The sequence below is a fragment of the Bartonella sp. AD24XZML genome (assembly GCF_042196485.1).
Lineage (GTDB): Bacteria > Pseudomonadota > Alphaproteobacteria > Rhizobiales > Rhizobiaceae > Bartonella.
On record NZ_JBHIQH010000074.1, the window covers coordinates 1 to 57671 of the forward strand.

46 protein-coding genes, 2 tRNA genes and 1 pseudogene are annotated in these 57671 nt (G+C 37.8%); 36 read left to right on the forward strand and 13 right to left on the reverse strand.

Going from position 1 to position 57671, the window contains the following annotated elements; translation table 11 throughout:
- From ACFIMX_RS06730 to ACFIMX_RS06790, 13 genes and pseudogenes are all read left to right on the forward strand, one after another.
- Positions 1–69 (forward strand): annotated as a pseudogene (locus ACFIMX_RS06730) (elongation factor Tu); the annotation flags it as partial.
- Positions 70–116: 47 nt separating this feature from the next.
- A tRNA-Trp gene (locus tag ACFIMX_RS06735) sits at positions 117–192 on the forward strand.
- A gap of 217 nt (positions 193–409) precedes the next feature.
- Entirely contained in the window at positions 410–622 is a 213-nt protein-coding gene (gene secE / locus ACFIMX_RS06740) for a preprotein translocase subunit SecE (RefSeq protein WP_273790652.1), read from the forward strand.
- A gap of 20 nt (positions 623–642) precedes the next feature.
- Complete coding sequence (nusG, locus tag ACFIMX_RS06745; protein ID WP_375618385.1) at positions 643–1173, forward strand: transcription termination/antitermination protein NusG; 531 nt, start codon at positions 643–645, stop codon at positions 1171–1173.
- A 150-nt stretch (positions 1174–1323) separates the two neighbouring features.
- Positions 1324–1752, forward strand: a complete 429-nt coding sequence (gene rplK / locus ACFIMX_RS06750; protein WP_273723157.1) for a 50S ribosomal protein L11 — start codon at positions 1324–1326, stop codon at positions 1750–1752.
- A gap of 4 nt (positions 1753–1756) precedes the next feature.
- The gene (gene rplA / locus ACFIMX_RS06755; protein ID WP_375618384.1) at positions 1757–2461 is read left to right on the forward strand and encodes a 50S ribosomal protein L1; all 705 of its coding nucleotides are present in this window, start codon (positions 1757–1759) and stop codon (positions 2459–2461) included.
- 354 nt (positions 2462–2815) lie between these two features.
- Complete coding sequence (rplJ, locus tag ACFIMX_RS06760; protein WP_012755027.1) at positions 2816–3334, forward strand: 50S ribosomal protein L10; 519 nt, start codon at positions 2816–2818, stop codon at positions 3332–3334.
- Positions 3335–3435: 101 nt separating this feature from the next.
- Positions 3436–3807, forward strand: a complete 372-nt coding sequence (rplL, locus tag ACFIMX_RS06765; protein ID WP_273790654.1) for a 50S ribosomal protein L7/L12 — start codon at positions 3436–3438, stop codon at positions 3805–3807.
- A 290-nt stretch (positions 3808–4097) separates the two neighbouring features.
- Positions 4098–8246 (forward strand): DNA-directed RNA polymerase subunit beta, encoded by a 4149-nt coding sequence (gene rpoB, locus ACFIMX_RS06770; protein WP_375618383.1) that lies wholly within the window; start codon positions 4098–4100, stop codon positions 8244–8246.
- 172 nt (positions 8247–8418) lie between these two features.
- Positions 8419–12630, forward strand: coding sequence for a DNA-directed RNA polymerase subunit beta' (gene rpoC, locus ACFIMX_RS06775; RefSeq protein ID WP_375618382.1), 4212 nt, complete (start codon positions 8419–8421; stop codon positions 12628–12630).
- A 715-nt stretch (positions 12631–13345) separates the two neighbouring features.
- On the forward strand, positions 13346–13549 hold the full coding sequence (locus tag ACFIMX_RS06780; protein ID WP_375618381.1) for a hypothetical protein: 204 nt from the start codon (positions 13346–13348) through the stop codon (positions 13547–13549).
- 205 nt (positions 13550–13754) lie between these two features.
- Entirely contained in the window at positions 13755–14444 is a 690-nt protein-coding gene (locus tag ACFIMX_RS06785; protein WP_375618388.1) for a nitroreductase, read from the forward strand.
- Positions 14445–14781: 337 nt separating this feature from the next.
- Entirely contained in the window at positions 14782–16173 is a 1392-nt protein-coding gene (locus tag ACFIMX_RS06790; RefSeq protein WP_375618380.1) for an L-serine ammonia-lyase, read from the forward strand.
- Between the two features lie 380 nt (positions 16174–16553).
- Here the strand turns inward: ACFIMX_RS06790 and ACFIMX_RS06795 are convergent, their stop codons facing one another.
- Positions 16554–16832, reverse strand: coding sequence for a hypothetical protein (locus ACFIMX_RS06795; RefSeq protein WP_375618379.1), 279 nt, complete (start codon positions 16830–16832; stop codon positions 16554–16556).
- A 32-nt stretch (positions 16833–16864) separates the two neighbouring features.
- Positions 16865–18214, reverse strand: coding sequence for a D-alanyl-D-alanine carboxypeptidase (locus ACFIMX_RS06800; RefSeq protein ID WP_375618378.1), 1350 nt, complete (start codon positions 18212–18214; stop codon positions 16865–16867).
- A 235-nt stretch (positions 18215–18449) separates the two neighbouring features.
- On the opposite strand from ACFIMX_RS06800, the gene clpS reads away from it, so the two are divergent.
- Together clpS and clpA are read left to right on the forward strand one after the other, a co-directional pair.
- Positions 18450–18821, forward strand: coding sequence for an ATP-dependent Clp protease adapter ClpS (gene clpS / locus ACFIMX_RS06805; protein ID WP_273790742.1), 372 nt, complete (start codon positions 18450–18452; stop codon positions 18819–18821).
- 6 nt (positions 18822–18827) lie between these two features.
- On the forward strand, positions 18828–21179 hold the full coding sequence (gene clpA / locus ACFIMX_RS06810; protein WP_375639744.1) for an ATP-dependent Clp protease ATP-binding subunit ClpA: 2352 nt from the start codon (positions 18828–18830) through the stop codon (positions 21177–21179).
- A 7-nt stretch (positions 21180–21186) separates the two neighbouring features.
- Here the strand turns inward: clpA and ACFIMX_RS06815 are convergent, their stop codons facing one another.
- Positions 21187–21609, reverse strand: a complete 423-nt coding sequence (locus tag ACFIMX_RS06815) for an HIT family protein (RefSeq protein ID WP_375618376.1) — start codon at positions 21607–21609, stop codon at positions 21187–21189.
- A 134-nt stretch (positions 21610–21743) separates the two neighbouring features.
- Positions 21744–22205 carry a RidA family protein gene (locus ACFIMX_RS06820; protein ID WP_375618375.1) on the reverse strand — a complete coding sequence of 154 codons (462 nt, stop codon included), beginning with the start codon at positions 22203–22205 and terminating at the stop codon, positions 21744–21746.
- Between the two features lie 145 nt (positions 22206–22350).
- Between ACFIMX_RS06820 and ACFIMX_RS06825 the strand changes: the two genes are divergently transcribed.
- The 13 genes from ACFIMX_RS06825 (at position 22351) to lpxB (ending at position 36440) form a co-directional block, all read left to right on the forward strand.
- Positions 22351–23187 (forward strand): cell envelope integrity EipB family protein, encoded by an 837-nt coding sequence (locus ACFIMX_RS06825; RefSeq protein WP_375639746.1) that lies wholly within the window; start codon positions 22351–22353, stop codon positions 23185–23187.
- 167 nt (positions 23188–23354) lie between these two features.
- Positions 23355–24134, forward strand: a complete 780-nt coding sequence (gene rpsB / locus ACFIMX_RS06830) for a 30S ribosomal protein S2 (RefSeq protein WP_375639747.1) — start codon at positions 23355–23357, stop codon at positions 24132–24134.
- Positions 24135–24236: 102 nt separating this feature from the next.
- Positions 24237–25160, forward strand: a complete 924-nt coding sequence (gene tsf, locus ACFIMX_RS06835; RefSeq protein WP_375639748.1) for a translation elongation factor Ts — start codon at positions 24237–24239, stop codon at positions 25158–25160.
- Positions 25161–25316: 156 nt separating this feature from the next.
- Positions 25317–26036 carry a UMP kinase gene (gene pyrH, locus ACFIMX_RS06840; protein ID WP_273790666.1) on the forward strand — a complete coding sequence of 240 codons (720 nt, stop codon included), beginning with the start codon at positions 25317–25319 and terminating at the stop codon, positions 26034–26036.
- Between the two features lie 37 nt (positions 26037–26073).
- Positions 26074–26634 carry a ribosome recycling factor gene (gene frr, locus ACFIMX_RS06845; protein WP_375618371.1) on the forward strand — a complete coding sequence of 187 codons (561 nt, stop codon included), beginning with the start codon at positions 26074–26076 and terminating at the stop codon, positions 26632–26634.
- Positions 26635–27366: 732 nt separating this feature from the next.
- Positions 27367–28182: a phosphatidate cytidylyltransferase gene (locus tag ACFIMX_RS06850; protein WP_375613469.1), complete on the forward strand. Its 816-nt coding sequence runs from the start codon at positions 27367–27369 to the stop codon at positions 28180–28182.
- Positions 28183–28197: 15 nt separating this feature from the next.
- Complete coding sequence (locus tag ACFIMX_RS06855; RefSeq protein ID WP_375618369.1) at positions 28198–29346, forward strand: RIP metalloprotease; 1149 nt, start codon at positions 28198–28200, stop codon at positions 29344–29346.
- A gap of 203 nt (positions 29347–29549) precedes the next feature.
- Positions 29550–31946 carry an outer membrane protein assembly factor BamA gene (bamA, locus tag ACFIMX_RS06860; RefSeq protein WP_375639750.1) on the forward strand — a complete coding sequence of 799 codons (2397 nt, stop codon included), beginning with the start codon at positions 29550–29552 and terminating at the stop codon, positions 31944–31946.
- A 65-nt stretch (positions 31947–32011) separates the two neighbouring features.
- Entirely contained in the window at positions 32012–33058 is a 1047-nt protein-coding gene (gene lpxD / locus ACFIMX_RS06865) for a UDP-3-O-(3-hydroxymyristoyl)glucosamine N-acyltransferase (protein ID WP_375612127.1), read from the forward strand.
- Position 33059: 1 nt separating this feature from the next.
- The gene (gene fabZ, locus ACFIMX_RS06870) at positions 33060–33527 is read left to right on the forward strand and encodes a 3-hydroxyacyl-ACP dehydratase FabZ (protein ID WP_375618367.1); all 468 of its coding nucleotides are present in this window, start codon (positions 33060–33062) and stop codon (positions 33525–33527) included.
- 24 nt (positions 33528–33551) lie between these two features.
- Entirely contained in the window at positions 33552–34376 is an 825-nt protein-coding gene (gene lpxA / locus ACFIMX_RS06875) for an acyl-ACP--UDP-N-acetylglucosamine O-acyltransferase (RefSeq protein ID WP_375609506.1), read from the forward strand.
- A 2-nt stretch (positions 34377–34378) separates the two neighbouring features.
- Positions 34379–35251 (forward strand): LpxI family protein, encoded by an 873-nt coding sequence (locus ACFIMX_RS06880; RefSeq protein ID WP_375618366.1) that lies wholly within the window; start codon positions 34379–34381, stop codon positions 35249–35251.
- Positions 35244–36440 (forward strand): lipid-A-disaccharide synthase, encoded by a 1197-nt coding sequence (gene lpxB, locus ACFIMX_RS06885; protein WP_375618365.1) that lies wholly within the window; start codon positions 35244–35246, stop codon positions 36438–36440. The genes ACFIMX_RS06880 and lpxB overlap by 8 nt, the downstream gene beginning before the upstream one ends.
- Positions 36441–36460: 20 nt before the next feature.
- On the opposite strand, the gene ACFIMX_RS06890 is transcribed toward lpxB, so the two are convergent.
- The 7 genes from ACFIMX_RS06890 to gltX (ACFIMX_RS06920) form a co-directional block, all read right to left on the reverse strand.
- Entirely contained in the window at positions 36461–37234 is a 774-nt protein-coding gene (locus tag ACFIMX_RS06890; protein ID WP_375618364.1) for an amino acid ABC transporter ATP-binding protein, read from the reverse strand.
- An 81-nt stretch (positions 37235–37315) separates the two neighbouring features.
- Positions 37316–38023: an ABC transporter permease gene (locus ACFIMX_RS06895; RefSeq protein WP_375618363.1), complete on the reverse strand. Its 708-nt coding sequence runs from the start codon at positions 38021–38023 to the stop codon at positions 37316–37318.
- Positions 38020–38742 (reverse strand): ABC transporter permease, encoded by a 723-nt coding sequence (locus ACFIMX_RS06900; protein WP_375639751.1) that lies wholly within the window; start codon positions 38740–38742, stop codon positions 38020–38022. Before ACFIMX_RS06900 ends, ACFIMX_RS06895 begins: the two co-directional genes overlap by 4 nt.
- 79 nt (positions 38743–38821) lie before the next feature.
- Complete coding sequence (locus tag ACFIMX_RS06905; RefSeq protein ID WP_375639752.1) at positions 38822–39574, reverse strand: transporter substrate-binding domain-containing protein; 753 nt, start codon at positions 39572–39574, stop codon at positions 38822–38824.
- 467 nt (positions 39575–40041) lie between these two features.
- Positions 40042–40794, reverse strand: a complete 753-nt coding sequence (locus ACFIMX_RS06910; protein WP_375639754.1) for a transporter substrate-binding domain-containing protein — start codon at positions 40792–40794, stop codon at positions 40042–40044.
- A gap of 707 nt (positions 40795–41501) precedes the next feature.
- Positions 41502–42797 carry a citrate synthase gene (gene gltA / locus ACFIMX_RS06915; RefSeq protein WP_375618359.1) on the reverse strand — a complete coding sequence of 432 codons (1296 nt, stop codon included), beginning with the start codon at positions 42795–42797 and terminating at the stop codon, positions 41502–41504.
- Positions 42798–43058: 261 nt separating this feature from the next.
- Positions 43059–44489, reverse strand: coding sequence for a glutamate--tRNA ligase (gltX, locus tag ACFIMX_RS06920; RefSeq protein ID WP_375694224.1), 1431 nt, complete (start codon positions 44487–44489; stop codon positions 43059–43061).
- 112 nt (positions 44490–44601) lie between these two features.
- Between gltX (ACFIMX_RS06920) and ACFIMX_RS06925 the strand changes: the two genes are divergently transcribed.
- The 7 genes from ACFIMX_RS06925 to gltX (ACFIMX_RS06955) all read left to right on the forward strand — a co-directional run bounded on the left by ACFIMX_RS06925 (position 44602) and on the right by gltX (ACFIMX_RS06955) (position 54933).
- Positions 44602–46860, forward strand: a complete 2259-nt coding sequence (locus ACFIMX_RS06925) for a ComEC/Rec2 family competence protein (protein ID WP_375694225.1) — start codon at positions 44602–44604, stop codon at positions 46858–46860.
- Between the two features lie 482 nt (positions 46861–47342).
- Positions 47343–48074, forward strand: a complete 732-nt coding sequence (gene rpiA / locus ACFIMX_RS06930; RefSeq protein WP_375618356.1) for a ribose-5-phosphate isomerase RpiA — start codon at positions 47343–47345, stop codon at positions 48072–48074.
- 78 nt (positions 48075–48152) lie between these two features.
- Positions 48153–48722 (forward strand): DUF2059 domain-containing protein, encoded by a 570-nt coding sequence (locus tag ACFIMX_RS06935; protein ID WP_375618355.1) that lies wholly within the window; start codon positions 48153–48155, stop codon positions 48720–48722.
- Positions 48723–48926: 204 nt separating this feature from the next.
- On the forward strand, positions 48927–50318 hold the full coding sequence (gor, locus tag ACFIMX_RS06940; RefSeq protein WP_375694226.1) for a glutathione-disulfide reductase: 1392 nt from the start codon (positions 48927–48929) through the stop codon (positions 50316–50318).
- 68 nt (positions 50319–50386) lie between these two features.
- Positions 50387–51766 carry a class II 3-deoxy-7-phosphoheptulonate synthase gene (locus ACFIMX_RS06945; protein ID WP_375618353.1) on the forward strand — a complete coding sequence of 460 codons (1380 nt, stop codon included), beginning with the start codon at positions 50387–50389 and terminating at the stop codon, positions 51764–51766.
- Positions 51767–51887: 121 nt separating this feature from the next.
- The gene (locus ACFIMX_RS06950; RefSeq protein ID WP_375694227.1) at positions 51888–53549 is read left to right on the forward strand and encodes an NAD+ synthase; all 1662 of its coding nucleotides are present in this window, start codon (positions 51888–51890) and stop codon (positions 53547–53549) included.
- A 10-nt stretch (positions 53550–53559) separates the two neighbouring features.
- The gene (gene gltX, locus ACFIMX_RS06955; RefSeq protein ID WP_375694228.1) at positions 53560–54933 is read left to right on the forward strand and encodes a glutamate--tRNA ligase; all 1374 of its coding nucleotides are present in this window, start codon (positions 53560–53562) and stop codon (positions 54931–54933) included.
- Positions 54934–54993: 60 nt separating this feature from the next.
- Here the strand turns inward: gltX (ACFIMX_RS06955) and ACFIMX_RS06960 are convergent, their stop codons facing one another.
- Together ACFIMX_RS06960 and ACFIMX_RS06965 are read right to left on the reverse strand one after the other, a co-directional pair.
- On the reverse strand, positions 54994–56397 hold the full coding sequence (locus ACFIMX_RS06960) for a DEAD/DEAH box helicase (protein WP_375618350.1): 1404 nt from the start codon (positions 56395–56397) through the stop codon (positions 54994–54996).
- A gap of 145 nt (positions 56398–56542) precedes the next feature.
- Complete coding sequence (locus tag ACFIMX_RS06965) at positions 56543–57316, reverse strand: NAD kinase (protein ID WP_375694229.1); 774 nt, start codon at positions 57314–57316, stop codon at positions 56543–56545.
- A 263-nt stretch (positions 57317–57579) separates the two neighbouring features.
- Between ACFIMX_RS06965 and ACFIMX_RS06970 the strand changes: the two genes are divergently transcribed.
- A tRNA-Arg gene (locus ACFIMX_RS06970) sits at positions 57580–57656 on the forward strand.
- The last annotated feature ends 15 nt before the right edge of the window (positions 57657–57671 follow it).

Sequence of the window (57671 nt, forward strand, 5' to 3'; positions counted from 1 at the left end):
CTTCGTTTTGCTATTCGTGAAGGTGGTCGTACTGTTGGTGCCGGTATCGTCTCTAAGATCATTGAATAAATAATGCTTGTTAAAGGGGTGTTAAAAGTGTTTTAGTTTTGAGAGTTAGGGGTATAGCTCAGTTGGTAGAGCGGCGGTCTCCAAAACCGCAGGTCGCAGGTTCAAGTCCTGCTGCCCCTGCCAAAGGGAGATTTTACATATAAGGGAGTGGATTTTGCTGCCTTTTTTGCTTTTTTTGATATGGGGCTTGTTTTTTTGTGTGTGAAACGGTATTGAATAGAAAGTAAGGAAATTGCATAAGTGTGAAAATTGGCTTTTGCATTTTTTCCTGTTTATTTTGTTCTATAAAGCACAATAGGACTATAAAGCACAATAGGACTAGAGAGAGTATAGTGTGACGATGGCATCTAAAACCAATCCGATTACCTTTTTGAAGCAGGTTTATGCAGAAACAATTAAAGTGAAATGGCCTACACGTCGTGAGACGGTTATTTCTACTATTATGGTTTTGTTGGTAACTGCATTGGCTTCAGCTTTCTTTTTTATTGTGGATCAGGTTATGCATTTTGGTGTTTGGCGGGTTATTGATCTTCTGAAATATCTTTTTAGTTGAGAATGTAAGGAAGTGTGACTGTGGCAGCTCGTTGGTATATTGTTCAGGCATATTCAAATTTTGAAAAGAAAGTAGCGGAAGCTATTGATAAGGAGGCAAAGCAAAAGGGACTTGATCATCTTTTTGAAAGGATTTTTGTTCCAACAGAGCGTGTTGTAGAGGTTCGTCGTGGACGCAAAGTTGATACTGAGCGAAAATTTTTTCCTGGTTATGTTCTTGTTCGTGCTGAGTTAACAGATGAAGTTTATCATCTTATTAAGAATACGCCTAAAGTGACAGGTTTTTTAGGATCGGATGCGCGTCCTGTTCCTATTTCTGATCGAGAGGTTGAGCAAATTCTCAAACAAGTTCAGGAAAGGGTTGAGTCTCCAAAGTCCTCTGTATTGTTTGAGGTTGGAGAGCAAGTTCGCGTTGCTGATGGACCTTTTGTTTCGTTTAATGGAATTGTTCAAGAGGTTGAAGAAGAGCGCTCTCGTCTTAAGGTTGAAGTGCTTATTTTTGGGCGTCCTACGCCTGTTGATTTGGAATTTGGTCAGGTTGAAAAACTCTGATTAAACTTAGAGTAATTTTAATTACTTTAAGGAAGGAGTGGGAGGTGATTTATAGCTTTTGTCGGCTTAATGATCCGAACCACGTGACTGCAAGCGGGTAACAGGCAAGATGAATTGTCAGTATACCAGTGAAATTAAAGGCAGATTGTTATGGCAAAAAAAAGTATAGGTCAGCTTAAGTTGCAGGTTCCTGCGGGAGCTGCTACTCCATCTCCACCGATTGGTCCAGCTCTTGGGCAGCGTGGTATTAATATCATGGAATTTTGTAAGGCGTTTAATGCTGCGACACAAGAAATGGAAAAGGGGGCACCGATTCCAGTTGTTATTACGTATTACCAAGATAAATCTTTCACATTTTCTCTCAAGACGCCTCCTGTATCATTCTTTTTAAAGAAGGAAGCAAACCTGAAATCTGGCTCAAAAGAGCCTGGTAAAGTGTCTGTAGGAAGCATTTCTCGCGATAAAATTCGTTCGATTGCGGAATCAAAGATGAAAGATCTTAATGCGAATGACATTGAGGCAGCAATGCGTATGGTTGAAGGTTCTGCTCGCTCGATGGGCTTGGAAGTGGTGGGCTAATATTATGGCAAAAGTAGCAAAAAGAATAAAAAATATCCGAAAAGATATTGATTTTAATGAACTTTACGCTTTAAAAGATGCCGTTTCAATGGTTAAGGAGCGTGCTATTGCTAAGTTTGATGAAACAATCGAAATTTCAATGAACTTGGGTGTTGATCCTCGTCATGCTGATCAAATGGTTCGAGGCGTTGCTCATTTGCCTAATGGAACAGGTAGAAATATTCGTGTTGCCGTTTTTGCTCGTGGGGATAAGGCTGAGGAAGCTAAGGCGGCAGGAGCTGATATTGTGGGTGCCGAAGATTTATTTGAAAGCGTTAATAGAGGGACTATAGATTTTGATCGTTGTATTGCAACGCCAGACATGATGCCTCTTGTTGGTCGTCTTGGTAAGATTCTTGGTCCACGGAGTTTGATGCCGAATCCGAAAGTTGGTACTGTAACACTTGATGTCGCCGGTGCTGTCAAAGCTTCTAAAGGTGGTGCTGTTGAGTTTCGTGTGGAAAAAGCTGGTATTGTGCATGCTGGTATTGGTAAGGCTTCTTTTGGTGTTGAAAAAATCGTAGAAAATATAAAAGCCTTTGCAAGTGCAGTTATTAAAGCCAAACCGCAAGGTGCAAAAGGTGAGTATATTAGGCGCGTTGCTGTTTCGTCGACTATGGGAATTGGTGTTAAAGTTGATCCAGCAACGGTTCGTTCAGAGCTAGTATAAGCTGATTTATAATTTTGTTTTGGGGTATGGGAATATCAAAATTGTATTTAAAATGCTGATTTTGATCAGCTCGCTATCTAAGCTTTATAGGGCTTAGGTTGTACCGGGAGAAATTCCGGAATATCCTGTCCGAGATTGTAGGTGATGCTTTTAAGTATCTTAATCAAAAAAACCTGCATGAGACTGGGGTAAAAACTGAGAGTTAAAAGACTTAAAGGGTTTGAGCCAAGGTTGCCTTTGAACGCTGTGCGTGAAAAAGGGGACAGGATCCTCATCGGTGACATGAAGTATTTTATGTTATCAAAGGTAACCAACAGATTTGTTTTAAGCAAATCTGTTAAATGGAGAGAGACAGTGAATAGAGCGGAAAAACGCGAATTTGTTACATGGCTTAACGAGGCTTTTCGGAAGTCTGGTTCTGTTGTTGTTGCACATTATTCCGGTCTGACAGTTTCACAGATGAATGATCTGCGTTCGAAAATGGGTGAAGCTGGCGGTGCCGTTAAGGTCGCCAAAAACCGTCTTGCTAAAATCGCTCTTCAGGGCACGGAATCTGAATCGATAGTGGGTTTGTTTACTGGACAAACACTTATTGCTTATTCAGAAGATCCAATCACAGCACCGAAAGTTGCTGTTGATTTTGCGAAAAGCAATGACAAATTTGTCATACTTGGCGGTTCAATGGGTGCAACAAGTTTAACTGTAGATGCTGTGAAGTCATTGGCTTCATTGCCTTCATTAAACGAGTTGCGTGCAAAGCTTGTGGGTATGATTTCTACCCCTGCGACCCGTATTGCACAGGTTGTTAATGCCCCTGCTGGTCAGGTTGCACGTGTCATTGGAGCATATGCTCAGGAGGATAAGGCGGCTTAAGGCTGTTTGTATTCACGTTTATGGAAGAGCTTTAATGCTTTTCTGTTTTTTTGAATAAGATTTAATAATGGTTCAAATCTTTTAATTGAAGGAATTTTAAAATGGCTGATCTAGAGAAGATCGTAGAAGACCTTTCTAATCTAACCCTTTTGGAAGCCGCTGAGCTTTCTAAGTTACTTGAAGAAAAGTGGGGAGTTTCGGCTGCTGCTCCTGTAGCTGTCGCTGCTGTTGCTGGTGCTGCTGCTCCAGCTGCTGAAGAAAAAACAGAATTTGATGTTATTCTTGTTGAAGGTGGCGCACAAAAAATTAATGTTATTAAGGAAGTTCGTGCTCTTACTGGACTTGGTCTTAAAGAAGCTAAAGATCTGGTTGAAGGTGCACCTAAGCCTATTAAAGAGGCTGCTTCTAAAGAAGAAGCAGAAAAAATTAAATCTCAACTTGAAGCTGCCGGTGCTAAGGTGGAACTTAAGTAAATTTAATTTTATCGGCGGGCATTTATGTTCGCCGATTTTCTTTCTCTTAATAAAAAGAGGGAAAATAATGAGTAAAAAACCTTTTCCCAATGGTTTCGTAACAGGAATGGGATAGGTTTGGATTACTTACCCCTTCATCATAGAGTCAAAGAGATAAATGGCTTATGTTGGTGGGGAAAGTTAATGATGCTCATTATTGAGTGTCAAGTGAACTGGTCTGCATATGCAGGTTAATGGTATAAGGCTTTCAAGGTTGGTCTACCTTGAAGAGTAAAGATCAAGGAGCGACGATGGCTCAGACTCACGCAATGATGTCTCAATTCAATGGTCGTAAGCGCGTACGGAAATTTTTTGGTAAGATTCCTGAAGTAGCAGAAATGCCGAATCTTATTGAAGTTCAAAAAGCCTCATACGATCAATTTCTCATGGTTGAGGAACCGAAAGGTGGACGACCAGATGAAGGTTTGCAAGCTGTTTTTAAATCGGTTTTTCCTATTTCAGATTTTTCCGGTACAGCTATGCTTGAGTTTGTAGGTTATGAATTTGATTTACCAAAATTTGATGTTGAAGAGTGCCGTCAACGTGATTTAACTTATGCTGCCCCATTAAAGGTCATATTGCGTTTGATTGTTTTTGATGTTGATGAGGATACTGGCTCCAAAGATATCAAAGACATTAAAGAGCAAGGCGTTTATATGGGCGATATGCCTTTAATGACGACGAATGGTACCTTTATTGTTAATGGTACGGAGCGTGTTATTGTTTCTCAGATGCATCGTTCTCCTGGTGTCTTTTTTGACCATGATAAAGGAAAGTCCCATTCATCAGGAAAGCTTCTTTTTGCTGCTCGTGTTATTCCGTATCGAGGTTCTTGGCTTGATATTGAGTTTGATGCTAAGGACATCATTTATGCGCGTATTGATCGACGGCGCAAGATTCCTGTTACTAGTCTTTTGATGGCATTAGGTATGGATGCGTCGGATATTTTATCGACGTTTTATGATAAAGTGACTTATGAGCGTGATGGAGAAGGATGGCGAGTTCCATATTCTGTGGATCGCTTTAAAGGAATGAAGCTCATTTCTGACCTTATAGATGCAGATAGTGGTGAAGTCGTTGCGGAGGCTGGTAAAAAATTAACAGTTCGTACTGCGAAGTCTTTGGTAGAAAAAGGACTTAAAGCGGTTAAAGTTAGTGAAGATGATTTATTAGGTTGTTATCTAGCCGAAGATATCGTCAATTACGAAACAGGTGAAATCTACCTTGAAGCTGGTGATGAAATTGACGAAAAAGTATTAAAAATTCTGCTCGATGTTAGTGCTGATCAAGTCAATATTCTTGATATTGATCACATGAATATTGGCGCTTACATCCGCAATACTTTGAAGGTGGATAAAAATGAAAGTCGGCAGGATGCGTTATTTGATATTTACCGGGTGATGCGTCCAGGTGAACCTCCAACAATCGATACAGCAGAAGCAATGTTTCATTCATTGTTTTTTGATCCAGAGCGTTATGATCTTTCAGCTGTCGGGCGTGTTAAGATGAATTTACGTATGGATCTTGATTGTCCAGACACAGTTCGCATTTTACGCCAAGAGGATATTCTTGCTGTTGTTAAGATGTTGGTCGAATTGCGTGATGGACGTGGTGAAATTGATGATATTGATAATCTTGGCAACCGTCGCGTTCGTTCCGTCGGGGAGTTGATGGAAAATCAATATCGCATTGGTCTTCTTCGTATGGAGCGTGCGATAAAAGAGCGTATGTCATCGGTTGAAATTGATACAGTTATGCCACAGGATTTGATCAATGCAAAGCCTGCGGCAGCAGCGGTCCGTGAATTTTTTGGGTCTTCACAATTGTCTCAGTTTATGGATCAAACCAATCCATTGTCAGAAATTACCCATAAGCGTCGTCTTTCTGCTCTTGGTCCAGGTGGTTTGACTCGTGAACGTGCGGGTTTTGAAGTCCGTGACGTACATCCTACGCATTATGGTCGTATTTGTCCGATTGAAACACCAGAAGGCCCCAATATTGGTCTGATTAACTCCTTAGCAACATTTGCGCGAGTTAACAAATATGGCTTTATTGAAAGCCCATATCGAAAAATTATTGATGGGAAAGTCACAAAAGAAGTTATTTATCTTTCAGCGATGGAAGAAGCAAAGCATTATGTCGCTCAGGCTAATTCTTCATTAGATAACGAAGGTCGTTTTATAGAAGAATTTGTTGTTTGCCGTCATGCTGGTGAAGTTTTAATGGCGCCGCGTGATCATGTTGATTTGATGGATGTTTCACCAAAACAGTTGGTTTCAGTTGCAGCAGCGCTTATTCCTTTTTTGGAAAATGATGATGCGAATCGTGCGCTTATGGGATCGAACATGCAGCGTCAAGCAGTTCCTCTTGTACGCGCTGAAGCGCCATTTGTTGGGACGGGAATGGAATCTATTGTTGCGCGCGATTCAGGAGCTGCTGTGAGTGCAAAACGTAGTGGTGTTGTTGATCAAGTCGATGCTACCCGTATTGTTATCCGTGCAACAGAAGATTTAGATCCTTCAAAATCAGGCGTTGATATTTACCGCTTACAGAAATTTCAGCGTTCTAATCAGTCCACTTGTATTAATCAGCGTCCTCTTGTACATGTCGGTGATAGGGTAGAGAAAGGTGATATCATTGCAGATGGTCCATCCACGGATCTTGGTGATTTGGCTCTTGGGCGGAATGTTCTCGTAGCCTTTATGCCTTGGAATGGATACAATTATGAAGATTCTATTTTGTTATCCGAGCGCATTGTTGCTGATGATGTGTTTACTTCAATTCATATTGAGGAATTTGAAGTTGCGGCACGCGATACAAAACTTGGACCTGAGGAAATTACGCGCGACATTCCTAATGTTGCGGAAGAAGCGTTAAGAAATCTTGATGAAGCTGGCATTATTTATATTGGTGCTGAAGTTCAACCAGGTGATATTTTAGTTGGAAAGATTACCCCGAAAGGTGAAAGTCCCATGACGCCGGAAGAAAAGCTTCTGCGTGCAATTTTTGGGGAAAAGGCATCCGATGTTCGTGATACTTCTATGCGTATGCCTCCTGGGACTTTTGGTACTGTTGTTGAGGTTCGCGTTTTTAATCGCCATGGTGTGGAAAAAGATGAACGTGCGATGGCAATTGAGCGTGAAGAAATTGAGCGTTTAGCAAAAGACCGTGATGATGAACAGTCTATTCTTGATCGCAATGTTTATGCGCGCCTCACCGATATGTTGACAGGTAAAGTTGCTGTAGAAGGTCCGAGAGGCTTCTCGGGTAGTAAAAAGCTTGATAGTACAGTAATGGGGCATTATCCACGATCCCAGTGGTGGCAATTTGCTGTTGAGGATGAAAAGCTTCAAAATGAAATTGAAGCTTTGCGCAAGCAATATGATGAATCAAAAGAAGCATTACAACGTCGCTTTATGGATAAGGTTGAAAAGGTCCAAAGAGGTGATGAAATGCCTCCTGGTGTCATGAAAATGGTGAAGGTTTTTGTGGCTGTGAAGCGCAAAATCCAACCAGGTGACAAGATGGCGGGACGTCACGGGAATAAGGGTGTTGTTTCACGTATTCTTCCCGTAGAAGATATGCCATTTCTTGAAGATGGGACCCATGCTGATATCGTCTTGAATCCGCTTGGTGTGCCTAGTCGTATGAATGTTGGACAAATTCTTGAAACGCATCTTGGTTGGGCATGTGCGGGGATGGGCAAGAAGATTGGTGCTTTGTTAGAGTTATACCAAGAGACTGGGGATATATTGCCGTTACGTCAGCGTATTGAAAATCTTATGCCTGATGATAATCATAATGAACCAGTTCGTCAGTATGATAATGAAAGCCTTTACAAATTGGCATTGCAGATGAAGAAAGGGATTTCAATTGCAACGCCTGTTTTTGATGGAGCACATGAGTCTGATATTAACATGATGCTGGAAGACGCAGGCTTAGATAGTTCAGGGCAGGTTACGCTTTATGATGGTCGTACTGGGGAGCCCTTTGATCGTCCAGTAACGGTGGGATATATTTACATGTTGAAATTGCATCACCTTGTTGATGATAAGATTCATGCACGTTCTATTGGTCCCTATTCACTTGTTACGCAGCAGCCATTAGGAGGTAAGGCACAATTTGGTGGGCAGCGTTTTGGTGAAATGGAGGTTTGGGCACTTGAAGCGTATGGTGCTGCATACACTTTGCAGGAGATGCTAACGGTAAAATCAGATGATGTGGCTGGTCGAACAAAAGTCTATGAGGCAATTGTGCGTGGTGATGATACATTTGAGGCAGGTATACCCGAAAGCTTTAATGTGTTGGTAAAAGAAATGCGCTCACTTGCTCTTAATGTGGAGCTTGATGATGCGCGTGAACTTATTGCACAGCGGGCATTGTCTGATACGGCAGAATAATAATTCAAGGAGCGCACTAGAAAAAGGCTGCGCTTTTATTGCTTTAAGAGGCTCAATAACCTTATTAAGGCTATACAGGTCGTTTTTAAAAGTAAATGTATTTTAAAGAAGATCTGTTATAAAATAAATGAGATATTACAACAGGTTCTAAGAATCTTTGAAGGAGAACAGCATGAACCACGAGGTCATGAATCTTTTCAATCCTCAAGCGCCAGCGCAGACATTTGACTCTATTCGTATTTCTATTGCGAGTCCTGAGAAAATTTTGTCCTGGTCGTATGGTGAGATTAAGAAGCCTGAGACTATTAATTATCGGACTTTTAAACCAGAACGTGATGGTCTTTTTTGTGCACGTATATTTGGCCCTATTAAGGACTATGAATGTCTATGTGGCAAATATAAACGCATGAAGTATAAGGGCATTATTTGTGAAAAATGTGGTGTAGAGGTTACTCTTTCCCGCGTACGTCGTGAGCGTATGGGGCATATTGAACTTGCGGCACCCGTTGCGCATATATGGTTTCTTAAATCATTACCAGGTCGTATTTCTACACTTTTAGATTTAACTTTAAAAGATATTGAACGGGTTCTTTATTTTGAGAATTATATTGTAACCGAACCAGGGTTAACATCTCTTAAGCTCCATCAGCTTCTTTCTGAAGAAGAATATATGCTTGCTATTGATGAATTTGGAGAAGATCAGTTTACAGCTATGATTGGCGCTGAAGCTATTTACGAGCTTTTAGCTAGTATGGAGTTAGATAAAATCGCTAATGATTTGCGTCTTGAATTAGCTGAAACAACTTCAGAGTTAAAGCAGAAAAAATTGATTAAACGACTTAAAATCGTTGAAAATTTTCTTGAATCTGGAAATAAGCCAGAGTGGATGATTATGAAAACAATTCCGGTTATTCCACCGGATTTGCGTCCATTGGTTCCGCTTGATGGTGGGCGTTTTGCGACATCAGATCTGAATGATCTTTATCGGCGTGTTATTAATCGTAATAACCGCTTGAAACGGCTGATTGAATTGCGTGCTCCTGGAATTATCGTACGCAATGAAAAGCGTATGGTACAAGAAGCTGTTGATGCATTGTTTGATAATGGACGGCGTGGGCGTGTGATTACTGGAGCCAATAAACGTCCTCTTAAGTCTTTATCAGATATGTTGAAGGGCAAGCAAGGACGTTTTCGTCAGAACTTACTTGGGAAGCGTGTTGATTACTCGGGGCGTTCTGTTATCGTGACGGGTCCTGAATTAAAATTGCATCAATGTGGTCTTCCCAAAAAAATGGCTCTTGAATTATTTAAGCCTTTTATTTATGCGCGGCTTGATGCAAAAGGCTATTCATCAACGGTAAAGCAGGCAAAGAAGATTGTTGAAAAAGAACATCCAGAAGTTTGGGATATCTTGGATGAGGTTATTCGTGAACACCCTGTTTTACTCAACCGTGCACCAACATTGCACCGTTTGGGGATTCAGGCTTTTGAACCTATCTTAATTGAAGGCAAAGCTATTCAACTTCATCCACTGGTGTGTACTGCTTTTAATGCAGATTTTGATGGTGATCAGATGGCGGTTCACGTGCCGCTTTCTCTTGAAGCACAGCTTGAAGCCCGTGTTTTGATGATGTCCACCAATAATATTCTTCATCCGGCCAATGGTGCTCCCATTATTGTTCCCTCACAGGATATGGTTCTTGGTCTTTATTATCTTTCAATTGTTTCTGAAAAAGAACCAGGTGAAGGAATGGCCTTTTCTGATATAGGTGAGCTTCATTATGCCTTGGAAAATAAGGTTATAACGCTTCATACGAAGATTAAAGGCCGTGTTAAGAATATGGGGAAGGATGGAAAAGAAGTCTCTAAACTTTATGATACGACGCCTGGTCGTTTGATTATCGGTGAGCTTTTGCCAAGAAGTGCGGATATCTCATTTGATATTGTCAATCAAGAGATGACGAAAAAGAACATTTCTAAAATGATTGATCATGTTTATCGGCACTGTGGACAAAAAGAGACGGTTATTTTTTGTGACCGTATTATGCAGCTTGGCTTTTCTTATGCTTGTCGTGCAGGAATTTCCTTCGGTAAGGACGATATGGTTATTCCTGATAGTAAGTCGCGTTTAGTCGCAGAAACAGAAGCTTTGGCTAAGGAGTACGAACAGCAATATAATGATGGTTTGATTACACAAGGTGAAAAATACAATAAGGTTGTAGATGCTTGGGGTAAATGTACAGATCGCGTCGCAGATGAAATGATGAAACGTATTCAAGCCGTCGATTTTGATCCTAAAACAGGTCGTCAACGGCCGATGAATTCTATCTATATGATGTCGCACTCTGGTGCTCGTGGTTCTGCTAACCAGATGAGACAATTGGCCGGTATGCGTGGATTAATGGCAAAACCATCGGGTGAAATTATTGAAACACCCATTATTTCCAATTTTAAAGAAGGTCTAACTGTTAATGAATACTTCAATTCCACGCATGGTGCACGTAAAGGACTTGCTGATACTGCGTTAAAGACGGCAAACTCTGGTTATTTAACACGGCGTCTTGTTGATGTTGCACAGGATGCTATTATTTCAGCAGTTGATTGTGGTACCGCAAAAGGGCTTACCATGCAGCCGATTGTTGATGCAGGACAAATTGTTGCCTCCCTTGGGCAAAGAATTCTTGGTCGTACAGCGCTTGTTGATATTCTACATCCTGTCTCTGGAGAGGTTATCCTTGAAGGTGGAGCAATGATTGAGGAAGCTGATGTCGCGAAGATTGAAGCAGCTGGGATTCAATCTGTTCAAATTCGTTCTGCATTAACATGTGAAACACGTCTTGGTGTTTGTGCAAAATGCTATGGTCGTGATTTGGCGCGTGGAACACCTGTTAATCAGGGAGAAGCCGTTGGTGTTATTGCTGCTCAATCCATTGGTGAGCCGGGAACACAGCTTACTATGCGTACTTTCCACTTAGGAGGAACTGCGCAGGTTGTTGATTCATCGTATTTAGAGGCTTCTTATGAAGGTAAGGTGGAGATTCGTAATCGTAATGTGGTTCGTAATTCTGAAGGACATTTGGTTGTGATGGGGCGTAATATGGCTATCCTTATCAAAGATGAGTTAGGAAAAGAGCGCGTTGTACATCGTGTTAGCTATGGTGCTCATATTTTTGTTGATGATGGTGATGTGGTTAAACGTGGCCAACGTATAGCAGAATGGGATCCTTATACACGTCCAATTTTAACGGAAGTTGAAGGCTATGTGGGTTTTGAAGATATGATTGATGGTTTATCTGTCACTGAAACAGCTGATGAATCTACGGGTATTACGAAGCGTTTGGTGATTGATTGGCGCGCTAATCCACGTGGTGCGGATCTTAAACCAGCTATTATTATTCACACGGATAAAGAAGGTGAATCCATTGCTAAATTGTATAAGGGAGGTGAAGCTCGTTATATGATGTCAGTGGAAACTATTCTTTCTGTTGAGCTTGGTGCTCATGTTAAGGCTGGTGATGTTATTGCTCGTTTGCCAATGGAAAGTGCCAAGACGAAAGATATTACGGGTGGTCTTCCTCGTGTGGCTGAGCTTTTTGAAGCGCGTCGTCCAAAGGATCATGCGATTATTGCTGAAGTTAGTGGTACAATTCGATTTGGCCGTGGTTATAAGAATAAACGTCGTATCATTATTGAACCAAATGATGAAACTCTTGAGGCAGTAGAATACTTGATTCCAAAAGGTAAGTTGTTCCACTTCCAAGAAGGCGATCAAATTGAAAAGGGAGATTATATCCTTGATGGTAATCCAGCACCTCATGACATCTTGGCGATTAAGGGGGTTGAAGCTTTGGCATCTTATCTTGTTAATGAGATTCAGGAGGTTTATCGTTTGCAGGGAGTTCTTATTAATGATAAGCACATTGAAGTGATTGTTCGTCAAATGTTGCAAAAAGTTGAAATTACTGAATCTGGAGATTCTGGTTATATTCCAGGTGATAATGTTGATCGTATTGAACTTGATGAAATCAATGATAATTTGATTGCAGAAGGGAAGAAACCTGCATCTGGTAATCCCATTCTTCTTGGAATTACAAAAGCTTCTCTTCAAACACCTTCTTTCATTTCGGCGGCATCGTTTCAGGAAACAACACGTGTTCTTACTGAAGCAGCAGTTTCTGGTAAAATTGATACTTTGCAAGGACTTAAAGAGAACGTTATTGTCGGTCGTCTTATTCCAGCAGGTACGGGTGGTACAATTTCTCAAATTCGTCGTATTGCTGCAGTTCGTGATGATTTGATTGTAGATGAGCAGCGTAAGTCTAGTAATAACGAAGTGGCTAAGGCTATGTTGACAAATATGACAACCGGAGCCGTTGCTGAATAATTTAAATACAACACCACATAATATAAAAACGTCTGAATAGAAAGTTCAGACGTTTTTTATTTCGAAATGCAGAAGTTGTATATTTTCTTGAAAAATATCAAAAATTATAAGGCGATAGTTATTTTAAACATCTTTAGTAGCTTATTGTTTTGTAATGATGCTTATCTTTTTTGTTACTTCATTTTAAAGTTTTCTTATTTCTGAAGGCAGTATAGAAAGTTTTTCCCAAGTATGTGAAACTCAAAAATCATATTCAAGGAAAAGAGTTGATTATCTACAAATCAAATAATGATTGATTTTAAACTTTAGGAAAATTTTTGATTGATATCTTCTATAAAGATTTAAAAGGACTTATAATGAAAGATCAATAGTCTTTCTGTAATCTAAAAATAATTGATTCTCTACTATACAATGTTTGTGAATGTATTTTCTTCTAAATTAGAATGCAGAAAAGTAGAGATTAAGGTGCTCACTAAGTTTTATAAAAAATAGACATATTTCTTATAACAATGTGATCTATGCAGACAGAATAATAAAATGTACGAATATTATTCAATTGGAAAATTAACACGTGAATTTTCAATAATAGCTCGAACTTTGCTATGAAGAAGAGGGACTTCTTATCCCTTTTCGGTGTGGAAGTACACGGCTTTATACATAAACGGATCGTCATAAGTTAAAACAAATCCTGTATGCTAACAGAGTAAAATTTTCGTTGTCTGAAATATCTGATATGTTGACAATGGTTGGAAAACCACCTGATGATGAGAAAAAGCTTAAGAAATTAATTGCAGGAATTCATAAAAAACGAACTGATTTAAAGCAGATGCAGCATGATGTTGATGATCTTCTACAGGATTTAGAACGAATTGAAGAGAGTTTTTTTGAGAGCTTAGCGGAGTTGGGGGTTAGTCATTGATTATAAATTTATTTTGTCTTCTTTTAGACAAATTTCTTTCTCTTAAAAGAGATAGATTATACTATCTCTAAGGGGAATATTTACCACTGCGTGAAATGTGTAAGTCATTTAAAGAAATAGAGTGTTTGAAAAAGCTGCAAAGGTATTTTCGCAGTATATTATCCTTGATAAGAAAAAACTATTTTTCATAAAGAAAGTAAAAACAATGACAGTTTCTCCTATGAGTGTTTTTCAATCTATTTTGTCACGAAAGTCAATTCGCGCTTTTACTGATCAGCCAGTTAGTTTGGAAACAATCAAAGAAATCTTAAAACTTGCAGCACGTGCACCATCTGGAACAAATATTCAGCCATGGCAAGTAATTGTGCTTACAGGAAGTGTATTACAGAAAGTAGGGCAAGAGCTTTCACAACTTGTGCTTTCAGGTGTAAAAGGAGAGCGTGAATATAGTTATTATCCACGTCAGTGGCGTGAGCCTTATATTTCAAGGCGTCGAAAAGTTGGTTTGGATCTTTATCAGAGTCTTGGAATTCAAAAAGATGATGAAGAAAAAGTACTTCATCAAAAGGCGCGAAATTTTTTATTTTTTGATGCACCTGTAGGACTCTTATTTACAATGGATCACGACATGGAAATGGGGAGTTGGCTTGATTTGGGTATGTTTATGCAGACCATTATGTTAGCTGCACGTGGATTTGGATTAGATACCTGTCCTCAAGCTGCTTTTGCTGATTATCATAAACAGATTCGTACGCTTTTATCTATTCCTTCTGATCGCCATATTATCTGTGGTATGGCACTTGGTTATCGCGATATGAGTGCTCCAGAAAACAATTTTGAGACAGAACGAGAATCGTTAGAAAAATTTGTACGTTTCATTGAAACATATCCATAAAATATTTTATAAAATTAAGCATACGTTTTGAAGAACTTAGTGCATTATGAAAAATATTTCCGATAAGATTTCTCATCCTTATTGAATTTTAATATTGCATATTAACACTTATTTTACTACGCTTGAAACATTAGGAGTTGTGACTCTAGGGGCATTGTCCGTTTTAAAGGTTGGCTAATGGAAAACACTATAGAAAGAAAGTGTTGGGTGGTAGCAAGACGAGCGACATTCGTGTTTATTGTTGTCATTTTTTTAGTTTATCTCGCAATTTGATTTTAAACGGAAGAAACGTTATGAAAAAGCATATATGCTCAAGCTCTATAGTTTAAGGTGATACGTGTTTCTATCTGTTTTTGAACTTTTTAAAATTGGGATTGGTCCTTCTAGCTCACATACGATGGGACCAATGACAGCTGCTAATATGTTTTTGCAAAAGATAGGAGATTTTTCTCAGTCGTCTGATGTTCAAGTTTCTCGTATACGTGTTTATCTTTATGGTTCTTTAGCTTTCACGGGTATTGGTCATGCAACAGATAGAGCTATCATATTAGGACTTTTAGGAGAAAAAGCTTCTACTGTTGATCCTGATAGCATGGGGTTTCTATTAGAAAAAGTTATACGTGAAAAAAAAGTGCAACCAGTAGATCATCCCGCTTATCAGTTTGATGTGCAACGTGATCTTATTTTTGAACGAAAGCAAATCCTCCCTGGACATACAAATGGACTAGCCTTTGAAGGACTTGATACTGATGGGAATGTTCTGTTGCGGCAGATTTATTATTCTATCGGTGGTGGCTTTGTTGTGACTGAGGATGAATTAAGCCATATGAATGATAATATACAACCAGAAGCATTTGAGGTACCATATCCATTCGATTCTGCTTGTACAATGTTATCAATGGCAGAAAAATCAGGATTTTCAATTGCTGAAATGAAGCGCTTAAATGAAGAAACAAAGATAGAGCGTTCTTCTCTTGATGTAGGGCTTGATGAAATTTTTTCAGCGATGACAAATTGCATTGATAGAGGTCTTTCACAAGAAGGTGAGTTGCCTGGTGGATTGCGTGTTCTAAGGCGCGCTAAAAAGCTGCATGAAACGCTTTTGGAAAAACAAAAGAAAAATTACAATTATCCACTTTGGGCAAATGATTGGCTTTCGGTATATGCTATAGCAGTCAATGAGGAAAATGCAGCAGGTGGTCGTGTTGTTACAGCACCAACAAATGGAGCAGCCGGTGTCGTCCCTGCCGTTTTGCGTTATTATCTTCAATTTAATGATAATTCAGATCGAGAGGGAATACATAACTTTCTATTAACGGCAGCAGCTATAGGCGGTGTTATCAAACATAATGCCTCTATTTCTGGTGCAGAAGTTGGGTGTCAAGGTGAAGTTGGAACGGCATCTTCAATGGCCGCAGCAGGGTTGACCGCAGCGTTAGGTGGAACACCAGCTCAAATTGAAAATGCGGCAGAAATTGCGCTTGAACATCATTTGGGAATGACATGTGATCCTGTTGCAGGTCTTGTACAAGTTCCTTGTATTGAGCGTAATGCAATGGGAGCTGTTAAGGCGGTAACAGCTTCTTCTCTTGCATTATATGGTAATGGAGATCATTTTGTTTCTCTTGATGCTTGTATAGAAACAATGCGCCAGACTGGTCATGATATGAGTGAACGTTATAAAGAGACAAGTAAAGGTGGTCTTGCAGTCAATGTGATATCTTGTTAAGAGCTGGAACATTTTTCAATCCATAACTGGACTTTTGGGAGAGAGATCGTATTTCCTGATAAAGCTTATGTTTTTTTCAGCGTTTATGTTGTATGGGGAGCGTTATTAAGAGGAACTTTCTTTATTGAACTTTTACAATAATCCCATCAAATGATAAGCTTTCATCTAATGAAGCTATTCATTTTTTCCAGAAAGATATCAAGGATAATTTTTTATATTAAATCCAAAAGTGGAAAAATATTGGGTATTTTTATGTCCTTAACAATGTTTTTATTGAAAGCTGTCAGAAAAATTCAACAATTTAAGAAAAAAATATGTTTATCAAAGGGTTTTCTAAGGCTGTAGATAATGGTTAATAATAAAATAATTTTTTAGAGAAATTAAATATTTGTTGCTCCTAAACGGATTTTAATAGGCACATTACCAGTTTGGCTCGCAACGCGTAAATGAATGCGTACAGGAGGCATTATGAGACGACGGTTGCGTATTGTTTGGCAAATGAGAAGGTGAACAAGAGATTGTGTATCTAATGCAGTCGAATTATATTTTAAACCAGTAAGTTTTGCGGCAGCATCGTGAAGAGAACGCAATGAAAGGAGGGATGATTGCTTCAATAAAATTTCTTTTTTATGGAATGAAGCAAAAGCATTATCTGTCATAATACTATCCTTAACGCAGAATTTAAAAATTTTTAGTAGGCTACAGTATAGCAGTTAAAATTTGCTTTCTTTAATGTAGAGCAAGCATCAAATGCAGCTTTTTTTGATTGAAACCCTGTAAAGCGCGCTCGGTAATAACGCCGCCCATTTTTTTCAAACAGTTGCATGTGTGAAGATGCGTGTTTTAAAATAGAAAAAGCTATATTTTTTGCTTTTAAAAGTAGAGTTTTTGCTTGTTCTTCACTAGGAAGAGAACCAATCTGGATAGCCCATCCGGCATTTTCGGACAAAGAGACTGTTACAATTTTATGAGTCTCAGCCGGTATAGTTTTTTGAGGATTCGGTATTGGTATAATTACCTTATTTACAGCCGTTATTGCGATATTGGAGTTTTTAGGTTGCTCTGCAAATGCTGTCAACATAGTCGAAATTTCATCGTCAAAATTACTTGAATCAGCTTTAATGGTGGGTATAGGAGTATTGGCGCCAGTGGGTAAGTGATAGCGTACAGAAGCCATTAAACGTTCATCACTTTTCATTTGGCTTGCTTTGGGCAAATATTGATTCAATAAGCTAGCCATATGCTCGTCACGCGCAGTAGATGATTTACCTCCCATAACAACAGCGACAACAGAGCGCCCCTCAAGACGCATCGAAGTTGCTAAATTAGAACCTGACATTTGTGTGTAGCCTGTTTTAATTCCATCGACACCTTTCATTATTTTAACAAGTTTATTGTGGCTGTTAATTTTATGTCCACGGAAATTAAAACTTTTTGTTTTGAACAATTTATATTGTTTGGGAAAATGTTTACGTAAAGCTAATGACAAAGTCGCTATATCTCGTGCTGTAGAATAATTGTGCACATCCGGAAGTCCTGAAGCATTTGAAAAATGTGTATGTTTCATGCCAAGTTTACGAGCTTTTACTGTCATCATTTGAGCGAATTTTTTTTCACTACCTCCAAGATATTCTGCAATGGCAGCAGCAACATCATTTGCGGATCTTGTAATGAGTGCTTTAGCTGCTGATTCAGCAGAAATTGTTTGGCCTGCTTTAAATCCAATTTTTGTCGGTGGACGCATTGCTGCATAATGTGAAACAGGAATTGGTGTATTTGGTGTCACACGACGCATCTGCATAGCTTCAAAGAGTAAGTACAATGTCATCATTTTTGTTAAAGAAGCAGGATAACGTTTCAGTGTTGCATTGGCTTGAAATAGAGTTTTTCCCGTAGTAGCATCTATAACAATAGCCGCATACTTATCAGGATAGGCCCCTTGAGGTGTGGCTGATGCCCAACAGTAAGAAAAAGCTAACATAACAAAAGAAATTGCTATTGTTTTACAGTAGCGCATAATTTTTTGATAATTAATATACACTTGCAGTATCCTATTTCTCCATTTATCCTGAAAAACTTCTATAAAGCTTCCTTTTCTGTAATTTGTTGATGCAGTTTAGACGAATGGTATTACTAATTTGTTTACAGAAGTTATTTTATGAGTGAGTGATTGAAGTCTAACCATAGAGGGAGATTTTTTTCTAATACAAACAGGTATTGCAATAGTTATGAAAGAATTTAAAATTAATAAAAAATGTGCTGCATGGAAAACGATAATGGGACAGACGCTCATAATAAACTCTATAGCTCATATTATGCATAATGAAAAGGGCAAGAATTGGGATGAAGGTAGGCATGGTGCGGTTATAATGCCTAAGGCTAGAGAAAAACTCGAAAAACCTAAATTATGTCGAGTTTTTTTGCTTAATGATGATTACACACCTATGGATTTTGTTGTTTTCGTTTTGAAGAACTTTTTTAAAAAAAGTTTCGAAGAGGCAACGCGGATAATGTTAAATGTTCATCACAATGGGATAGGAGAATGTGGGACTTATACTTATGAAGTCGCTGAAATGAAAATATTACAAGTGAGGGAATGTGCGCGTCAAAATGAACATCCGTTACAATGTGTAATGGAATGGAAGTGAGGAGTTATGCCATCTTTTACACCTAGTCTTGAAGAGGTTTTGCATCGTGCATTAACAATTGCTACTCAAGCACGGCATGAATATGCAACACTAGAGCATCTTCTACTTGCGCTGTTAGACGATGCCGATGCAAATTCCGTTATTCAGGCTTGCCAAGTAGATGTGGAGGAATTGCGAGAGCGCTTAACCAATTATCTTCGCTCAGAGTTAGATGAACAGATTAGAGCTGATGAGGATACAAAGCCTACAGCTTTTTTCCAGCGTGTTATCCAACGTGCGGTGATTCATGCACAATCAGCTGGAAAAGATGAAGTATCGGGGGCAAATGTTCTTGTTGCAATTTTTTCTGAACGTGAAAGCCATGCAGCATATTTTCTTCAAGAGATGGGAATGACACGCTATGATGCTGTACGTTTTATTTCACAGGGTGTCACGCGTGATGATGGGTTATCCATGTTACTTGAAGGACTTGAAGAGCAATTAGATCAGCAGATTTCGGATAATGGTGAAAGAGGAACAAGTGCTTTAACGAATTATTGTGTTGATCTCAATTGTAAAGCTCGTAATGGAAAAATTGATTTATTAATTGGCCGTGAAATAGAAATTTCACGCATGATTCATATTTTATGTCGAAGGTCAAAAAACAATCCGCTTTTGGTTGGTGATCCTGGAGTAGGGAAAACCGCTATAATTGAGGGATTGGCAAAGCGCATTGTTGATGGGCAAGTGCCTGAAGTTTTATCAAATGCAACAATATTTTCTCTTGACATGGGGGGACTTGTTGCAGGTACACGTTATCGCGGTGATTTTGAAGAACGCTTAAAGCAAGTTATTAAAGAGTTTGAGCTGTATCCAGATGCTATTTTATTTATTGATGAAATTCATACCTTAATTGGAGCAGGAGCAACATTAGGGGGAAATATGGATGCAGCAAATCTTTTAAAACCTGTGTTATCTTCTGGAACTATGCGATGTATTGGTTCGACGACTTACAGAGAATATCGCAAATTCTTTGAACAAGATCGTGCTTTAGAGCGTCGTTTTCAGAAGATTGATATTAATGAACCTTCTGTTACAGATGCGATTAAGATTTTGCAGGGGATGAAGCCTTACTTTGAAGATTTTCATCAGATTAAATATACAGATCAGGCGATGAAGGCATCTGTAGAATTATCTTCACGTTATATAATTGACCGTAGGTTACCTGACAAAGCAATTGATATTATTGATGAAAGTGGCGCAGCGCAAAAGCTTTTGCCACAAAAACAACGCAAGAAGAGTATAGGTGTTAAAGAAATTGAAGCGACTGTTGCTACAATTGCAAGAATTCCACCAAAAACAGTTTCCCGGAATGATCAGAAGATACTGAGTAAGCTTGAAAGAGAACTCAAACATGTTGTTTATGGTCAAGATCAGGCAATTTCCGTCTTAGTTTCATCCATAAAATTGGCGCGAGCAGGTTTACGCGAACCGGATAAACCAATAGGAAGTTATTTATTTTCAGGACCAACAGGTGTAGGAAAAACTGAAGTTGCAAAACAGCTTGCATCATCTTTAGGCATTGAATTATTGCGTTTTGATATGTCAGAATATATGGAACGGCATACGATAGCACGTTTAATCGGAGCACCTCCAGGTTATATAGGGTTTGATCAAGGAGGTCTCCTTACAGATGCCGTTGATCAGAAACCTCACGCAGTTCTATTGCTAGATGAGATTGAGAAAGCGCACCCAGAGTTATTTAATATTTTATTGCAGGTAATGGATTATGGTAGATTAACAGACCATAATGGTAAGAAAATTGATTTCCGCAATGTTATTTTGATTATGACAACCAATGCTGGTGCTTCAGATATGGCAAAATCAGCTATTGGATTTGGGAAAGTACATCGTGATGGTGAGGATATAGAAGCAATCAATCGGTTATTTACACCAGAATTTCGTAATCGGTTAGATGCAATTATTCCGTTTGCACCTTTATCTCATTTAATCATCAATCAGATAGTGCAAAAATTTATTTTTCAGCTTGAAGCACAATTAGCTGATCGGGGAATTTGTTTTGAATTAAGCCCTTCTGCAACTTTATGGCTTTCTAATAAAGGATATGATTCTCAGATGGGAGCACGCCCATTAGGGCGTGTTATACAGGAATATATTAAAAAGCCATTAGCTGATGAAATTTTATTTGGAAAGTTACGCAATGGTGGTACCGTTCGCGTATTGACACAAAAATCAAATGGTAAAAAAGAAAGCTTACAGTTAGAAATTTCATCTTCCGATATATCTGTAAGTTCAAAGAAAAGTAAAATGGAAAACTTTACAAAAAAACGTGTAGGAAAAAAAAGAACAACAACTTAAGAGTGTGTTATAAAGCTGCACGGATTTTTTTTGCATTCTCTTCAAGTATTTCTGGAGGCGTTATCATATCATTATGAGGGGTAAGCTCTATTCCCTCCATACGTGGTATAATATGAAAATGAAGGTGATAGACGGTTTGTTGACTAGCTGCTTCATTAAATTGCATGACAGTTATGCCATCTGCTTGAAAGGCTTTTTTGACAGCATTTGCAATTTTTTGAACAGCTTTAATAACAGGAAATAATGTTTCAGGATCTGCATCAAGTAAGTTTCTAGAGCCTTTTTTAGGAATGACCAGCGTATGACCTGGTGCCTGTGGCATGATATCCATAAATCCAATAACATCATCATCTTCGTAGACACGAACAGAAGGGATTTCATTGCGAATCAATTTAGCAAAAATATTGTTATTGTTATAAGCTTGTTTCATACAAATATTTCCTTTTATCGTAAGTTTAAGATTCTAATTTAAAAACGAAAAAATGCAAGGTTTATCAGAGTGTAAGACAAAGAAGTATTTTGACTTCAGTTATATTTAGGATAATGCACTGTCTTAATGAAGGTTTAGATTTCTATGATGGCTTCAACTTCTACAGGAACATCCATAGGGAGAGAGGCAACACCAATAGCAGAACGGGCGTGTTTTCCAATTTCACCAAGGATATTGACGAATAAATTAGAAGCTCCATTGGCAACAGAAGGAATATCGGTAAAATGAGAATCTACAGCCACAAAAACAGTAATTTTGACCACACGTTTTATTTTATTTAAGTCACCCAGAGTTGCCTTGAGTTGCGCGAGAATATTGAGAGCGCAAGCTTCAGATGCTTTTTGGGCTTGTTCGGTATTCACAGTTGCACCAACTTTACCGATGGCTATTGGTTTTCCATTAATAAGAGGGAGTTGTCCAGAAATAAAGAGTTGATTGCCACTTTGTGAAGTGGTGATGTAATTGGCAAGGGGGGAGATTACTTCAGGAAGAGTGATTCCGAATTTTTCTAAGTTTTTTTCAATCATATTGGTCATAATTTTAACTCCATAGCTGCTCTATAATATATTCATTGCATAATCTATTTTTTGATTTAAGAAAATGTGTGGTTAATTGAGAAATTAGCCTTTTTTGCCTTATTGTATGATGTTATGCAACGGGGATAAAGTTCGGAAGTTGGGAATGATTAGATCATTATTTATAATAATTTTATATATTGTTTTTTTATGTACCGCGAGAGCTGAAGAGTCCATTTTTATTGTGCCTCATCGAGCAATTTATGATTTTCATCTCGATAGTGTTTCTCATGAAATGATAATTTCTGCGATGTCAGGACGAATGGTTTACGAGCTTACTGGTTCGGCATGCCAAGGCTATAGCACACGTTTTCGTTTCATTAGCCGTGTTCACATTGAAGATATGCCAGTACGTTTGACGGATCAACAGACGACGAGTTATGAAACAGGAGACAGCCGTACATTTCGTTTTAATATTACAGATCAAGAGGGAGAAGAGGTTGTGCATCGTGCCGAGGGGGTTGCGGAGCGTACGCAAGATGGTATTACAGTTACCTTAAAAAAGCCAAAGGAAAAAGAGTATAAGCTTGCAATGGCTGAATTTCCAATGATGCAACTAAAAAATATTATCCGCCATGCAAAAGCAGGAGATCATTTTTACAATGTTACTGTATTTGATGGGACAAATAAAGCAGATAAAGTTATAAAAGAAAGTATCGTCATAGGGGAAAAGAAGACGCTTTTATCTGATAGCGAAACGGAAAAAGTAAGAAAATTGGATGAAGAAGAATATTGGCCTGTTACAATTTCTTATTTTGATGATGGAGAAAATAAAGATGGTTTGCCGGTTTATCGTAGCAGTTTTCTCTTACATGAGAATGGTGTCATGCGTGATCTTCATATAGATTATGGAACTTTTTCAGTGCGTGCAAAATTGAACAGTCTTGAATTCTTGGAACTTGGAAAAGATCTTAATCAATGTGAAAATGCAAATATTAAATGATTAAAGAAAATAACTTGAAAAAGAATCAAATATTAGTATGTTTGCGCTATTCCACACGCGGAATCTGGGTGTTTGCAAATGATCTGTGAGAAACTTCTAGCAAGCATCCGCCGGTAGCAGGTCTTCCTGCTTTTTCCGCGGAGGTTGAACCGGAAAGGATAAGATTTATGGCACTACCCGATTTTACTATGCACCAGCTTTTAGAAGCCGGTGTGCATTTTGGTCACCAGACTCATCGCTGGAATCCCAAAATGACTCCCTATATTTATGGTCAGCGTAATAATATCCATATTATTGACCTTGCTCAGACCGTTCCACTTTTACACCAAGCGCTTAAACTTGTTTCAGATACTGTAGCGCGTGGTGGTCGTATTCTCTTTGTTGGTACGAAACGGCAAGCATCTGACATTATCGCAGATGCGGCGAATCGTTCCGCTCAGTATTACGTTAATGCACGTTGGCTTGGCGGCATGCTCACAAACTGGAAAACGATTTCCAATTCGATCCATCGTTTGCGGAAGCTTGATAAAATTCTTGCTGCTGAAGCGCAAGGCTTTACTAAAAAGGAACGTTTAAATCTTGAACGTGATCGTGAAAAGCTTAATCGTGCGCTTGGTGGTATTAAAGATATGGGTTCTGTTCCAGATCTTATCTTTGTTATCGATATGAATAAAGAAAATATTGCACTCCAAGAAGCAAAACGTTTAGGTATTCCAGTGATTGCTATTATTGATACCAATTGTGATCCCGATGACGTAACACATCCAATACCAGGTAATGACGATGCTTCACGTGCAATTTCTCTTTATTGCGATCTTTTTGCCCGTGCTGCTCTTGATGGTATTGCACGCCAGCAAGGAGCAATGGGTATCGATTTAGGAGCTCAAGTTGATGCACCTGTGGAGCCTATTTTGGAAGAAAATACAGTTTCAGAAGTTTCTGAATAATATAAAATGCCTAATTAAGGTACTTTTATTGTCTAAAGAAGAAGTTATAGGCGTGCAGAGGGATTTTGCACGCTTTCACTGTTACAAAATAAAGAGGCAAATATGAGCATTACTGCTGCACAAGTAAAAGAACTTCGAGAACTATCTGGCGCTGGTATGATGGACTGTAAAGTCGCCTTAGCAGAGACCAATGGTGATATGGAAGCTGCTGTTGATTGGCTTCGTAAAAAAGGGATAGCTAAAGCAGATAAAAAGGCTGGTCGTACAGCAGCTGAGGGATTAATCGGAGTCGTATCAAAAGATTCACATGCAGTTTTGGTTGAGATTAATTCTGAAACAGATTTTGTTGCACGCAATGATGGATTCCAAGACATCGTGCGTAAAGTAGCAACTGCTGCCTTAGATACGCCAGGGGATGTTGAATCTGTTTCTGTTTCTCTTTATCCAGGTTCTGAGAAGACTGTAGAGCTTACGATTAAAGATGCAATTGGTACAATTGGCGAAAATATGACATTTCGTCGTTCCGCTAAATTGTCCGTTGAGAATGGTGTTGTTGCGACTTATATACACAATAGTGTGGCTGATGGGCTTGGAAAACTTGGTGTTTTGGTTGCGATTGAAACAACAGGAAATAAAGAGGCTGCTCTTGCTTTTGGTCGGCAGGTCGCGATGCATATTGCGGCAATCAATCCATTAGCACTTACAGCACAAGATGTTGATGCTTCTGCTGTTGAACGTGAAAAAGCAATTTTTTCAGATCAAGCACGTCAGTCTGGAAAACCTGAAAATATCATTGAAAAAATGGTAGAAGGGCGTATGCGTAAGTTTTTTGAAGAGGTTGTTTTGCTTTCTCAAGCTTTTGTTATGAATCCTGATATAACTGTTGAGGCTGCTTTAAAGGATGCTGAGAAATCAATTGGTGCTCCAGCAAAAATTACAGGCTTTATTCGTTTTGCATTAGGTGAAGGTGTGGAAAAAGAGGAGTCTGATTTTGCAGCAGAGGTTGCTGCTGCTGTAAAAGGCTAGTTATTGCAAACTCTTGATCAGAGATTTAAAGTCATATCATTGGTTGTAGAATCTCTGAGGGGAAAAATGTAATTGTTGAGAGGGCGTCACGTGAAAAAAGTGGTGCCCTTCGTGATGTCAAAAGCAAAAGTAAATGGGCTTTTGGGGAGATTATTAATGGCATTAGCACTTCCGTATAAACGTATTCTTTTAAAGGCTTCTGGTGAAGCTCTTATGGGAGGGCAGAATTTTGGCATTGATGTTTCTGTTGTAGACCGTATTGCCGCTGATATTGCAGAAGTGCGCACAATGGGGATAGAAGTTGCGGTTGTTATCGGTGGGGGAAATATTTTTCGTGGCGTTGCTGTTGCTTCGCATGGTGGGGACCGAGTGACAGGTGATCATATGGGAATGCTTGCAACTGCTATTAACTCTTTAGCATTGCGAACATCTTTGACAAAATTAGGGGTTGAAACTGTTGTACTCTCTGCGATTGCTATGCCACAAATTTGTGAAAGTTTCTCGCAACGTAAAGCAATAGCTTATATGAATCAGGGAAAAGTTGTTATTTTTGCAGGTGGTACAGGAAATCCATTTTTTACCACTGATTCTGCTGCTACTTTACGTGCAGCAGAAATTGGTGCGGATGTCCTTCTTAAAGGAACACAAGTTGATGGTATTTATTCAGCAGATCCCAAAATAGACCCTACGGCTAAGCGTTTTGACCAATTAACACATGTTGAAGTTTTGCAATGGGGATTATCTGTTATGGATTCAACGGCGGTCACTTTAGCACGTGAGAACAATGTACCGATTATTGTGTACTCCATTCATGAAAAAGGCGGTTTGGCTAAGGTCTTGAATGGAACAGGACGCTTTACAATAGTATCGGAATAAGGGTAAGCTTCAAAGGACAATTGAAGGAGACATAAATATGAATGTTACATCAATTATGGATGATCTGAAACGTCGCATGGATGGTGCCATTACGGCTTTTAAACATGAGTTAGGTGGTTTGCGGACTGGACGTGCATCGGCCAGTTTATTAGAACCGTTGACCGTTGAAACTTATGGTTCTGTTGTTCATATAAATCAGATTGCTAATATTTCTGTTCCTGAACCTCGGATGCTTTCTGTTTCTGTATGGGATAAAACAATGGTCGGAGCTGTAGAGCGCGCTATTCGCGATTCTGGTCTTGGTTTAAATCCCATAACTGATGGTACGAATTTACGTATTCCTTTGCCTGAGTTGAATGAAGAGCGCCGTAAAGAACTTGTAAAAATTGCGCATCACTATGCAGAGCAAGCGCGTGTTGCTACACGTCATGTTCGTCGGGATGGTCTGGACAATTTGAAAAAGTTAGAAAAAAATGGTGAAATTGGACAAGATGAAGCCCATAGTTTGTCTGAAAAAGTTCAAAAACTCACAGATGAAACTATTGCTGATATTGATAAAATTTTAGCCGTAAAAGAATCTGAAATTATGCACGTTTAAGACGATTTTGTCGCTAGAAAAAGGATGTTATACTCCCAGCCTGTAAATTGTTTCTAGGGATAATTGTAGGGAGTGGTGTGCTCTGTGGTAGCAAGGTGTGATGCAGGAAGGTATTCTATCATTTTGATATGGGAGAGACTGATTTGAAAGGGCAGATGTTTTAATTTTTTAGTCTGCGTGATAAATCATGCCCTTTGCTGGGAGACATTATTTAACAGCATGGTGCGGGTTTTTAGTTGAGCACGTCTTTGTTAAAATGCATAATGAAAGCATTATTAGAAATTATTCAAATATTCTAAGATGAAGGTTGGGGAAAGAATATAATGCAAAAAAACAAGCCTAACCTTTCTCTTATTTCTCATTATAAAACATGTGAGTATAATTGATCAAGCAGATGTTATGTGGCGTAATTCGTTTTTTAATGACGAATAGTTGATAGAAAAGTGTTTTTATACGAAACCTATATTAGTTAATTTGTATGGGGCAGAGGTAACTGCTTTTTCATTTTATATTTGAGAAAATATTAAAAAATATTTTATAATTTTGACGGAGATTTTTGAAGCTGTTTTCATTGATTATTAGTTTCATAAGCGCTATCTTAGTAGACTGAATTATTTATGATAAATTATAAGAGAAATTATACAGGTATGAGATAAAAATACTGCGTAGGGGAGTTTTTCTTGCGTTAATTTTAGAGCTTGTATTTTCTATTTTTATTGTTTGGATGTTGTTTTGTCTAATTTGGTTTATCGTATTCTGACAGCTTTTGTTTTTGGCATTATTGCGTTGTATCTAACATGGTTGGGAGGAAACTTCTTTTTTTTATTTGTATGGTGTATTGGCGGTTTTGTTCTTTATGAGTGGATGAGTATTACTAAAGAGAAATGGTGTATTTTACAAAAAATATTAGCAAGTATCTTTTATTTAATCTTTGGCTTTTTTTTAGTGTTGAGTGTATCTGCTTCATTGATTTTTTGTGTTTTAATCGTTTTAGCTACAGTATTAGCTATTATATCTATAAAAAAGAGTGGTTGGGTTTTTTGTGGTTTTTTATATGCATCTTTTCCTGTTGTTGCTTTATGCTTTCTACGGGATCATGAAATGTTGGGGTTCCAAGTTGTTATTTTCTTATTTACGATAGTGTGGGGAACAGATATTGGTGGTTATTTTATCGGACGTGCATTAGGGGGACCTAAATTAGCACCACAATTTTCTCCTAATAAAACATGGTCAGGAGCACTTGGTGGTACATTTGTGGGAGTTTTCGGTGGTATATGGGTCGCTTTTGGATTTTTTGATATAAATTTAGCCAGTTTTTTTGTGCCACTCCTTACACTTGTTTTGTCAATTGTTTCACAATTGAGTGATTTAGGGCAATCATGGCTCAAAAGACGGTTTTCTGTTAAAGATTCTAGTTCTTTATTGCCTGGACATGGTGGTTTTATGGATCGTATAGATGGATTGGTAGGGGCAGCTTTTCTTCTTTATTTAATTGGTTCATTTATGTCTGATATGGATGCACCTTTTAATCTTTTTAGTATGATCTAATTGGGAGAAGATAGTTTGGAACTTTTAAATCATATCGTCACTATGGGTGATTTTCTTTTAAGAAGTTTGAGTATTCTTTTCATCATTATGATTATCATTTTTGTGCACGAATTTGGGCACTATCTCATTGGTCGGTGGTGTGGTATTAAGGCGTTAATTTTTTCGCTTGGATTTGGACCAGAAATAGCGAGTTATACAGATAAGCATGGCACGAAGTGGCGTTTAGCACTTATCCCCTTAGGAGGTTATGTAAAATTTGTTGGGGATGAGGAAAAAATCGATACGGAATCATCCCAATCATCTCTGATTGTTGATGGTTCATTTGCTAGTGCGCATGCTTGGAAAAAAGCAGCAACTGTTTTTGCCGGTCCTTTCTTCAATGCCCTTTTTACTGTTGTTATTCTAACATTTTTTTTCTTTATCTATGGTCGTGTAGCCATTGAGCCCGTTGTTGGTTCTTTGGTAAAAGATAGCCCTGCTCTTCAATCCGGTTTGGAATTAGGTGATCGTTTTGTTGAAATGGATGGGCGACGGGTTGAAAGCTTTGAAGATTTGATGAATTATGTAGCTTTTCACGGAAGAGAACCCATAGAGTTTAAAATAGAACGCATGGGGCGATTCTTTACAACGATGATTACCCCGAAAGTCGTTGAGCGAGATGATGGATTTGGTAATCGAACACGAAGTGCTATGATAGGTGTAGGTGTTCCTGTTGATTTAAATAATCCTGCACGTTTAGATCCAACTTATATAAAACATATTCGCTATGGTTTTGTAACAGCTGTAAGAAAAGCGTCAGACCGTACTGTGTTTATCGCCACTCAAACCGTTCTTTTTATGAGTCGTTTAATAGGAGGCAAAGAGGATCGTTGTCGGCTAAGTGGACCTTCTAAAACCGTTAAAATTGCTTGGAAAGTGAGCGAGACAGGTTTTATCTCTTTATTGAATTTAGCAGCTTTTCTTTCAATAAGTGTTGGGCTTATTAACCTTTTTCCGATTCTACCGCTTGACGGTGGGCATCTTTTATTGCATGTCATTGAGGTCATTACTGGGAGGAAAATATCTGCTAAAATTCAGGGAATCGTTTTTCGTTTAGGTTTTTCCATTCTTCTCCTTTTTATGATCTTTGTCTTTTTTAATGATTATTTTTGTTGGTTTAGCTAATTAAATTATGGAAAACGCTTTATAAATTAAGTAATAATAGCAAAAACAAATTGAAGGTTGTTTACCATGTCTGCAAAATGTTGTGGCATTGTACATTATAATGAGTAATTAAGGAATGAAAAGTCTCGCTGTAAAAAGGTTGTTATGGCAGTTAGCTTTTTAAGGCATCATGTCTAAGGAACGAGAGTAAGGTAAAAAAGCCAATGACTACGAATTCAAAGTTTTTAAATGCAGCATCTGTATTGGTGTTAAAGATGGGGATGATTGCCCCAGCAACGGTTTTTATGTCAATTGCTGCGGTCGGAGAAATACAAGCGTCTGTAGTCCGCTCTATTGAGGTTCGTGGGAATAAGTTTGTAAGTTCTCAGGCGATTCGAGACAATATGGGGATTAAGGTTGGGCAAGGTGTTTCCAGTGGTGATGTTGATAGTGCTGTGAAAAACCTTTTCGAATTGGGTTTATTTTATGATGTTAAAATAAATCCGGTGGGTGATAAATTGGTTGTATTCGTAAAAGAATATGAGGTTGTCAATCAAATATTGTTTCAAGGAAATAAATCTTTTAAAGACCCAGATCTTAAGCGGTTTATTTCTTTAAAACCGAATGAGCCTTTTAATTCTGCTAAGCTTTCTGCTGATATAAATACAATTCGTGAGGCTTATAAAACTCTTGGTCGTAATAATATCACTGTTAACGTTCAAACGATTAACCTTGGAAAAGGGCGGGTTAATGTGGTATTTAATGTCGTTGAAGGGAAAAAAACAAAGATTGGTGATATCACTTTTAAGGGAAATAATGTCTTTGGAAGTCGCCGTTTGCGTGATGTGATTTCAACAAAAACTTCAGGAATTTTTTCGAAGTTGTTGGGAGGTGATGTTTACAGTGAAGAGCGCCTCGCTGTTGATGAAGAAGCTTTACGTCGCTTTTATTATAACCGTGGTTATGCAGATTTTCGTGTAGTCTCTTCTAAAGCAACTTTTGATGCAGCAAGCAATACGTATAAAATTTCTTTCGTTCTTGATGAGGGGGCGCTCTATAAAATTAGCGATATTCAGGTTGAAAGTGATGTTGATGGAATTGACGTTCAATCTGTGAAAAGGATACTTAAAACCCAGCCAGGTAATGTTTATAGTGCAGAAGATATTGAACAGTCTGTTGCAACTATTAATAACAAAGTTGCTGATTCGGGATATGCTTTTGCTAAAGTTGAACCGCGGGGAAATCGTAATTTAGCAAATCATACAATTTCAATTTTATATAATATTGAACAGGGTACACGTGCTTATATTCAACGTATTGATATACGTGGCAATGAGAAAACGCGTGATTACGTCATTCGCCGTGAGATTGATTTAAACGAAGGAGATGCTTACAATCAAACTTTATTACAGCGGGCAAAACGTCGTCTAGAAAGTTTAGGTTTCTTCAAAGCCGTTAATATTTCAATGGTTCCTACAGATCAATCTGACCAAGTTGTTTTGGTAATAGATGTTGTTGAAGCTTCAACAGGAGATCTCTCTCTTTCTGGAGGGTATACAACAGGGGGAACAAGTCCTGGTATGTCACTTGAAGTTTCTGTTACTGAACGTAATCTTGGGGGACGTGGTCAATATGTTCGTTTAGGATTAGGTGCGGGGCAAGAAAAATCTCGTAATTATAATTTATCATTTGTTGATCCTTATTTCTTAGGGTATCGTTTATCTGCTGGCGTTGATGTTTTTCGTAGTACTTATCGTGCTGATAAAGCCTATGATGTACGGCAGACAGGTGGATCGCTGCGGTTTTCGTTACCTATTAATAATCAATTATCTGCTAATGTAGCTTATTCTTATGTGCAGGAAGAATATGATTTTGGCGGAGAGTATGATTTTGACAAAGAGAGTGACATAATAGAATTATATGGGAAATATTCTGGTGCGATTGTTCAAGCTGCAAAACACAGCCCTTGGAAACGTTCATCAATTAGTTATGGTTTCACCTATAATACGATTGATGATATGAGATCCCCTCATGATGGGTGGTACGTGCATCTGCTTCAGGAATATGCAGGGCTTGGTGGGAGTGCAAAGTTCTTGAAGACCACGGGTAAGGCGATGATGTACAAGACTCTTTCTGACCAGAAGGATATCGTTGGTTTGCTTTCCTTTGGGGGTGGTTATATCCACGGAATGGGCCGAGATGGTGTTCGTATTTTCGATATGTTTAAAGTAAATTCTGATATGCTTCGAGGGTTCAAATATAATGGAATAGGTCCGCGTCAGGTTTCCAGTAAGGGTGAGGTTTATTTCTTGGGGGGAACGACATATATGAATGCGACTGCTGAAGTACAGTTCCCTATCCCTGTCGTGCCTGAAGGATTTGGGTTGCGCGGTGCTTTATTTGCGGATATTGCCACGCTTTATGGCAATAATTATAAAGCCGTTTTTAAGGGTGAACCGTCTGTTACCAATACAAAAAGTGCTTGGCGTTCATCTGCAGGTGTGAGTTTGATGTGGGATTCTCCGTTTGGTCCTTTGCGTTTTGATTATGCTTGGCCAATAACGAAGCAGGAAGGTGATCGTTTGCAACAATTGAACTTTGGTATTTCTACGAAGTTCTGATTTGAGCGATTTTAAGAAGGAAAAACTTGAAGAGAATAGCTTAAGCTGGGAGAGAAAGTGTTTTGATGGCGGATACATTTTTTTTTACGCCGTCCCGACGATTGACAGTTGCAAATGCTGCTGAGTTGACGGGTGCAAAGCTTCTTAATCCAGAGTTTTCTCATAAAGTTATCAATACTCTTTCTTCACTTGAGAGTGCTGTGGAAGGTTCGCTTGTTTTTGTAGAGCATCGGAAGTTTTCTGATGCTTTACTGGACAGTTCTGCTGTTGCTGTTTTGTGTACGAATGAGATTGTTTTTAAAGTTCCCGAGACTATGGCAATTTTGGTGACATCCACACCACAGCGTGACTTTGCTCAGATTGGTCGTATTTTGTTTCCAGATTCTGTCAAGCCAATGCCTTGGTTGGGGCAGAAGGGGATTTCATCGCATGCGCATATTCATCCAACGGCTAAGTTGGCACATGATGTGTGTATTGAAGCGGGAGCTGTTATTGGTAAAAATGTTGAGATTGGAGCAGGAACTCTTATTTCATCCACAGCTGTTATCGGTGAAAATTGCCGTATTGGATGTGACTGCTATATTGCTCCTAAGGTAACAGTTCAGTGTTCTATAATAGGTGATAAGGTTCAGCTTTATCCTGGTGTTTGCATTGGGCAAGATGGTTTTGGTTATGTTGGGGGCGTTTCTGGAATCGAGAAAATTCCACAGCTTGGTCGCGTTATTATTGAGGATGGTGTAGAAGTTGGTGCGAACACGACAATTGATCGTGGGACATTTCAAGATACTGTTATTGGTGAAGGAAGCAAGATTGATAATCTTGTACAAATTGCCCACAATGTAAAAATTGGCCGCTATTGTCTTATTGCCGCTCAATGTGGCATTGCGGGAAGTACATCTATAGGGGATATGTCTCAGCTTGGCGGAAGTGTGGGAGTAGCTGATCACATCATAATAGGTAAATCTGTTCAGATTGCTGCTCGTAGTGGTGTTATGAATGACATTCCGGATGGCGAAAAATGGGGAGGTAGTCCAGCGCGACCATTTAAACAATGGTTTCGTGAAGTAGCGGCCTTGCGCAGTATGGGAAAAGTTAAAAAGGAGAAACGCTGATATGATCAGCAGTGAAAAAACTAAAAACTTAGAGACTGTCGATATTGAAAAACTATTATCAATATTACCGCACCGTTATCCATTTTTATTAATTGATCGTATAATTGATATTGATGGTGAACAAGAAGCGATTGGTATTAAAAATATAACGATTAACGAGCCACATTTTATGGGACATTTTCCCTCAAAGCCTGTTATGCCTGGAGTTTTGATTTTAGAAGCTATGGCACAAACGGCAGGAGCAATAGCGCTTTTAAATTTAGGCAATAAGCAAACAAATTTAGTTTACCTTATGACGGTTGATAATGCGAAATTTCGTAAGCCGGTTATGCCTGGTGATCAGCTCAAGATTCATGTTCAGCTTTTGAAAAAAAGATCTGGTATGAGACGTTTTTCATGTGTTGCAAAAGTAGAAGATGTCCGCGTCGCTGAAGCAGAAATTGCTGCGATGATTGTCGAAGAAGAATAAACGATATTTGATGGGAATTTAAAAATGTCCGGTACGAAAATCCATCCAACTGCTCTTGTGGAGAAGGGAGCGCAGCTTGGTGAGAATGTACGCGTTGGACCATTTTGCCATATTAGTTCAGAGGCTGTTATTGGTGATGAATGTAGTTTGACAAGTCATGTTGTAATAATGGGAAAGACAACGTTAGGAGCCAAGAGTAAAGTATTTTCTCATGCCGTTTTGGGGGCAGATCCGCAAAATAATAAACATAAAGGAGGGGCTACAACTCTTTTTATTGGTAAGAATTGTACGATTCGTGAAGGTGTAACAATGCATAGGGGGTCCGATTCGAGTGTAGGAATGACAGTTGTTGGTGATAATTGCCAATTTTTTTGTTATGCGCATATCGCTCACGATTGTTATGTAGGCAATCATGTAACATTTGCCAATAACGCAATGATTGCTGGTCATGTTACTATTGGTGATTATGTGATTATTGGTGGTGGTGCTGCTGTTCATCAATTTGTTCGTGTTGGACATCATGCATTTATCGGCGGCGTATCTGCGCTGGTTGGTGATCTGATACCTTATGGAACAGCTGTTGGTGTGCAGGCAAAACTTGCTGGACTCAATATTATTGGCATGAAGCGTGCAGGACTTGAGCGTCAAGATATTCATGCACTCCGTCATGCGGTTGCTATGCTTTTTGATCATAGCAAACCATTTAAAGAGCGTGTCAGTGATGTTGCTTCTTTCTATTCTTCTTCTCAGTCTGTTTCTGAAGTTGTTAATTTTATTAAAGAAGAAGGAAAGCGTTTTTATTGTACACCAAAATTTGAAGGTGTTAGAATAAAAGAACATAAGGATTAAAAATGCCTATTTGGGGAGCCAGAAGTTTTCTTTCCAGCCGTACTGCTATTATAGCAGGAAATGGTGTTCTACCGATTACTGTTGCGCAGACTCTTGAGAAGAATGGAGAAAATCCTTTTCTTGTGCTTTTGCATGGTGAGGCAGATTCTGTTCTTTATCGCTATGAGCATTGCGAGCTATCAATTGTAGAGTTAGCACGACTCGTTAAAATTTTAAAAGAGGCTGGTGTATATAACGTTGTTTTGGCAGGTGGTGTGAAAAAGCGTCCACTTCTTAAACAATTGCGACTGGACTGGACAACATTTTTAGCTCTTCCTAAGTTAATCGGAGCTTTGAAGAGAGGAGACGATGCGTTATTAAAAGCTTTTATACGGGTTATTGAAGCACACGGTTTTTGTGTTATCGGTGCTCACGAAATCGTCCCAGATCTTTTAGCTCCCATAGAATTTAATTTAACAGTACGGCGCGCTACTCCAAAAGAGAAAAAAGATATTTTTTTAGCAGTAGAAGCAGCAAAGCTTTTAGGTCAATTAGATATCGGGCAAGCCGTTGTCGTTGTCCAAGGAAGGGTGGTTGCTCTAGAGGGCGCTGAGGGAACTGATAATATGTTGTGGCGTATTTGTGAAATGCGAGAAAGAGGGCAAATTCCCCTTAAAGGTGGCATTCTTGTAAAATGCGCAAAACCACAACAGGATAATCGCGTTGATTTGCCATCAATTGGGCCCGCGACAATAATGAATATTGCAAAGAGTGGTTTATCTGGTGTTGCGGTGGAGGCAAATAGAAGTCTAATATTATCGGTGAAAACAACAATAGAAAAAGCCAACAAATATTCTTTATTTATAGAGACATTTGAAAAGTTTGGTCATGAATAATTGTTTCTTAAAGATTGCAGTGGTTTCAGGTGAGGAATCTGGTGATTTACTTGGGGCCGATCTAATTTCTTGTTTATTACAACAGATAGGATGCAATATTCATTTGATTGGTGTTGGGGGGAGCCATTTAAAGGCATTAGGCTTAAAAAGCTTTTTTGATTCCCATGATATTGCTTTAATAGGTTTAAAGGAGGTGTTGAAAAAACTACCATTGTTGTTGCTACATATTCGCAATTTATCCAAATTTATTGCACAAGAACAACCTGATTGTTTAATTATTATTGATAGTCCTGATTTCACGCATCGTATTGCAAAAAAGGTACGTGCTTTAGCGCCTTCTATTCCTATCATTAAATATATTGCACCAACCGTTTGGGCATGGAGGCCAGAGCGTGCAAAAGCTATGTGTAGATTTGTTGATCATGTTTTAGCGGTTTTTCCTTTTGAAGAAAAGATTATGCAAGATTTGGGAGGTCCTGCCACGACTTATGTTGGACATCGTCTTTTGACATATCCTCCCCTTTTGAGAATTCAGTCAGAAAAAAAAAGCCAATTAGAACAAAGAAATTTGATCGATACACAAACATTATCGCCTACATTAGTTATTTTGCCAGGATCACGCAATTCAGAAATTCGTTCCTTAATGCCTATTTTTCGAGAAACAGTAGAGATTCTTGTACAACGTATTCCTCATTTACGTATTATTTTACCAACCTTACCTCATTTGGTAGATAGAATCCGGGACTTTGTGCAAGGCTGGAAAAGCAAGATAGAAATTGTAGTTGGTGAAGATGAAAAATGGCGTGCTTTTGCACAAGCAGATGTTGCTCTTGCTGCACATGGAACTGTTTCACTTGAATTAGCCTTAGCAAAAGTTCCTATGGTTCTTTGCTATAAACTTGATTTCTTTTCTAAATTATTTATTTTTCCTAAAATGATGTTATGGAGTGCTGCTCTTCCAAATATTATTGCTGATAAGCCTATTGTTTCGGAATATTTGAATGAATTAATCCGTCCTGGCATGTTAGCAAGACAGGTAGAACAACTTTTGGCTAATCCTTTATTGCGACAGGCACAACTTGATTCCTTTGAGATGGTAGAACAGAAAATGAAAACTGAAGTAGCATCGGGGGTTGTTGGCGCACAAACAATTATCACTCTTTTAAAAAGCAGGAATAAAATTGTATAAATAAAGCAATATTTTAATGATTAATATTTAATTTTAGCAAGAAAATTACAAGCACGTTGGCTTTTAGGATTGGTAAAAAATTCTTCAGAGGCTGCATCTTCAACAATTTTTCCATTTTCTAGAAAGAGTATTCTTTCTGAGACTTTACGTGCGAAGCCCATTTCATGGGTAACACAAAGCATTGTGATCCCTGTATCGGCCAATCGAGCCATCACTTCCAAAACTTCTCCCACACTTTCTGGATCAAGAGCAGAGGTTGGTTCATCAAAAAGCATGACTTCAGGTTCCATACAAAGTGCACGGGCAATCGCAACACGTTGTTGTTGCCCACCAGAAAGTTGTAAAGGATATTTTTCACAGTGTTTTTCAATACCAACATGCGTTAAGTAACGAATTGCCCGTTCTTTTGCTTGTTGTTTGGAAAGTCCCTGAACTGTCATAGGTGCTAAAATACAATTTTGTATAACGCTCATGTGGGGAAATAAATTAAAGTTCTGAAAGACCATTCCTATCTTACGAAGAACATTTTTTTGCTGTTGTATAGGTGCAGTATGGATATCAACGTTATGGATACAGATTGAACCTTTTTGTGCTTGTTCTAATTGATTAATACAACGAATTAACGTTGATTTTCCTGATCCGGATGGTCCACAAATAACGATATGTTCACCAGCTTGAACATTAAAGTTGATATCATGTAGGACCTGAAAGTTTCCATACCATTTATTTAGATTTTGGATAGAGATCACAGGGTTTTTACTGAGAGAGATCGATTTATTATTTTTCAAATTCATCTTATTTTATTCTTTCATTGATGAAGAACTTGATTAATTCAACATCTTGATTTGGTACTGTTTTTTTTATGATCATTTTATTTACCGTAAATATCGAGTGAGGCGCTGCTCGATAAAAACAATAAAACGATGAATGAGTTCAACGATAAAGAGATAGATAAGAGCAGCCCAAACGTAAACTTGAAAATCAAAAGTCCGTGAATAAGCGAGTTTAGCAACCCCCATTAAATCATAAACAGTGATAAGTGAGGCAACAGCACTGGATTTAATCATTAAAATCAACTCATTTCCTAGGGGGCGTAATGCTACAATCATTGCTTGTGGAAGAATAACTCTAAAAAATGTGACAGAGTTGCTTAAACCTAAAGCTTTTGATGCTTCGCGTTGTCCAGTTGTTACGGATAGAAAACTTCCTTTAAATATCTCAGATTGATAGGCAGCAGAATTGAGTGTAAAAATAAAAAGACAACAATACCATGCGTTTTGAAAAAACCACCATAGCCCCACCTGTTGCCAAAAACTGTTCATTGAACCAAGCCCATAATAAAAAAGAAAGAGTTGAGCTAATAAAGGAGAGCCACGGAAAAAATAGACATAAGCATTTGCAAAATATTGTAAAAATGTATTCTTTGATAGACGTGCAAAAGCAATAATCATACCAAGAAAAAGGCCTAGAGAACAAGAAATAGAAACAAGTTCAACAGTAACAATAAAGCCATTAATAAATTTTGGTCCATAATGACTTAAAAGATCAGGATTAAAAAGAAAATAAAGCCACTCAGGAATCATTGACCTAGCACCTTTTTATAGCCTATTTGAGTGTATGTTTCCAAATGGCGTAAGATTGCAGTAAAAACCGCTGAAAATAACAAATAGAGTAAGCATGCTACAAAATAAAATAGCATGGGTTTATTGGTAGCAGCGACAGCTAGATTCGTTTGTCGCATGAGGTCAACAAGCGCGATGGTAGAAACAAGGGATGTATCTTTCAGTAAAGTAAGCCAATTATTAGAAAGTCCTGGCAAGGCATTTCGGATGAGCTGAGGGAAGACAATACGAAAAAATGTGGTTGACCGTGAAAGTCCTAAAGCTTTAGCTGCTTCATATTGACCTTTATCAAAAATATTAAATGCTCCAAGCCAAACTTCACAAGAAAAAGCTGCAAGAACCATACTAAGGGCAAGAACACCAGCAACAAAAGCATTGATACTGAACATGATTTCAAAACTAAAATAGTCAAATAAATTTTGAATAAGGCTTTGTAATCCGTAGTAAACTAAAAACAAAGTTAAAAGCTCTGGTAGCCCACGAAATATCGTTGAAAAGAGGCGTGCCATAGCTTTGGCCATCTTAATATTGGATCGAATCATCACTGCATTGAGAAGTCCTAGAGGAAATCCTAGAAGTCCACAACATAATGCCAATGACAAAGTCATTCCTGCACTGGAAAGTATAACTGCTCCCCATCCACCATTGCTAAATGATAGCAATGCTAAATTTTCAATCATTCTTGTATTCCTCATGAAAGAGTTAGATAATATTTTTTAGCAATAACCAACGGGTTTTATTTAAATATCATATTGATATTTAATAAACATCACTTGTAAAATATTTTCTCATAATTTTTTCATAAGTTCCATCCAAACGAATTTCTTTTATTGCTTCATTGAACTTATTTTTAAGATCATTATTATTTTGACGGACTGCAATTGCAACAGGAAATCTTGTTTCTTCTAGAGTTCCCAAGAGGAGACAACAATCTTTTCCTTCATTTTTAAGCCAATTTAATGCTTGTAATTTATCAACAATAATCACATCAAGTCGATGATTTAAAAGATCACGATTCACTTCTATTGTGGAAGGATAGAGTTTTATTTTCACCTCTTCAGAGGCAAAATGATCTTCTGCATAGAAAGCTTGTGTTGTATTTGATTGCACACCAAGATTTTTATCTCTAAAGGCTTTTGTCGAGATTTCTTTAATTCCCGAAGCTTTGGTAACAATAACAGCCAGTGCTGTATCGTAGTAAGGATCTGTAAAGTCAATTTTTTGTAAACGCTCTTGTGTGAGAGAGAGGGAAGCAATGATAGCATCATATTTTTTTGCAATAAGTCCAGGGATCATTCCCTCGAAGTCTTGTGTAACAATAGTACACTCAACATTTATTTTTTTACAAAGTGCATAGGATATATCAATATCAAGACCCTGCAATTTATTATTTGAGTCAATATAACTGAAGGGAGGATAGGTGCCTTCACTCGCAATTTTTAATGTTTTCGCATCAGCCAATTGGGTGAATAGTGCGGCGCTTATTATAAGAGCTCCTGCTAATAGTTTCATGATGTTCTCCTATTGGATAAGCGGGCAATATGAAATCATTATGTTTTTATAATCTGTAAGCTTTTTGGGAGCAATTCAAAAATTTATTGATGTTTATTTTAGATCATTATGTTGGGCATTATTGATAAAAAAAGAATAAATATCTTATTGCTTGTATGATAGCTTAATTTTCACGAAATTTTTGATTTGAATTATTTCATGAGTAAAAACTGAGGATTTTTCTTGAAAATAAGGCTATTAAATTTGAACATAAAGAAAAAACTAGATTTTAATACGATAAAAATACAACCTTATTGTTGTCATTAGATTCTACAAAATGTTTAGCTCTCAAGGAGCAATTAAAGTTATTTTGATAAATGTAAATTTTCTTATAAAAATGCCGAATTTCTAATTATACCTGCATGTCCAATAAAGATTTAAAAAATACTCCTTAAATATACAGATTGAGTTTTAATTCATAGTGATATCTAATTGATATCGAAAGTAAAATATTTTCTCATAATTTTCTCATAGGTTCCATCGGCGCGGATTTCTTCTATTGCTTTATTAAAACTGTTTTTAAGATCATTATTATTTTGACGGACTGCAATTGCAATAGGAAAATTTGTTTCTTTTAGAGTTCCCAAGAGGAGACAGCAGTCTTTTCCTTCATTTTCAAGCCAATTTAATGCTTTTAATTTATCAAAGATGATGATATCAAGCCGATGGCTTAAAAGATCACGATTAACTTCTGTTGCTGTAGGATAAAGTTTGATATTAACTCCTTCAGAGGCATAATGATCTTCCGCATATGCAGCTTGTGTTGTATTTGATTGTACACCAAGGTTTTTACCTCTAAAGGCTTGCGTTGAGATTTCTTTAATTTCCGAATTTTTGGTAACGATAACAGCGAGTGCTGTGTTGTAGTAAGGATCTGTAAAATCAATTTTTTGTAAGCGCTCTTTTGTAGGAGAAAGGGAAGAAACGATAGCATCATATTTTTTGGCAAGAAGACCGGGAATCATCCCTTCAAAGTCTTGTGTGACAATAGTACATTCAACATTCATTTTTTTACAAAGCGCATAAGATATATCAATATCAAACCCTTGCAGTTTGTTATTTGAGTCAATATAACTAAATGGCGGATAAGAAGCATCGCTTGCAATTTTCAGCGTTTGAGAATTGGCCGATAGGGTAAACAGTGTCGCGCTTATTATAAGAGCTCCTGCTAATAATTTCATTATGTTCTCCTATTAGATAAGCTGGCAAATATGAAACCATCATGAATTTTTATAATCTGTAAGCTCTTTTGGAGCAATGTAAAAAATTTATCTGTGTTCATTTTGCTATCATTATGCTGAATATCATTATCAAAAAAATAATTTCTTTTTATCAAGTATCGGAATAAAAAATACAGGAAAGAAGGTCACCTCTTATTGATTATAGGGTGATTTTTAATAATTTTATTTAAAAATCAATAATTTATCTTTAAAAGAAAAACTATTAACTTAAATACAAAGAAAATTTCAGCTTTTAACAGAACAAAATGTAAAGTGTTTTTATTTCTAATTAGAGAAGCACTTAATGTAAGCTTTTTGCAATTTTATCTGAAGAAGATAGAAAGAAAAATTCTGACATTGCTCGATTTTAATATGTAATAAGGCTTTTAAACATGGGGGAATAATAGGGAATACATTTCCATTAAAGATAATGAGGATTATAAGGTCAAATTTTCAATTTCTTTTTGCTAAATGTTTGGCTAATTCGCAGAAGAGTATTCTCAATTTCTTTACAGAGCTAAAACTTAGAATTTTTTAGTAAATTTTTATGATGATGTTATCTCTGTAGAAAGAGTTTTAAAATCACGTTTTATAAAAATTCTTAAAGGATGTTTTTTGATTACTCTCAATAAAGCTTCAGTAAATTGAAGCTTTATTGATTTCTTTTTTTAATTTGCACGTTCATCTATAGGAACATAGTCACGCATAGCATAGCCTGTGTAGAGTTGTCGAGGACGACCAATTTTTTGTGCAGGGTCTTCAATCATTTCTTTCCATTGTGCCACCCACCCGACACTGCGCGCCAATGCAAAAAGGACAGTAAACATTTCAGTTGGAAAACCTAGAGCTTTTAATGTAATGCCGGAATAGAAATCAACATTGGGATAAAGCTTTTTCTCAATAAAATATTCATCACTTAAGGCAATTTTTTCAAGCTCTATTGCAATATCAAGAAGAGGGTCATCTTGAATGTTGAGTTCTTTTAAAACTTCATGACAGGTTTTTTGCATGATTTTTGCACGTGGATCATAATTTTTATAGACACGGTGCCCAAAGCCCATAAGGCGGAAAGGATCATTTTTATCTTTTGCACGTGCAATAAATTCAGGAATTCTTTTAATAGAACCTATTTCTTGTAGCATTTTTAGGCATGCTTCATTGGCACCACCATGTGCTGGTCCCCAAAGGCATGCAACACCTGCTGCAATACAGGCAAACGGATTAGCACCTGAGGATCCAGCAAGACGTACCGTAGATGTAGAAGCATTTTGTTCATGATCTGCATGAAGGGTAAAGATTTGATCCATCGCCCGAGCAAGCACAGGGTTTGTTTTATATTCTTCACAAGGAACAGCAAAGCACATATGGAGGAAATTTGCAGCATAACTAAGATCATTACGTGGATAAACAAATGCTTGTCCAATACTGTATTTATAGGCCATAGCAGCAAGCGTTGGAACTTTTGAGATAAGACGAACAGAAGCAATCATTCTCTGGTGAGGATCTGTAATATCAATAGAGTCGTGATAGAACGCAGACATAGCGCCAAGGCAGGCAACCATGACGGCCATAGGATGAGAATCACGGCGGAAGCCATGGAAGAAGCGTGCAAATTGTTCGTGGACCATGGTATGCTGCATAATACATCGATCAAATTCATTTTTTTCTTGCTGTGTTGGGAGTTCACCATAAAGTAAAAGATAACAACTTTCGAGAAAGTCTCCTTTTTCAGCCAATTGATCAATAGGATAACCACGATAAAGCAATATGCCTTTATCACCATCGATATAAGTAATTTTTGATTCACAAGAAGCTGTTGAAGTAAAACCAGGATCATAAGTAAAAATATCGGTTTTTTTATAGAGAGAAGCAATTTCAATGACTTCAGGTCCACTCGTGCCTTTACGCAAGGGAAGCTCTACTTTTTTATCATTCACAATAATATATGCGTTATTCTCAGACATTCGGTATTCCTTTCAGATCCTTCACTTCTAAAAATTAAGACTCTGCTTCATCAGAGTGGGGGATGTATAACTGAAGCTTTTCTTACTTATTTAAGGGTAGATTGCCTCTAAAAGTGAGTACATGCAATCTAAAAATATTTCCTTATTGGTCATTATTACTCAATAAGAAATGTATTTCAATGATATAACATAAAAAACTCTTTTAGGGCGCGTTGAGATATCTGTATAGACCCTTATTTGAGGAAATATACTCAGTGTCCATCATGGGCATATTGTTGTGATAAGTTGGTCCTTGATGCGATGAAGGGATTCATCGCGTCCTAATAAAATAAGAACATCCAAAACACCTGGTGATGTTGCACATCCTGTAAGAGCTGCGCGAAGTGGTTGGGCGATAGATCCAAATTTGAGATTCTGTGTTTGTACACAAGAGCGAAGTGTTTCATCTAGAGTTTTTGTATCCCAAGAGGGGCAAGCTTTCAGAGCAAGATAAAGATCGTTTAAAATGGTTCGTCCATTTTTATCTAAGAGTATTTGAGCTTTTTCATCAAGTTGTAAAGGTCGTTGCGTAAAAATGAAGGAGGCATTGTCAATCAGTTCGCACAGTGTTTTTGAACGTTCTTTCAAATGCGGGATTGCTTTTAAAAATTGAACACGGCTTTTTTCATCAAGTTTTTCAATAATTTGTGCTCCCCTATCGGTTTCTGGTAGAATATTAAGAACGGCATCAAAAAGTTCTTGATCATTACTCATACGCATATAGTGTCCGTTGATGGAAATGAGTTTTTTGAGATCAAAACGAGCAGCACCTTTGTTAATATCCTCAATATCAAACCAAGAAATCATATCTTTAAGTGACATCAGTTCGTCATCACCATGACTCCAACCTAAACGGACAAGGTAATTGCGCAAAGCAGCAGGAAGATATCCCATTGTTCGGTAGGCATCAACACCGAGCGCACCATGTCGCTTTGATAATTTTGCACCGTTTTCACCATGGATAAGAGGAATATGGGCCATAACAGGAATGTCCCATCCCATTGCTTTAAAGATAATCGTTTGTCGGGCTGCGTTGGTAAGATGATCGTCACCACGTATAATATGTGTGATGCCCATATCATGATCATCAACGACAACAGCATGCATATAGGTAGGCGAACCATCAGAACGTAAAATAATAAAGTCATCGAGATCTTTATTAGGAAAACGGACATCACCTTGAACACGGTCATGTATGATCGTTTCTCCATCTTGAGGGGCTTTGATGCGAATAACAGGCTTAACACCTTTAGGAGCTTCAGAACTGTCACGGTCCCGCCAACGTCCATCATAACGAGGTGGGCGCCTTTCTGTACGGGCTTTTTCACGCATTTCAGCTAACTCCTCAGGTGAAGCATAACAATAATATGCTTTGCCATTCTTGACCAACTGTTCAGCGATTTGGCGGTGACGTTCTGCACGTTCGAATTGCGAAATAGGGGCGCCATCATAACTAAGACCCATCCAGTGCAAGCCATCTATAATGGCTTTTACAGCTGCTTCTGTTGAACGCTCTCGGTCTGTATCTTCAATTCGTAAAAGCATTTTTCCACCGGTATGTTTTGCATAAAGCCAATTAAAAAGAGCAGTACGAGCACCACCAATGTGAAGGAAGCCAGTGGGTGAAGGGGCAAAACGAGTAATAACAGACACGAATATTTTCCTTTAAACTAAGATATTACTTATGGAATTTTATAGAAAAGTCATGTTAGCATAAGTGATGGGGCGTGCAATAGCCGTATTGCGAGTTCAAAGTGGGGGACTGATGTTTTATAAAAGTAAAGAGGGTTTATCCGAAAAATCTGTTACAGAAAGAAAAAAGCCATGTCAGATAGGGCAGAGTGTTTTTTCTAGGTATAATGATGCAAAGAATGGTAGCTATAATCAACAAAAACTTTTTTTATTGACACTCTTAAAAGAAGTAATCATTTTTTTTCGCAAATGGTTAGAAGATTGTATTAATAAAGAAGTTTCTTTTGGTATCCTTTTTTCGCTGATTTTAGTCTTTTTTGCCCTAGGAATCATTTTCTATTTTCATTTAGAGTGGGAACCAAGTTGGGGACAATTGGGGGCGTTGGTCAGTATTTTTCTGGGAATATTCTATGTTGCACGTTTTTATCGAAAAATATGGATTCCCGTGGGGTTTCTGTTTTGTATTATATTGGGTGTTTTAGCGGCAAAAATAGAAACGTGGCGTATTGCAACACCCATGCTAAGCAGTGACATTGTCACTACATTGACGGGAAGAATTGTTTCTATTGAGTCAGGTGCCAAAGGAGGATTTCGTTTAGTTTTGGATATTTTGAATACAGAAAATCCCGTATTACGCCATAGTCTTCATCGTGTTCGTTTATCGGCAAGATATTTGCCATCTGGCTTAGCGATTGGTGATGGATTGCATGGAAAAGTTAAGATTCGTGCATTCTCTGGGCCGGTGCGTCCAGGAGGCTACGATTTTAGTTTTCATAATTATTTTAAAAGAATTGGAGCACAAGGCGTTTATTTAGGAAAACCAAGAAAAATATCCGTTTCGCAGCCTGATGGAATATTCGCTATCATTCTACAGAAAATTGAAAATTTACGCACGAAGATGACACAAAGAATCCGTATAGCCCTTGAAGGAGAAAAGGGAAGTGTTGCAGCTGCCCTCATAACAGGGCAGCGTGCTGGTATTTCAAATGAGACAAATGAAGCATTACGTACAGCTGGATTAGCTCATATTTTATCAATATCAGGTTTACATATGGCGTTGTTAAGCGGCATAGTTCTTTTGAGTATCCGTAGTTTTTTAGCATTTTTTCCAGTTTTTTCTTCCTATTATTCCAGTAAAAAATTTGCTGCTATCGTTGCTTTTATGATAACAGCTTTTTATTTGTTATTGTCGGGCTTAGCAATATCAGCGCAAAGAAGTTTTGTGATGATTGCTGTTATGTTGGTTGCTATATTGTGTAATCGCTCTGCTATAACAATGCGTAATTTTTCCATTACAGGGTTGATAACTCTAGCGATGACACCCCATGAAATATTAGGTCCTAGCTTTCAAATGTCCTTTTCTGCGACTGCTGCTTTGATCGCTTTTTTTGATTGGTGGAGTGGAAGGTCATTTTTTCGTAAAAGAAAAAAAACTCCCTCTTATGTTGGAGGAGGAGTGATAAATTTTGTTTTCTTATCGATGCTTTCAACATGTGCTTCTTCCTTTGTTGCAGGGAGTGCAAGTGGAATTTATGCTGCTTATCATTTTTCTAATATGGCATCGTTGAGCATTATCAGTAATGCTTTTGCTTTGCCTGTCATCTCAATTTTTGTCATTCCCTTTGGATTAATCGCAGTTCTTGCAATGTTAGGAGGATTCGAATGGCTTCCTCTTCAAATTATGGGTTTTGGAGTTGATCTTGTAATAAAGATTGCACATGCTATCAAGGCTATTTCTCCTGATTTGAATCCTGGTTTTATGCCGTTATCAGCGTTAGTTTTATTGAGTATAGGCTTGGTTGGACTGACTTTTTGCAAAACACCCATCCGGTTCTTTTTTAGTTTGTTTATTTTGGCAGGTATTTCTATTTGTGTAATGCATTCACCTGTACAACTGATTATAGCAGATAATATGCGTCTTGTGGGCGTTATCCATGATAAAAAATTATATATTGATCGTTACCATATTTCTAAGTTCACGACATCCATATGGAAAAAGTCATTTCGTGTGAATGAAACGATTAAACCAACAAAATATGGTCCTTCGTTGCACGGACAATTTATTTGTGATTATCATGTATGTACGTCATTATTAGAAAATGGATTAAGAGTGGTTGTTTTACAGAGAGAAACAGGTCAATGTGTAGAGGCAGATATTCTCATTCAGACATTTGTGATGCATAATCCAACTTGTTACAAGAAGGCAAAAATAATATTTATACCTCAACAATTGTTATCACGAGGAAGCGTTATGATGACCAAAGGTGGAGATATTATTTGGTCTTCGCTAGGGTTTCATAGACCATGGAATATGCACAGACAGCGTTCATAAAAACATATAATCAGTCATATTTTGCTTCACATTTGGATAATGACAAAACAAAAAATAACAGAAGACTTTTCTCATAATATTTTACGGTATTTAAATTGGTAAGTTTATCAACGTCATTGAAATGAGATAATAATCTACAGTTTTCTAGAAATAGATGATTTTTTATATCTGATCATTTTAATTTTTTCAAAAAAATTGATATGTGCATCTTTGTGCATCCTATTGATAGCACAAAATAAATCAAAAATTCTTATTGAATGAGAAAAATGCTAACAAATATTCTCAAAGAAATAAAAAAGATAATTGTTGATTATTCTATTTTATTCTTATCATATATTTCTATAACGAGTAACATCTCTTCAAGCAAAAGATGATGGTCAATTTAAATAGATTGCGTCAAGAGGTTATCTTTTATTATCATTATTATCGGTGGTAATAGGGGTGATAAATGCTGCTTATACGGATAGAAGGCAAAGTCATTTATGAATGTTCAGCAGTTAAAAAAAATGGCAGCTATTAAAGCGCTTGAGTTTGTTGAAGATGGTATGCGGCTTGGAATCGGATCTGGTTCGACAGTCAATGAATTTATTCGTCTTCTAGGTGAGCGTGTTGCGGATGGTTTGCGGGTGACTGGTGTTGCTACTTCAAAATATTCTGAACAACTCTGTCATAAGTTTGGAGTGCCTGTTAGCACTTTAGAACAAATACCTGAGCTGGATCTTGATATTGACGGAGCAGATGAAATTGGTCCTGAGATGATGCTCATTAAAGGGGGAGGGGGAGCATTGTTGTATGAAAAAATTGTAGCGTCGGCATCTCGTGCAATGCTTGTCATTGCGGATGAAACAAAGGTGGTAAAAAGACTTGGTGCTTTTGCACTACCAATTGAAGTTAATCCATTTGGTATCCACACAACATGCAGAGCCATTGAAAAAGTTGCTGATGATTTAGGGCTTTCTGGAAAAATTGCATTGCGAATGAATGGAAAAAATCCTTTTGAAACAGATGGTGGCCATTTTATTCTTGATGCATTTTGGGGCTGCATTTTGCAACCAAAACCATTATCGGATGCACTTCTTGCTATTCCTGGTGTTGTTGAGCATGGACTTTTTTTGGGGTTGGCTTCACGTGCAATTGTCGCTATGGCTGATGGTCAAACAAAAATTTTAGAATCTTTTGATTTTAGAGAAGACAGTTTCATGACGATATGTTAGCACAGTAAAAAAGGGTCTTAAAGATTTTAGGTAGAATAACGAATTAAAATTATAATTAGCGATCGGGGTAATCATTAAATGAAAATAATATTTTCTTTTCAGCGTTTTGTCGTATATTTGGGTGTAGTTGTCGTTTTTGTTGTGAATATTGGAATGGCTTATGCACAAGGTGTGAGCGATCAACATTTAGATTCAGCTAGAAAAGCTATAAGTGCCATTCACGCAACGGATCAGTTTGATAGTTTTTTACCAAATGCGGTAGAAGATCTTAAAACTGTACTGATGAGGGATGATCCAAACTTGGCAGCGGATATTTCTGATATTGTTGATAAGCAGGCGCTTGCTTTAATTAAAAGGCGCTCTGATCTAGAAAAAGAGATTGCTCATGTATATGCAAAATATTTTACTCAAAAAGAACTTGATGCAATAACAACATTTTATAATTCTGATACCGGTAAAAAGTTTTTGACAGAAGTTCCCAATATCGCACGTGATTCTTACTCAGCATTTGATATATGGCGTACTGCTTTTATGCAGGATCTTGTAGAAAATGTGAGAAAAGAGATGTCTGAAACACTTAATTTTAATAATTCTACGATGCCTACAAATGTGCCTATAAAATCAGAATCTTCAGGAAATAAAAAATAGCTTGATTGATATCATGACAACCAATGGGCAATTTCTGATTTTTAAAATAGCGGCGGTTTTCCCGCCGTTTTAAATATTTTAATGAGAATAAGTCTTTTTAGAATACTGCTTTATAAAAAAGGCTTCTTCAAAAGAAAAAAAGACTTTCATTTGATAATAAAAGATCTTAGCTTACTCTTGCAGATGTATAAGAAGGAATAATTCGTGGGCTCTTTTGACTTTGATTTATTTGTTATTGGAAGTGGTTCTGGTGGAGTGCGTGCAGCACGGCTTGCTGGAGGTCTTGGCAAGCGGGTCGCTATAGCAGAGGAATATCGTATAGGGGGCACTTGTGTTATTCGTGGTTGCGTTCCCAAAAAACTTTATGTTTATGCATCACAATATGTAAAAGAATTTAAGAAAAGTGTTGGTTTTGGGTGGGAATATGCGGATCCAATTTTTAGCTGGGAAAAGTTGGTTGCAGCTAAAAATAAAGAAATATCAAGGTTAGAAGGGTTGTATCGTAAGGGATTAGAAAATAACAATGTGCATATTTATGAAAGTCGTGCTACTTTTATAGATGATCACACATTAGAGCTTTCTGCCACGGGTGAGCGGGTAAGTGCAGAAAAAATTTTGATTGCAACAGGGGCAAAACTTGCACCAAATACGTCCATAGAAGGTGGTGAATTTTGCCTTACTTCTAATGAGATTTTTGACCTTAATCAACTCCCAAAATCAATAGTGATTGTTGGGGGAGGGTATATTGGTGTTGAATTTGCTAATATTTTTCATGAATTAGGTGTAAAAACAACACTCCTTCATCGTGGTGATTTAATCCTTCGTAATTTTGATCATGATTTGCGGCAATTGCTCAGCGATGCAATGATTGAAAAAGGGATTTCTATTCTCTATGGCATAACAATTTCTAAAGTGCAGGCTGCAGAAAATTGTTATGAAGTTGTTTTATCAAATGGGAAAATAATCAGAGCCGATCAGATTATGTTGGCTACGGGGCGTGTACCAAATACAATGGGTTTAAGACTTGAGCGGGCAGGTGTTAAGGTGAATGAATTTGGTGCAGTTGTTGTTGATGAGAAAATGACAACAAATATCCCCCATATTTGGGCTGTTGGTGATGTAACAGGTCATATTCAATTAACACCCGTTGCGATTCATGATGCAATGTGTTTTGTTAAGACAGCATTTGAGAATATTCCAACAACACCTGATTATGATTTAATTACAACAGCAGTTTTTTCACAGCCAGAGATTGGAACGGTTGGTCTTTCAGAAGAGGAGGCGGTAAAGCATTATAAGCGTCTTGAAATTTATCGTACAGTTTTTCGTCCTATGCGTAATGTTCTTTCTGGTAGTTCAGAGAAAATGCTTATGAAACTCATTGTTGATGGTGAAAGCCGTATTGTTGTGGGCGCTCATATTTTAGGGGAAAACGCTGGTGAGATGGCACAGCTTATTGGGATAGCTCTCAAAGGAAAGCTGACGAAGGATATCTTTGATGAAACGATGGCAGTGCATCCAACGATGGCAGAAGAATTGGTAACGATGTATAAACCAAATTATATATATGAAAATGGGAAGAAAATAGAAAGTTAAACAGCATATATTGCGGTAAAAAGCTTTTGATATGCCAATCTGTAAGATTAATCTTTAGAGAGAGTGTAATGATAAAAGAATGGGCACCTGACTCTTGGAGAACAAGGCCAATTAAACAAGTTCCGACTTATCCGGATAAGTCTATGTTAGAAGATGTTGAACGAAAACTGAGAAGTTACCCTCCTTTAGTTTTTGCCGGTGAAGCACGTGATTTAAAAAATGAATTAGCAGCTGTTGCAAAAGGACAAGCTTTTTTATTGCAAGGTGGTGATTGTGCCGAAAGCTTTGCAGAACATGAAGCTGATAATATTCGTGATTTTTTTCGTGTATTTTTGCAAATGGCGATTGTTTTGACCTTTGGTAGTTCTAAACCAGTTGTTAAAATTGGTCGTATTGCTGGTCAATTTGCAAAGCCTCGCTCTTCTGATATTGAAAGAAAAGAGGGAGTTGAATTTCCTGCTTATCGTGGGGATATTATTAATGGCATTGAATTTGAAGCAGGTTCTCGTATTCCAGATCCGCAACGGATGTCTATGGCTTATCGCCAATCTGCGGCAACACTTAATCTATTGCGTGCTTTTTCACAAGGCGGCTATGCTAATTTAGAAAATGTTCACACATGGATGTTGAGTTTTGTTTCTAACAGTCCGCAGGGAGAACGTTATGAATTATTGGCAGAGCGTATTTCTGAAGCAATTGATTTTATGCGTTCTATAGGGATTACATCCAAAACACATTCTTCATTGCGTGAAACATCTTTTTATACCAGTCATGAAGCACTGTTGCTTGGTTATGAAGAGGCTTTGACTCGGATTGATTCAACTTCAGGAAATTGGTATGCAACATCTGGTCATATGTTATGGATTGGTGACCGTACGCGTCAGATTGACCATGCTCACGTTGAATATTGTCGCGGCATTAAGAATCCTATAGGATTAAAATGTGGTCCTTCCATTGAGTCTGATGAGCTTTTAAAATTAATTGATATTTTAAATCCTGAAAACGAGCTGGGGCGGCTTACTCTCATTACGCGCTTTGGTTATGATAAAGTTGAAAGTTATCTGCCTAAACTCATCCGTGCCGTTGAACGCGAGAAGCGTGCGGTTATATGGTCATGTGATCCAATGCATGGCAATACAATTACTGCCAATGGTTATAAGACGCGTCCCTTTGATTATGTTTTAAAAGAAGTAGAGAATTTTTTTGCAGTGCATCGTGGAGAGGGAACTTATCCAGGAGGCATTCATATTGAGATGACAGGTCGTGATGTTACTGAATGTACAGGAGGGGCGCATGCCATTTCTGTGGACGATTTATCTGATCGTTATCATACGCAATGTGATCCACGGTTAAATGCAGATCAAGCGTTAGAATTGGCTTTTCTTGTTGCTGAACTCCTTAAAAAAAATCGCGTGACTGACTCGTTAGCAATTGCTGCTGGGGGGTAGGCAAAAATTTGCCTAATATTTTTTTAGATCATTATGGCAGAAGAGAATTTTAAAAAATGATATTTCCGATGATGAAGAATAAAGTTGTGGTTACTAAACTGATGAAATGATACAAAGGCTTATGAAAAATGATTTTCGGGTATCAATTGCTCAATTAAATCCTATTGTCGGTGATATTGAGGGGAATTTTTCTTTAGCTGTCATGGCGCATCAAAAGGCCAAAGAAGAGGGGGCTGATCTTGTTTTATTCACAGAACTTTTTATAAGCGCTTATCCGCCGGAAGATCTTGTTCTAAAACCTGCTTTTACAAAAACATGTGAAGAGACTGTTGAGAAATTAGCAAAGATAACCGTAGGCGGACCAGGAATTATCATTGGACTTCCATTAAGACGCAATGGCAATATTTACAACGGTGTCATGCTTCTTGATGAAGGGAGAGTCATTGCCGAAAGTTTGAAGTTTGATTTACCTAATTATGCTGAATTTGATGAAAAGCGTTTATTTTCTTCAGGTCCACGTCCTCAGCCTATTGTTTATCATGGAATTAAATTAGGAATAGTCATTTGTGAGGATATTTGGAATGATTCCTCTCTTAGTACAGAGCTTAAAGATAAAGGAGCGGAAATTATTCTTGTCGCTAACGGATCTCCCTACTATCGTAATAAAACTTTAAGACGTATAGATGTTGTTCATACGCAAGCTCTACAATCTGGGGTGCCAATTATTTATGCTAATCAAGTTGGTGGTCAAGATGAATTCGTTTTTGATGGCGGGTCTTTTGCCTTGAATGGACAAGGCAAAAAGATATTTCAAATGAAACACTTTGATAGCCATATTGCTTTAAGCCATTGGCAAAAAACAACGACGGGATGGTACTGTATTTCAGGTCCTAATGAAAGTCTTCTCAATGGATTAGCGGCCGATTATCAAGCTTGTGTTTTAGGTTTGAAAGATTACGTTAATAAAAACGGCTTTAAGGATGTTATTCTTGGTCTTTCAGGAGGAATTGATTCAGCCCTGTGTACGGCAATGGCGGTGGATGCTCTTGGTGCTGAGAGGGTTCGCACCATTATGATGCCCTATCATTATACTTCGCAAGAATCATTAAAAGATGCCAAAGAATGTGCTGATCTTTTGGGATGTTGTTATGAAATCATACCGATTGCACAACCTGTTGAGGCTTTTTTAAAGACAATGGCACCTGTTTTTTCAGGGTTATCCTCTGACGTCACAGAAGAAAATCTTCAAAGTCGTATACGCGGTACACTTTTAATGGCGCTTTCAAATAAATTCGGCTCAATGGTGGTAACGACAGGCAATAAGTCAGAAATGGCTGTGGGATATGCAACATTGTATGGGGATATGAATGGCGGGTTTAATCCTCTTAAAGATATTTATAAAATGCAGGTTTATGCATTAGCTGAGTGGCGCAATAAAAATCACTTGCACAATTTGAGAGGACCAGAAGGAATTGTCATTCCATCCAATATTATAGAAAAAGCGCCTTCTGCAGAGCTGCGGGAAAATCAAAAAGATGAAGATTCACTTCCACCTTATCCTATTCTAGATGATATTTTGCAATCTCTTGTAGAAAATGACATGAGTATTGGTGATATTGTTCAACGTGGGTATTCACGGGAAATTGTTGAGAAAATTGAACAGCTTCTTTATAGTGCTGAATATAAAAGGCGACAATCTGCACCCGGTGTAAAAATCAGTTACAAGAATTTCGGACGCGATCGTCGCTATCCTATAGTCAATCATTTTCGCGATAAAAATTGAGTATTATGTTATGGTTAAAGTTCGTTTTGCTCCCTCTCCAACAGGTTATATTCATATTGGCAATATCCGTATTGCGCTTTTCAATTGGCTTTATGCGCAAGCGCATAAAGGAGAATTTATTTTGCGCTATGATGATACAGATGTTGAACGTTCTAAACAAGAATATATTGATGCTATTGCTGTTGACCTTGAATGGCTTGGTATTCAACCAGATTCAATTTATTACCAATCTAAGCGATTTAATCGATATGATGAAGTTGCGGAAATTCTCAAACAACGCGGGCTTCTTTATCCCTGTTATGAGACTGCAGAAGAATTAGAGCGGCGTCGTAAAATCCAGCTTTCACGCAAATTACCTCCTATTTATAACCGTGCAGCATTAAAATTGACAGCAGAAGAGAAAAAAAACTTTGAATCTCAAGGTCGTAAACCCCATTGGCGTTTTCTTCTTCCTAATTTTGAAAGTGATCCTTTACAAACAAAGCGAACAGAAGTTTGCTGGAATGATGCAATAAAGGGAAAGCAGACGATTGATTTGGCTTCTCTTTCAGATCCTGTTCTTATTCGTGAAGATGGAAGCTATCTTTATACATTGCCGTCTATTGTTGATGATGTAGATATGGCTATTACGCATATTATTCGTGGGGATGATCATATTACAAATACAGGCGCTCAAATTGCTCTTTTTAAAGCTCTTAATGCAGAATTACCGGTTTTTGCTCATACCAATTTATTGGCGACAGTTTTAGGAAAAGGATTTTCAAAACGTAATAATGATCTTTCTATTCGTTCTCTACGGGAAAAAGGATTTGAATCTATAGCTGTTCAATGCCTTGCCGTTTTGATTGGGACATCACAAAATGTACATCCCTATCCCCATCAAGCAGCGCTTTTAGAGCATTTTAATTTACAAGATACATCAAAATCGGTTGCAAAATTTGATATTGCTGATCTTCTTTCTTTGAATAGTCATCTTGTCCATGAACTAAGTTATGAGGACGTTAAAATGCGCCTTAAAAAACTTTCTATTGAGGGAGATAAGGCGGAATATTTCTGGAACGCGATAAGACGCAATATTGATAAAGTCAATGATGCTGTTTTGTGGTGGAAAATCATTCATGATGAACAGAATTTTGATACAGTGGCACTAGAGGATCGTGTATTTGTGCGTCAATCACTCGATTTCTTACCTGAAGGTGCTTTGAATGAGGAAAGTTGGAAAATTTGGACAACAGCATTAAAAGAAAAAACAGGTCGGAAAGGAAAGTCCTTATTTATGCCATTACGTCAAGCACTTACGGGCATGGATCATGGACCTGAAATGGGAAAGCTTTTGCAGCTTTTAGGGCGTGAAAAGGTAATAGAAAGACTCTCTAAGAAATAAGAGAAACTTTTAAAAGGCATCTTTTATTTACTTTATGCTTACAGAGAGTAAAGGACGAGTCTATCTACGCGTCTTTATGAGCATGAATGCAGGAATATCATCACCAAATCCAAGGGGCGTGTAATTCTTATTTTTTCGTGAGCGTTGTTGCTCAGATGGCTTCTCCTTATTATTTGCATTTTTGATATATTCTGTTTTATTCTCTTCTACAGATTTTTTAGTGTGAGCAACAGGCTCTTTTGGAGCAGTTTTCTTTGATGATTTTGAAGATTTTTTCTTTACAACAATATCTTCTGTTTGAGCATCGGCTATTAAAGTTGAAAGATCTCCATTGAGCCATTCAATTTTTTCATTACTCATTTCCTCGATGGCATTGATATATTTTTGATCAGCTTTTGTAACGATTGTAAAGGCTTTTCCGCTGCGATTTGCACGTCCTGTACGACCAATTCGATGGATATAGTCTTCAGCATGTGTCGGAACATCATAGTTAAATACATGACTTACAGCTGGAATATCGAGACCGCGGGCAGCAACATCAGAAGCAACAAGAAGTGTAAGTTTATTATTTTTAAAATCAGCTAGGGTGTTCATGCGCGAATATTGGTCCATATCTCCATGAAGTGCCCCTACATTAAAGTTATGTTTGATAAGCGATCTAAAAAGTTCAGAGATATCTTTCTTTCGATTACAGAAAATGATTGCATTTTGAAGCTCTGCACCTTCATTTTGGATCAGCTCTCGTAAAACCGCTCTTTTATCCCATGATTTATTTCCAGATTTGACAAGCCGTTGTGTAATTGTGGTAGCTGTTGAGGAAGCTTTTGTAACTTCAACAGATACAGGAGAATGTAAAAATTGTTTCGTTAGCTTTGTAATTTCTGGCGCCATTGTTGCAGAAAAGAACAAAGTTTGACGCGTAAAAGGGGTTAGTTTACAGATGCGTTCAATATCAGGAATAAAGCCCATATCCAACATGCGATCAGCTTCATCAATCACAAGGATTTCAACGCCCATCAGGAGCAGTTTACCGCGCTCGCAATGATCAAGAAGGCGCCCTGGTGTTGCTATAAGAACATCAGCTCCCCGTTCAAGTTTGCGATCTTGGAGTTCAAAAGAAACGCCACCAATCAAAAGAGCAACATTTAAACGATGATTTATGCCGTATTTATCGAAATTTTCTTCAACTTGAGCTGCAATTTCTCTTGTTGGTTCTAAGATAAGCGTACGGGGCATGCGTGCTCTTGCACGACCTTTTTCAAGGAGAGTGAGCATAGGCAATACGAAAGACGCGGTTTTACCTGTTCCCGTTTGGGCAATTCCTAAAACGTCTTTTCTTTGAAGGACATGCGGAATTGTTTCACTTTGAATAGGTGTCGGAGCTGTATACCCCGCTGATTTCACCGCATTAATAACCTTTGCGGAAAGACCTAAATCATCAAAACTGTTTAAAGATGGTATCATTTTTTTATCAACTGCTCTGTGATTTTAACTGCGCTATCTAATGATGATTATAACCAATATTCTACACTCTTTAAAAGTGTTAAGATGTTTTCACAAAAAAACTAACTATAACAATCATATACATATAAAACGCATAATACAATCATTAATAGCGAAATTGTTCTGATAAAATGCGCTCATCCCATGAATGATTTGAGTCAAAAAGGATTGAAGCTGTTACTTCTGTTGCCATTGAAATAGTAACTGAATGAACAGATTTAACTTCAATATTATCTGCAGCAGCGTTTACAGGGCGTTTGTCAGGTTCAAGCATATCAAAGCGCACTGTTACTGTATCGGGAAGCAAAGCTCCATGCCAACGCCGAGGGCGAAAAGGGCTAACGGGAGTGAGGGCCATAAGGGGAGCCATAAGAGGTAAGATAGGTCCTTGTGCTGATAAATTATAGGCGGTTGATCCAGCTGGTGTAGCGACGAGGATACCATCACAACTTAATTGTTCCATGCGTACGTTGTTATCAATGGTGATGCGAATTTTTGCCGCTTGATAAGATTGCCGAAAGAGGGATACTTCATTAATTGCAAGCGCCTCGATAGAATCTTGACATTCAGATTTTGCAATCATGCGCAGGGGATGGATTTCTTTTTTATGTGCGGCAGCAATACGATTGGGCAATTTTTTTTCATGAAATTCATTCATAAGAAATCCTACAGAACCTTGATTCATACCATAAATAGGTTTGCCTGTGTTCATGACATCTCGTACGGTTTGTAACATTGTCCCATCACCACCGATTGCAACAACAATATCAGTTTCTTCCAGAGAAGAATGACCATAAACGGAAATTAATTTATGGGTAGCTTTGATAGCCTCCTCAGTTTCTGCGGAAATAAAATGAAAGCGACTTGGTAATGTAGCCATTTAAAAATTATCCTGATACTTATAATTTATGTTGTAACTTATTTTTGAGAGTTTTGAAGTTGTAATAAAAGCTCTTTTTATAATAAAAAGAGCATTGAATAAAGAGAAGTTATTTCAAGGTAAAGTATCATTAAAAAGTAAAAGGAATGCGTCGTTAGATAAATTACAAACGAGTAATTTTTTTATTAGAATGATAATTTAGCATTGAAGCTAAGAGTATGATTAGTTAAAAGACCATAACTGATTTTAATAATCAGTGTGAAGCACCCGTAGCTCAGCTGGATAGAGCGCTGCCCTCCGAAGGCAGAGGTCACAGATTCGAATTCTGTCGGGTGCACCAAATTCTTCAACTTCA

What these genes read in the sequence shown, in the direction of transcription:
- secE (WP_273790652.1), top strand. Translation starts at nt 410, where the DNA reads ATGGCATCTAAAACCAATCCGATTACCTTTTTGAAGCAGGTTTATGCA.
- rplK (WP_273723157.1), top strand. Translation starts at nt 1,324, where the DNA reads ATGGCAAAAAAAAGTATAGGTCAGCTTAAGTTGCAGGTTCCTGCGGGA.
- rplA (WP_375618384.1), top strand. Translation starts at nt 1,757, where the DNA reads ATGGCAAAAGTAGCAAAAAGAATAAAAAATATCCGAAAAGATATTGAT.
- rplL (WP_273790654.1), top strand. Translation starts at nt 3,436, where the DNA reads ATGGCTGATCTAGAGAAGATCGTAGAAGACCTTTCTAATCTAACCCTT.
- rpoB (WP_375618383.1), top strand. Translation starts at nt 4,098, where the DNA reads ATGGCTCAGACTCACGCAATGATGTCTCAATTCAATGGTCGTAAGCGC.
- rpoC (WP_375618382.1), top strand. Translation starts at nt 8,419, where the DNA reads ATGAACCACGAGGTCATGAATCTTTTCAATCCTCAAGCGCCAGCGCAG.
- ACFIMX_RS06785 (WP_375618388.1), top strand. Translation starts at nt 13,755, where the DNA reads ATGACAGTTTCTCCTATGAGTGTTTTTCAATCTATTTTGTCACGAAAG.
- ACFIMX_RS06795 (WP_375618379.1), bottom strand. Translation starts at nt 16,832, where the DNA reads ATGACAGATAATGCTTTTGCTTCATTCCATAAAAAAGAAATTTTATTG.
- clpS (WP_273790742.1), top strand. Translation starts at nt 18,450, where the DNA reads ATGGGACAGACGCTCATAATAAACTCTATAGCTCATATTATGCATAAT.
- clpA (WP_375639744.1), top strand. Translation starts at nt 18,828, where the DNA reads ATGCCATCTTTTACACCTAGTCTTGAAGAGGTTTTGCATCGTGCATTA.
- ACFIMX_RS06815 (WP_375618376.1), bottom strand. Translation starts at nt 21,609, where the DNA reads ATGAAACAAGCTTATAACAATAACAATATTTTTGCTAAATTGATTCGC.
- ACFIMX_RS06820 (WP_375618375.1), bottom strand. Translation starts at nt 22,205, where the DNA reads ATGACCAATATGATTGAAAAAAACTTAGAAAAATTCGGAATCACTCTT.
- ACFIMX_RS06825 (WP_375639746.1), top strand. Translation starts at nt 22,351, where the DNA reads ATGATTAGATCATTATTTATAATAATTTTATATATTGTTTTTTTATGT.
- rpsB (WP_375639747.1), top strand. Translation starts at nt 23,355, where the DNA reads ATGGCACTACCCGATTTTACTATGCACCAGCTTTTAGAAGCCGGTGTG.
- tsf (WP_375639748.1), top strand. Translation starts at nt 24,237, where the DNA reads ATGAGCATTACTGCTGCACAAGTAAAAGAACTTCGAGAACTATCTGGC.
- pyrH (WP_273790666.1), top strand. Translation starts at nt 25,317, where the DNA reads ATGGCATTAGCACTTCCGTATAAACGTATTCTTTTAAAGGCTTCTGGT.
- frr (WP_375618371.1), top strand. Translation starts at nt 26,074, where the DNA reads ATGAATGTTACATCAATTATGGATGATCTGAAACGTCGCATGGATGGT.
- bamA (WP_375639750.1), top strand. Translation starts at nt 29,550, where the DNA reads ATGACTACGAATTCAAAGTTTTTAAATGCAGCATCTGTATTGGTGTTA.
- lpxD (WP_375612127.1), top strand. Translation starts at nt 32,012, where the DNA reads ATGGCGGATACATTTTTTTTTACGCCGTCCCGACGATTGACAGTTGCA.
- fabZ (WP_375618367.1), top strand. Translation starts at nt 33,060, where the DNA reads ATGATCAGCAGTGAAAAAACTAAAAACTTAGAGACTGTCGATATTGAA.
- lpxA (WP_375609506.1), top strand. Translation starts at nt 33,552, where the DNA reads ATGTCCGGTACGAAAATCCATCCAACTGCTCTTGTGGAGAAGGGAGCG.
- ACFIMX_RS06880 (WP_375618366.1), top strand. Translation starts at nt 34,379, where the DNA reads ATGCCTATTTGGGGAGCCAGAAGTTTTCTTTCCAGCCGTACTGCTATT.
- lpxB (WP_375618365.1), top strand. Translation starts at nt 35,244, where the DNA reads ATGAATAATTGTTTCTTAAAGATTGCAGTGGTTTCAGGTGAGGAATCT.
- ACFIMX_RS06890 (WP_375618364.1), bottom strand. Translation starts at nt 37,234, where the DNA reads ATGAATTTGAAAAATAATAAATCGATCTCTCTCAGTAAAAACCCTGTG.
- ACFIMX_RS06895 (WP_375618363.1), bottom strand. Translation starts at nt 38,023, where the DNA reads ATGATTCCTGAGTGGCTTTATTTTCTTTTTAATCCTGATCTTTTAAGT.
- ACFIMX_RS06900 (WP_375639751.1), bottom strand. Translation starts at nt 38,742, where the DNA reads ATGATTGAAAATTTAGCATTGCTATCATTTAGCAATGGTGGATGGGGA.
- ACFIMX_RS06905 (WP_375639752.1), bottom strand. Translation starts at nt 39,574, where the DNA reads ATGAAACTATTAGCAGGAGCTCTTATAATAAGCGCCGCACTATTCACC.
- ACFIMX_RS06910 (WP_375639754.1), bottom strand. Translation starts at nt 40,794, where the DNA reads ATGAAATTATTAGCAGGAGCTCTTATAATAAGCGCGACACTGTTTACC.
- gltA (WP_375618359.1), bottom strand. Translation starts at nt 42,797, where the DNA reads ATGTCTGAGAATAACGCATATATTATTGTGAATGATAAAAAAGTAGAG.
- ACFIMX_RS06925 (WP_375694225.1), top strand. Translation starts at nt 44,602, where the DNA reads ATGTTTTATAAAAGTAAAGAGGGTTTATCCGAAAAATCTGTTACAGAA.
- rpiA (WP_375618356.1), top strand. Translation starts at nt 47,343, where the DNA reads ATGAATGTTCAGCAGTTAAAAAAAATGGCAGCTATTAAAGCGCTTGAG.
- ACFIMX_RS06935 (WP_375618355.1), top strand. Translation starts at nt 48,153, where the DNA reads ATGAAAATAATATTTTCTTTTCAGCGTTTTGTCGTATATTTGGGTGTA.
- ACFIMX_RS06945 (WP_375618353.1), top strand. Translation starts at nt 50,387, where the DNA reads ATGATAAAAGAATGGGCACCTGACTCTTGGAGAACAAGGCCAATTAAA.
- ACFIMX_RS06950 (WP_375694227.1), top strand. Translation starts at nt 51,888, where the DNA reads ATGAAAAATGATTTTCGGGTATCAATTGCTCAATTAAATCCTATTGTC.
- gltX (WP_375694228.1), top strand. Translation starts at nt 53,560, where the DNA reads ATGGTTAAAGTTCGTTTTGCTCCCTCTCCAACAGGTTATATTCATATT.
- ACFIMX_RS06960 (WP_375618350.1), bottom strand. Translation starts at nt 56,397, where the DNA reads ATGATACCATCTTTAAACAGTTTTGATGATTTAGGTCTTTCCGCAAAG.
- ACFIMX_RS06965 (WP_375694229.1), bottom strand. Translation starts at nt 57,316, where the DNA reads ATGGCTACATTACCAAGTCGCTTTCATTTTATTTCCGCAGAAACTGAG.